Source organism: Pseudomonas sp. TWR1-1-4, assembly GCF_049897165.1.
GTDB classification, from domain to species: Bacteria; Pseudomonadota; Gammaproteobacteria; order Pseudomonadales; family Pseudomonadaceae; genus Aquipseudomonas; species Aquipseudomonas canadensis.
Genome location: NZ_JAFCVS010000011.1, coordinates 1 through 55,664 on the forward strand (window position 1 = coordinate 1; position 55,664 = coordinate 55,664).

The 55,664-nt window shown below is 60.4% G+C and carries 57 protein-coding genes; 23 read left to right on the forward strand and 34 right to left on the reverse strand.

Annotated elements, in window-relative coordinates:
• Both ACP7C6_RS28785 and rpiB read right to left on the reverse strand, forming a co-directional pair.
• Positions 1-1,011 (reverse strand): sugar-binding transcriptional regulator (locus ACP7C6_RS28785; protein ID WP_426109560.1); only part of this gene is annotated, 1,011 nt, incomplete at its 3' end.
• A gap of 63 nt (positions 1,012-1,074) precedes the next feature.
• Complete coding sequence (gene rpiB, locus ACP7C6_RS28790; RefSeq protein ID WP_010210973.1) at positions 1,075-1,536, reverse strand: ribose 5-phosphate isomerase B; 462 nt, start codon at positions 1,534-1,536, stop codon at positions 1,075-1,077.
• A 283-nt stretch (positions 1,537-1,819) separates the two neighbouring features.
• On the opposite strand from rpiB, the gene ACP7C6_RS28795 reads away from it, so the two are divergent.
• The 7 genes from ACP7C6_RS28795 (at position 1,820) to dhaL (ending at position 9,068) form a co-directional block, all read left to right on the forward strand.
• A complete protein-coding gene (locus ACP7C6_RS28795) occupies positions 1,820-3,307 on the forward strand; it encodes a sugar ABC transporter ATP-binding protein (RefSeq protein WP_426109561.1) in 1,488 nt (495 codons plus the stop codon).
• The gene (locus ACP7C6_RS28800; RefSeq protein WP_028616428.1) at positions 3,304-4,281 is read left to right on the forward strand and encodes an ABC transporter permease; all 978 of its coding nucleotides are present in this window, start codon (positions 3,304-3,306) and stop codon (positions 4,279-4,281) included. The genes ACP7C6_RS28795 and ACP7C6_RS28800 overlap by 4 nt, the downstream gene beginning before the upstream one ends.
• 34 nt (positions 4,282-4,315) lie before the next feature.
• The gene (locus ACP7C6_RS28805) at positions 4,316-5,323 is read left to right on the forward strand and encodes a substrate-binding domain-containing protein (RefSeq protein ID WP_028616429.1); all 1,008 of its coding nucleotides are present in this window, start codon (positions 4,316-4,318) and stop codon (positions 5,321-5,323) included.
• A gap of 153 nt (positions 5,324-5,476) precedes the next feature.
• Positions 5,477-6,232 carry an SDR family oxidoreductase gene (locus tag ACP7C6_RS28810; RefSeq protein WP_236321011.1) on the forward strand — a complete coding sequence of 252 codons (756 nt, stop codon included), beginning with the start codon at positions 5,477-5,479 and terminating at the stop codon, positions 6,230-6,232.
• A 27-nt stretch (positions 6,233-6,259) separates the two neighbouring features.
• Complete coding sequence (locus ACP7C6_RS28815) at positions 6,260-7,375, forward strand: MDR/zinc-dependent alcohol dehydrogenase-like family protein (RefSeq protein ID WP_068938029.1); 1,116 nt, start codon at positions 6,260-6,262, stop codon at positions 7,373-7,375.
• Positions 7,376-7,415: 40 nt separating this feature from the next.
• Positions 7,416-8,417 (forward strand): dihydroxyacetone kinase subunit DhaK, encoded by a 1,002-nt coding sequence (locus tag ACP7C6_RS28820; RefSeq protein ID WP_028616432.1) that lies wholly within the window; start codon positions 7,416-7,418, stop codon positions 8,415-8,417.
• Between the two features lie 3 nt (positions 8,418-8,420).
• On the forward strand, positions 8,421-9,068 hold the full coding sequence (gene dhaL, locus ACP7C6_RS28825; protein WP_068938027.1) for a dihydroxyacetone kinase subunit DhaL: 648 nt from the start codon (positions 8,421-8,423) through the stop codon (positions 9,066-9,068).
• Here dhaL and ACP7C6_RS28830 read toward each other — a convergent pair.
• Positions 9,025-9,921: a LysR family transcriptional regulator gene (locus ACP7C6_RS28830; RefSeq protein WP_028616434.1), complete on the reverse strand. Its 897-nt coding sequence runs from the start codon at positions 9,919-9,921 to the stop codon at positions 9,025-9,027. The two genes, dhaL and ACP7C6_RS28830, sit on opposite strands and share 44 nt — an antisense overlap.
• 150 nt (positions 9,922-10,071) lie before the next feature.
• On the opposite strand from ACP7C6_RS28830, the gene ACP7C6_RS28835 reads away from it, so the two are divergent.
• Positions 10,072-11,607, forward strand: a complete 1,536-nt coding sequence (locus tag ACP7C6_RS28835) for an MFS transporter (RefSeq protein ID WP_426109562.1) — start codon at positions 10,072-10,074, stop codon at positions 11,605-11,607.
• Between the two features lie 6 nt (positions 11,608-11,613).
• On the opposite strand, the gene sohB is transcribed toward ACP7C6_RS28835, so the two are convergent.
• The gene (sohB, locus tag ACP7C6_RS28840; protein WP_010210988.1) at positions 11,614-12,639 is read right to left on the reverse strand and encodes a protease SohB; all 1,026 of its coding nucleotides are present in this window, start codon (positions 12,637-12,639) and stop codon (positions 11,614-11,616) included.
• A gap of 193 nt (positions 12,640-12,832) precedes the next feature.
• On the opposite strand from sohB, the gene ACP7C6_RS28845 reads away from it, so the two are divergent.
• Together ACP7C6_RS28845 and ACP7C6_RS28850 are read left to right on the forward strand one after the other, a co-directional pair.
• On the forward strand, positions 12,833-13,543 hold the full coding sequence (locus tag ACP7C6_RS28845; RefSeq protein ID WP_426109563.1) for a histidine phosphatase family protein: 711 nt from the start codon (positions 12,833-12,835) through the stop codon (positions 13,541-13,543).
• 56 nt (positions 13,544-13,599) lie between these two features.
• Positions 13,600-13,914 carry an SCP2 sterol-binding domain-containing protein gene (locus tag ACP7C6_RS28850; protein ID WP_016969749.1) on the forward strand — a complete coding sequence of 105 codons (315 nt, stop codon included), beginning with the start codon at positions 13,600-13,602 and terminating at the stop codon, positions 13,912-13,914.
• A gap of 57 nt (positions 13,915-13,971) precedes the next feature.
• Here the strand turns inward: ACP7C6_RS28850 and ACP7C6_RS28855 are convergent, their stop codons facing one another.
• From ACP7C6_RS28855 to ACP7C6_RS28870, 4 genes are read right to left on the reverse strand one after another with little or no spacing between them, the layout of a single operon-like run.
• The gene (locus tag ACP7C6_RS28855) at positions 13,972-14,460 is read right to left on the reverse strand and encodes a periplasmic heavy metal sensor (RefSeq protein WP_308908735.1); all 489 of its coding nucleotides are present in this window, start codon (positions 14,458-14,460) and stop codon (positions 13,972-13,974) included.
• Positions 14,457-14,888 (reverse strand): hypothetical protein, encoded by a 432-nt coding sequence (locus tag ACP7C6_RS28860; protein ID WP_305384913.1) that lies wholly within the window; start codon positions 14,886-14,888, stop codon positions 14,457-14,459. The genes ACP7C6_RS28855 and ACP7C6_RS28860 overlap by 4 nt, the downstream gene beginning before the upstream one ends.
• Entirely contained in the window at positions 14,885-15,463 is a 579-nt protein-coding gene (locus tag ACP7C6_RS28865) for an RNA polymerase sigma factor (protein WP_426109564.1), read from the reverse strand. Before ACP7C6_RS28865 ends, ACP7C6_RS28860 begins: the two co-directional genes overlap by 4 nt.
• Positions 15,464-15,478: 15 nt before the next feature.
• A complete protein-coding gene (locus tag ACP7C6_RS28870) occupies positions 15,479-15,790 on the reverse strand; it encodes a YXWGXW repeat-containing protein (protein WP_028616441.1) in 312 nt (103 codons plus the stop codon).
• A 213-nt stretch (positions 15,791-16,003) separates the two neighbouring features.
• On the opposite strand from ACP7C6_RS28870, the gene ACP7C6_RS28875 reads away from it, so the two are divergent.
• Complete coding sequence (locus ACP7C6_RS28875) at positions 16,004-16,144, forward strand: hypothetical protein (RefSeq protein WP_162834922.1); 141 nt, start codon at positions 16,004-16,006, stop codon at positions 16,142-16,144.
• On the opposite strand, the gene ACP7C6_RS28880 is transcribed toward ACP7C6_RS28875, so the two are convergent.
• Positions 16,141-16,389, reverse strand: coding sequence for a DUF1652 domain-containing protein (locus tag ACP7C6_RS28880; protein ID WP_028616442.1), 249 nt, complete (start codon positions 16,387-16,389; stop codon positions 16,141-16,143). The genes ACP7C6_RS28875 and ACP7C6_RS28880 overlap by 4 nt on opposite strands.
• A 247-nt stretch (positions 16,390-16,636) precedes the next feature.
• Between ACP7C6_RS28880 and ACP7C6_RS28885 the strand changes: the two genes are divergently transcribed.
• Entirely contained in the window at positions 16,637-17,581 is a 945-nt protein-coding gene (locus ACP7C6_RS28885; RefSeq protein WP_028616443.1) for a sensor domain-containing diguanylate cyclase, read from the forward strand.
• Positions 17,582-17,847: 266 nt separating this feature from the next.
• Here the strand turns inward: ACP7C6_RS28885 and ACP7C6_RS28890 are convergent, their stop codons facing one another.
• The 5 genes from ACP7C6_RS28890 to ACP7C6_RS28910 all read right to left on the reverse strand — a co-directional run bounded on the left by ACP7C6_RS28890 (position 17,848) and on the right by ACP7C6_RS28910 (position 21,378).
• Positions 17,848-18,108 (reverse strand): hypothetical protein, encoded by a 261-nt coding sequence (locus tag ACP7C6_RS28890; protein ID WP_426109565.1) that lies wholly within the window; start codon positions 18,106-18,108, stop codon positions 17,848-17,850.
• 4 nt (positions 18,109-18,112) lie between these two features.
• Positions 18,113-18,559, reverse strand: a complete 447-nt coding sequence (locus ACP7C6_RS28895) for a GNAT family N-acetyltransferase (RefSeq protein ID WP_426109566.1) — start codon at positions 18,557-18,559, stop codon at positions 18,113-18,115.
• 74 nt (positions 18,560-18,633) lie between these two features.
• Positions 18,634-19,542: a helix-turn-helix transcriptional regulator gene (locus ACP7C6_RS28900; RefSeq protein WP_123476759.1), complete on the reverse strand. Its 909-nt coding sequence runs from the start codon at positions 19,540-19,542 to the stop codon at positions 18,634-18,636.
• Positions 19,543-19,578: 36 nt separating this feature from the next.
• Positions 19,579-20,274 (reverse strand): fumarylacetoacetate hydrolase family protein, encoded by a 696-nt coding sequence (locus tag ACP7C6_RS28905; RefSeq protein WP_028616446.1) that lies wholly within the window; start codon positions 20,272-20,274, stop codon positions 19,579-19,581.
• Between the two features lie 66 nt (positions 20,275-20,340).
• Complete coding sequence (locus ACP7C6_RS28910; protein ID WP_068938019.1) at positions 20,341-21,378, reverse strand: AbrB family transcriptional regulator; 1,038 nt, start codon at positions 21,376-21,378, stop codon at positions 20,341-20,343.
• 109 nt (positions 21,379-21,487) lie between these two features.
• Here ACP7C6_RS28910 and ACP7C6_RS28915 point away from each other — a divergent pair, with 109 nt between their 5' ends.
• Positions 21,488-22,387, forward strand: a complete 900-nt coding sequence (locus ACP7C6_RS28915) for a LysR family transcriptional regulator (protein ID WP_068938018.1) — start codon at positions 21,488-21,490, stop codon at positions 22,385-22,387.
• Positions 22,388-22,391: 4 nt separating this feature from the next.
• Here ACP7C6_RS28915 and ACP7C6_RS28920 read toward each other — a convergent pair whose 3' ends face one another.
• Positions 22,392-22,721, reverse strand: coding sequence for a hypothetical protein (locus ACP7C6_RS28920; protein ID WP_025999890.1), 330 nt, complete (start codon positions 22,719-22,721; stop codon positions 22,392-22,394).
• A 92-nt stretch (positions 22,722-22,813) separates the two neighbouring features.
• Entirely contained in the window at positions 22,814-23,254 is a 441-nt protein-coding gene (locus tag ACP7C6_RS28925; protein WP_061436440.1) for a carboxymuconolactone decarboxylase family protein, read from the reverse strand.
• A gap of 183 nt (positions 23,255-23,437) precedes the next feature.
• On the opposite strand from ACP7C6_RS28925, the gene ACP7C6_RS28930 reads away from it, so the two are divergent.
• The gene (locus tag ACP7C6_RS28930; RefSeq protein WP_426109567.1) at positions 23,438-24,823 is read left to right on the forward strand and encodes a PLP-dependent aminotransferase family protein; all 1,386 of its coding nucleotides are present in this window, start codon (positions 23,438-23,440) and stop codon (positions 24,821-24,823) included.
• Between the two features lie 81 nt (positions 24,824-24,904).
• A complete protein-coding gene (locus ACP7C6_RS28935) occupies positions 24,905-25,486 on the forward strand; it encodes a TIGR00730 family Rossman fold protein (RefSeq protein WP_426109568.1) in 582 nt (193 codons plus the stop codon).
• 58 nt (positions 25,487-25,544) lie between these two features.
• On the opposite strand, the gene ACP7C6_RS28940 is transcribed toward ACP7C6_RS28935, so the two are convergent.
• Entirely contained in the window at positions 25,545-28,046 is a 2,502-nt protein-coding gene (locus ACP7C6_RS28940; protein WP_426109569.1) for a TonB-dependent siderophore receptor, read from the reverse strand.
• Positions 28,047-28,299: 253 nt separating this feature from the next.
• Here ACP7C6_RS28940 and ACP7C6_RS28945 point away from each other — a divergent pair, with 253 nt between their 5' ends.
• The 3 genes from ACP7C6_RS28945 to ACP7C6_RS28955 all read left to right on the forward strand — a co-directional run bounded on the left by ACP7C6_RS28945 (position 28,300) and on the right by ACP7C6_RS28955 (position 33,784).
• Complete coding sequence (locus ACP7C6_RS28945) at positions 28,300-32,862, forward strand: RHS repeat-associated core domain-containing protein (RefSeq protein WP_426109570.1); 4,563 nt, start codon at positions 28,300-28,302, stop codon at positions 32,860-32,862.
• A complete protein-coding gene (locus ACP7C6_RS28950; RefSeq protein ID WP_426109571.1) occupies positions 32,859-33,269 on the forward strand; it encodes a hypothetical protein in 411 nt (136 codons plus the stop codon). Before ACP7C6_RS28945 ends, ACP7C6_RS28950 begins: the two co-directional genes overlap by 4 nt.
• A gap of 104 nt (positions 33,270-33,373) precedes the next feature.
• Positions 33,374-33,784, forward strand: a complete 411-nt coding sequence (locus ACP7C6_RS28955; protein WP_426109572.1) for a DUF6896 domain-containing protein — start codon at positions 33,374-33,376, stop codon at positions 33,782-33,784.
• A gap of 34 nt (positions 33,785-33,818) precedes the next feature.
• Here ACP7C6_RS28955 and ACP7C6_RS28960 read toward each other — a convergent pair whose 3' ends face one another.
• Entirely contained in the window at positions 33,819-34,256 is a 438-nt protein-coding gene (locus ACP7C6_RS28960) for a DUF3995 domain-containing protein (protein WP_068934183.1), read from the reverse strand.
• Between the two features lie 93 nt (positions 34,257-34,349).
• Here ACP7C6_RS28960 and ACP7C6_RS28965 point away from each other — a divergent pair, with 93 nt between their 5' ends.
• Together ACP7C6_RS28965 and ACP7C6_RS28970 are read left to right on the forward strand one after the other, a co-directional pair.
• A complete protein-coding gene (locus ACP7C6_RS28965; RefSeq protein ID WP_016975551.1) occupies positions 34,350-34,739 on the forward strand; it encodes a DUF2946 domain-containing protein in 390 nt (129 codons plus the stop codon).
• Positions 34,740-34,834: 95 nt separating this feature from the next.
• On the forward strand, positions 34,835-36,961 hold the full coding sequence (locus ACP7C6_RS28970) for a TonB-dependent receptor (protein WP_426109573.1): 2,127 nt from the start codon (positions 34,835-34,837) through the stop codon (positions 36,959-36,961).
• A 90-nt stretch (positions 36,962-37,051) separates the two neighbouring features.
• On the opposite strand, the gene ACP7C6_RS28975 is transcribed toward ACP7C6_RS28970, so the two are convergent.
• Together ACP7C6_RS28975 and ACP7C6_RS28980 are read right to left on the reverse strand one after the other, a co-directional pair.
• A complete protein-coding gene (locus ACP7C6_RS28975) occupies positions 37,052-38,068 on the reverse strand; it encodes an ABC transporter substrate-binding protein (protein WP_028615873.1) in 1,017 nt (338 codons plus the stop codon).
• A 133-nt stretch (positions 38,069-38,201) separates the two neighbouring features.
• Positions 38,202-38,651 carry a hypothetical protein gene (locus tag ACP7C6_RS28980; RefSeq protein WP_174890956.1) on the reverse strand — a complete coding sequence of 150 codons (450 nt, stop codon included), beginning with the start codon at positions 38,649-38,651 and terminating at the stop codon, positions 38,202-38,204.
• 417 nt (positions 38,652-39,068) lie between these two features.
• Here ACP7C6_RS28980 and ACP7C6_RS28985 point away from each other — a divergent pair, with 417 nt between their 5' ends.
• The 3 genes from ACP7C6_RS28985 to ACP7C6_RS28995 all read left to right on the forward strand — a co-directional run bounded on the left by ACP7C6_RS28985 (position 39,069) and on the right by ACP7C6_RS28995 (position 39,989).
• Positions 39,069-39,344 (forward strand): hypothetical protein, encoded by a 276-nt coding sequence (locus ACP7C6_RS28985; RefSeq protein WP_426109574.1) that lies wholly within the window; start codon positions 39,069-39,071, stop codon positions 39,342-39,344.
• A gap of 110 nt (positions 39,345-39,454) precedes the next feature.
• Complete coding sequence (locus tag ACP7C6_RS28990) at positions 39,455-39,685, forward strand: hypothetical protein (RefSeq protein WP_028615870.1); 231 nt, start codon at positions 39,455-39,457, stop codon at positions 39,683-39,685.
• Positions 39,686-39,752: 67 nt separating this feature from the next.
• Entirely contained in the window at positions 39,753-39,989 is a 237-nt protein-coding gene (locus ACP7C6_RS28995) for a DUF2789 domain-containing protein (RefSeq protein ID WP_028615869.1), read from the forward strand.
• A 7-nt stretch (positions 39,990-39,996) separates the two neighbouring features.
• On the opposite strand, the gene ACP7C6_RS29000 is transcribed toward ACP7C6_RS28995, so the two are convergent.
• The 14 genes from ACP7C6_RS29000 to ACP7C6_RS29065 form a co-directional block, all read right to left on the reverse strand.
• The gene (locus tag ACP7C6_RS29000; protein WP_028615868.1) at positions 39,997-40,200 is read right to left on the reverse strand and encodes a hypothetical protein; all 204 of its coding nucleotides are present in this window, start codon (positions 40,198-40,200) and stop codon (positions 39,997-39,999) included.
• Positions 40,201-40,315: 115 nt separating this feature from the next.
• Positions 40,316-41,998 carry a methyl-accepting chemotaxis protein gene (locus ACP7C6_RS29005; RefSeq protein ID WP_426109575.1) on the reverse strand — a complete coding sequence of 561 codons (1,683 nt, stop codon included), beginning with the start codon at positions 41,996-41,998 and terminating at the stop codon, positions 40,316-40,318.
• Positions 41,999-42,091: 93 nt separating this feature from the next.
• Positions 42,092-42,496: a TraR/DksA family transcriptional regulator gene (locus ACP7C6_RS29010; RefSeq protein ID WP_010564800.1), complete on the reverse strand. Its 405-nt coding sequence runs from the start codon at positions 42,494-42,496 to the stop codon at positions 42,092-42,094.
• Positions 42,497-42,877: 381 nt separating this feature from the next.
• On the reverse strand, positions 42,878-43,900 hold the full coding sequence (locus ACP7C6_RS29015; RefSeq protein ID WP_016975559.1) for an ABC transporter permease: 1,023 nt from the start codon (positions 43,898-43,900) through the stop codon (positions 42,878-42,880).
• A 26-nt stretch (positions 43,901-43,926) separates the two neighbouring features.
• A complete protein-coding gene (locus tag ACP7C6_RS29020) occupies positions 43,927-45,480 on the reverse strand; it encodes a sugar ABC transporter ATP-binding protein (protein WP_028615866.1) in 1,554 nt (517 codons plus the stop codon).
• 64 nt (positions 45,481-45,544) lie between these two features.
• Complete coding sequence (locus ACP7C6_RS29025; RefSeq protein WP_122727614.1) at positions 45,545-46,474, reverse strand: sugar ABC transporter substrate-binding protein; 930 nt, start codon at positions 46,472-46,474, stop codon at positions 45,545-45,547.
• A gap of 48 nt (positions 46,475-46,522) precedes the next feature.
• A complete protein-coding gene (locus ACP7C6_RS29030) occupies positions 46,523-46,699 on the reverse strand; it encodes a hypothetical protein (protein WP_163002101.1) in 177 nt (58 codons plus the stop codon).
• A gap of 127 nt (positions 46,700-46,826) precedes the next feature.
• On the reverse strand, positions 46,827-47,855 hold the full coding sequence (locus tag ACP7C6_RS29035; protein WP_028615864.1) for a Gfo/Idh/MocA family protein: 1,029 nt from the start codon (positions 47,853-47,855) through the stop codon (positions 46,827-46,829).
• Positions 47,856-48,008: 153 nt separating this feature from the next.
• Positions 48,009-49,019, reverse strand: coding sequence for a Gfo/Idh/MocA family protein (locus ACP7C6_RS29040; protein WP_236318712.1), 1,011 nt, complete (start codon positions 49,017-49,019; stop codon positions 48,009-48,011).
• 19 nt (positions 49,020-49,038) lie between these two features.
• Complete coding sequence (gene iolD, locus ACP7C6_RS29045) at positions 49,039-50,970, reverse strand: 3D-(3,5/4)-trihydroxycyclohexane-1,2-dione acylhydrolase (decyclizing) (protein WP_426109576.1); 1,932 nt, start codon at positions 50,968-50,970, stop codon at positions 49,039-49,041.
• Positions 50,971-50,980: 10 nt separating this feature from the next.
• A complete protein-coding gene (locus ACP7C6_RS29050; protein WP_028615861.1) occupies positions 50,981-51,796 on the reverse strand; it encodes a TIM barrel protein in 816 nt (271 codons plus the stop codon).
• Between the two features lie 29 nt (positions 51,797-51,825).
• Positions 51,826-52,614 (reverse strand): 5-deoxy-glucuronate isomerase, encoded by a 789-nt coding sequence (gene iolB, locus ACP7C6_RS29055; protein ID WP_426109577.1) that lies wholly within the window; start codon positions 52,612-52,614, stop codon positions 51,826-51,828.
• A 3-nt stretch (positions 52,615-52,617) separates the two neighbouring features.
• Positions 52,618-53,505, reverse strand: a complete 888-nt coding sequence (gene iolE, locus ACP7C6_RS29060; RefSeq protein WP_426109578.1) for a myo-inosose-2 dehydratase — start codon at positions 53,503-53,505, stop codon at positions 52,618-52,620.
• 132 nt (positions 53,506-53,637) lie between these two features.
• Complete coding sequence (locus tag ACP7C6_RS29065) at positions 53,638-55,575, reverse strand: bifunctional 5-dehydro-2-deoxygluconokinase/5-dehydro-2-deoxyphosphogluconate aldolase (protein WP_426109579.1); 1,938 nt, start codon at positions 55,573-55,575, stop codon at positions 53,638-53,640.
• Between the last annotated feature and the right edge of the window lie 89 nt (positions 55,576-55,664).

Consider the following 55,664-nt stretch of genomic DNA (forward strand, 5'->3'; position numbering starts at 1 on the left):
GGCAGTGGTCGCAGCCATGGCGGCGATTTCCGGTTCGAGGATGCGCCGCACCCCGGCCAGGGTGTTGAAGAACTCGCTGTGCGGCGTGGATTGCATCAACCAGGACAGCACGTCCGGGTACGCCCCCAGCGTCGCCGCCGCCTTGGTATTTTCGCTGGCAATCGCCACCACATCCGGTATGCGAAACAACTCCTGCACCGTCAACCCGATCACCCGCCCCTGGATCGCGTTAACCGCAGGTTGCCCGTGAATGTCGATAAAGTCATAGCCCATCATGTCACCCACGGTGCCGGACAACCGGGCCTGGGCGATTTCCTGCGGTGAGAACCAGCCCATGCGCACCATGTTGCTGTTCTCACTCATGTCGCCAATACCGATCAACGCAATGTCCGCGCGCCGCGCCCGGTCCAGCGTGGAGCGCACGGTGTCGTTATTGATCAGCACCCCGCGCAACTCCGGGTTCGCCACCAGGGCCGGGGCATACAAGCTTTCACTCTCCCCCCCGAAGCGCAGCGCCAGGCGCCGGCAGATATGGTCGGGGTTCATGTATTCGCCGGCCTTGAGCGAACCACCGATGGCGCAGACAAATGTGCAATTGCGTGTCACCGGCAAGAATACGTTGTCCGCCACTGCGCCGACGTTACGCCCCATGCCTACCGCGACAATCATGCCATCGCTGAGCGTCTTGTTCAGGTAGTTGGCCACCAGACTGGCAACGGCCGAGCGCTGGGTGTCGGGGTCGCTGTGGTCCACGGCAATCAAGGCGCGGTCCAGCTTGAAGCGCTGCACCAATGCCTGCTCCAGCTCGTTGTTCATGGCCGGGTGCTGCAGCACGCGCACCTCGACGATCCCCTCATCGCGCGCACGCTTGAGCAAGCGGCTGACTTTCGCCCGCGACAGGTCAAAGCGCTTGGCAATGGCTTCCTGAGTGACGTTCTCAAGGTAATAGAGCATTGCCACTTCGGTCATCTGATCGATATCGCTGGCAATGCGCTGGGTACTGTCACTCATGGGGACGGGCTTCCGTTTCGGCGTCAAAGGCGCATTCTCCCGACTCTTGCCCCGTTTAGTCCACTACTGATGCCCGTCGCGCTCGATCGCATTGATGCGCTCGACCTTGGCGCCGGAACGCGCCGACTCGAACTCCGACTCCAGGAATGATTTGACGATGCTTTTGGCCAGCTCCGCACCGATCACTCGCGCGCCGATGGACAGGATTTGCGCATCGTTGCTCTTACGCGCCCGCTCCGCCGAATAGGTGTCATGGGCCTGCGCCGCACGAATGCCCAGCACCTTGTTGGCGGAAATGGCCATGCCGATCCCGGTGCCACACACCAGCACACCCAGGCGCTGCTGCCCGGCATTGATCGCGTTGGCCACGGCCAGGGCGATGTCGGGGTAAAGCACCGGCGCGGTGGAATGGGTGCCGAAGTCGGTCACCGGGTAACCCAGCGCCTCGATATGGCGCTTCAACAGCTCTTTGAGCTCAAAACCCGCTTCATCGCATCCGATAGCCACCGGGAAAGGTGTGTTCATGGCGTCTGGCTCCGCTGCCGTGATCGTACTTATGACTGATCATATGATCACTCAATGAAATTTCGCTCAGGCATTTCGCCGCCAACCACCCCTCACTGTCAAGCATGATTTAACTGACCTGCCAGTCAAAGGCGCCTAAAAAGGCATTATTGACGGACAAGACGAGAATCAGTGCTTTTACATGAAAGAGATTGACTGATCAGAATTTCATTTGATACACATATGATCACAGCGAAACATGACTGTGCGACCTAATAAGAATTCACAGCACGAGGACACGCCGATGGCCACGCCATTACTGCTCCAGGCTGAACACGTCGCCAAGGCTTACGCCGGGGTCCCTGCCCTGCGTGACGGGCGCCTCTCTCTGCGGGCCGGCAGCGTCCACGCCCTGTGCGGCGGCAATGGCGCAGGCAAATCGACATTTCTGAGCATCCTGATGGGCATCACCCAGCGTGACGCCGGCAGCATTCTGCTCAACGGCGCACCGGTGCAGTTCAACCGCCCGAGTGAAGCGCTGGCAGCGGGGATCGCGATGATCACCCAGGAGCTGGAACCCATCCCCTATATGACCGTCGCCGAGAACATCTGGCTGGGGCGAGAACCACGCCGCGCCGGTTGCATCGTCGACAACAAGGCTCTGAACCGGCGCACCCGCGAATTGCTGGAAAGCCTGGAGTTCGACGTCGATGCCACCAGCCCCATGCACCGCTTGAGCGTCGCGCAGATCCAACTGGTAGAAATCGCCAAGGCCTTCAGCCATGACTGCCAGGTGATGATCATGGACGAACCCACCTCGGCCATTGGCGAACACGAGGCGCAAACCCTGTTCAAGGCCATCCGCCGCCTGACGGCCCGGGGCGCCGGCATTGTGTATGTGTCGCACCGCCTCAGCGAACTGGCGCAGATCGCCGACGACTACAGCATCTTCCGCGACGGCGCCTTCGTCGAAAGCGGACGCATGGCGGACATTGATCGCGACCATTTGGTACGCGGAATCGTCGGTCAGGAGTTGACTCGCATCGACCACAAGGTCGGTCGCGAATGCGCTGCCAACACGTGCCTGCAAGTCGACAACCTGAGCCGCACCGGGGAGTTCCACGACATCAGCCTGCAATTGCGCCAAGGCGAAATCCTCGGCATTTATGGCTTGATGGGCTCGGGGCGCAGCGAGTTCCTCAACTGCATCTATGGCCTGACGGTCGCGGACTCCGGCAGTGTCACCCTGCAAGGCAAGCCCATGCCGATCGGGCTGCCCAAGGCGACCATCAATGCCGGCATGTCGCTGGTCACCGAAGATCGCAAGGACAGTGGCCTGGTGCTCACCGGCAGCATTCTTTCCAACATTGCCCTGTCGGCCTACAAGCGCCTTTCGAGTTGGTCGCTGATCAATGCGCGCAAGGAAACCCAGCTGGCCCAGGACATGGTCAAGCGCCTGCAGATCAAGACCACGGCCCTGGAATTGCCGGTGGCATCCATGAGTGGCGGCAACCAGCAGAAAGTGGTGCTCGCCAAATGCCTGTCCACCGAGCCGGTCTGCCTGCTGTGTGACGAACCGACCCGTGGCATTGATGAAGGCGCCAAGCAGGAGATCTACCACCTGCTCGACCAATTCGTACGCGGCGGTGGCGCTGCCATCGTGGTGTCGTCGGAAGCGCCGGAACTGCTGCACCTGAGCGATCGCATCGCCGTATTCAAGGGCGGCCGGCTGGTGACCATCAGCACCGACACCGCCCTTTCCCAGGAAGCCTTGTTGAGTCTTGCCTCATGAATGCCAAAACCCTCGCAGCACCTGTCACTGCCGCGCCGCGCAATCGCCTGCGTCTGTCCCTCGACCGCTTCGGCCTGCCGCTGGTGTTTATCCTGCTGTGCGTGGTGATGGCGTTCTCCAGTGAATACTTCATGACCTGGCGCAACTGGATGGACATCCTGCGCCAGACCTCGATCAACGGCATCCTTGCGGTGGGCATGACCTATGTGATCCTGACCAAGGGCATCGACTTGTCCGTGGGCTCGATCCTGGCCTTTGCCGGGTTGTGCAGTGCCATGGTCGCGACCCAGGGGTACGGCGTGCTGGCGGCGGTCAGTGCCGGGATGTTTGCCGGCGCGATGCTCGGCGTGGTGAACGGTTTCATGGTCGCGAACCTGTCGATCCCGCCCTTCGTGGCCACCCTGGGCATGCTCAGCATTGCGCGCGGCATGACCTTCATCCTTAACGATGGCAGCCCGATCACCGACCTGCCCGACGCCTACCTGGCGCTGGGCATCGGCAAGATCGGCCCGATCGGCGTGCCAATCGTCATCTTCGCCGTGGTTGCGCTGATCTTCTGGATGGTGCTGCGCTACACGACCTACGGCCGCTATGTGTACGCGGTCGGCGGCAATGAAAAGAGCGCACGCACCTCTGGCATCGGCGTGCGCAAGGTGATGTTTTCGGTATACGTGGTCTCGGGCCTGCTCGCCGGACTGGCCGGCGTGGTGCTCTCGGCCCGCACCACCTCTGCCCTGCCCCAGGCCGGGGTGTCCTATGAACTGGACGCGATTGCCGCCGTGGTGATCGGCGGCACCAGCTTGTCGGGCGGCACCGGCAGCATTGTCGGCACGCTGTTCGGCGCACTGTTGATCGGGGTGATCAACAACGGGCTGAACCTGCTCGGCGTGTCCTCTTATTACCAGCAGGTCGCCAAGGGCCTGATCATTGTGTTCGCAGTACTGATCGACGTGTGGCGCAAGAAAAAACGCTAGAGAACGACCCACAACAATAACCGGAGTTCTACTCATGAAACTTGGTACCACCTTGGCCGCCACAGCGGCCCTCTCCCTGCTCGCCTGCAGTATCGCCCTGGCCGCCGATGGCAAGACCTACAAGGTCGGCGCAGCCGTCTACGGCCTCAAGGGCCAGTTCATGCAGAACTGGGTCCGCGAGCTCAAGGAACACCCGGCGGTCAAGGACGGCACCGTGCAGTTGACCGTGTTCGACGGCAACTACGACGCCCTCACCCAGAACAACCAGATCGAAAACATGGTGACCCAACGCTACGACGCCATCCTGTTCGTACCGATCGACACCAAGGCCGGCGTCGGCACCGTCAAGGCGGCCATGAGCAACGACGTGGTGGTCATCGCCTCCAATACGAAAGTAGCCGATGCCTCTGTGCCGTATGTGGGTAACGATGATGTCGAAGGCGGCCGCCTGCAGGCCCAGGCTATGGTCGACAAACTTAATGGCAAAGGCAACGTGGTGATTATCCAGGGGCCGATTGGCCAGTCGGCGCAGATCGACCGGGAAAAAGGCGAACTGGAAGTGCTGGGCAAACACCCGGACATCAAGATCATCGAGAAAAAGACCGCCAACTGGGACCGCGCCCAGGCCCTGGCGCTCACTGAAGACTGGTTGAACGCCCACCCCAAAGGCATCAACGGCGTGATCGCGCAGAACGACGACATGGCCCTCGGCGCCGTGCAGGCCCTGAAGTCCCACGGGCTGACCTCCAAGGACGTGCCGGTCACCTCGATCGATGGTATGCCGGACGCGATCCAGGCGGCGAAAAAAGACGAAGTCACCACCTTCCTGCAAGACGCCCAGGCCCAGTCCCAGGGCGCGCTGGACGTGGCGCTGCGTGCACTGGCCGGCAAGGACTACAAGCCGCAGTCGGTGATCTGGGAGCGCTATGCCAAGGATGTGAAATGGGGGGACGGCACGGCGAAGAACTACATCCTGCCGTGGGTGCCGGTCACCAATGCCAACGCCGATGCGCTGTACAAACAAGTCAGCGGCGGCAAATAACGGTTTCGGCCTATAAATGCATTCCAAATGTGGGAGCGGGCTTGCTCGCGAAAGCGGTGGATCAGCCAACTGATATACCCCCTGACAAACCGCTTTCGCGAGCAAGCCCGCTCCCACATTGGATCTCCACCGTTTTCAAAAATGGAGTCATTCATGTCTGGATTCTGGAACCAAGCCTTCGACCTCACCGGCCGTTGCGCGGTGATTACCGGTGGCGCTGCCGGGATCGGCCTGGCCTGTGCCAGCCTGCTGGTAGAACGCGGCGCCCGCGTGGCGCTGCTGGACCGTGAGCCGGCAGTGGTCGAGGTAGCCGCCAGCCTGGGCGCCGGGCATCTGGGCATTGCCGTCGACCTCGGCCAGATCGGCCAGATACAACCCACCATCGACACGGTTTTCGAACACTTCCAACGCCTGGATTACCTGATCAACAGCGCCGGCGTGGTACTGCTGGACAAGGCCATCGACGTGAGCGAAAGCGCCTGGGACACCACCCTGGACATCAACCTCAAGGCCAGCTTCTTCGTGGCCCAGGCCTGCGCCCGGCACATGCTCGCCCAAGGCAGCGGACGCATCGTCAACCTCGCCTCCCAGGCCGCCGTGATCGGCCTGGACCGGCACGTCGCTTATTGCGCCAGCAAGGCCGCGATTGTCGGCATGAGCAAAGTACTGGCCATGGAATGGGCCCCCCACATCAACGTCAACGCCATCTCCCCGACCATTGTGGAGACAGCCCTGGGCAAGAAAGCCTGGGCGGGTGACGTGGGTGAAAAGGCCAAGTTGCAGATCCCGGCGGGCCGCTTTGCCCAGCCGGAAGAAATCGCCGGGCTGGCGTTGTACCTGCTCAGTGATGCGGCGCAGATGATCACCGGCGCCAACATGGTGATCGACGGCGGCTACAGCATTCAGTAATTCATCTTCTTGTCGTGAGGTTTTGTCATGTCCACCGTTACCGAACGCACACCCGAACAACTGTCCCCAGTCATCCCGAAAACCATGCAGGCCGTGGTGTGCCATGGCCCGGAAGATTACCGCCTGGAAACCGTCGACGTGCCTACGCCCGGCCCCGATGAAATCCTCACCAAAGTCGAGTTGTGCGGCATCTGCATGGGCGACATCAAGACCTATCGCGGCGCCCCGTCGTTCTGGGGTGACGCCGAACAACCCCGCTACGTGAAGCCGCCGATGATCCCCGGCCATGAATTCGTCTGCCGCGTGGTTGCCCTGGGCCCAGGTGCAGAAAAACGCGGAGTGAAGGTCGGTGATCGGGTGATTTCCGAACAGATCGTGCCGTGCTGGGGCTGCCGCTTCTGCAACCACGGCCAATACTGGATGTGCCAGAAGCACGACCTGTATGGCTTCCAGAACAATGTGCAGGGCGCCATGGCCCAGTACATGATCTTCACCAAGGAAGGCATCATCCACACAGTGCCGGAGTCCATTGCCCCCGACGAAGCGATTTTGATCGAGCCGCTAGCCTGCTCGCTGCACGCGGCGGAACGCGCCAATGTCGACCACGACGACATCGTGGTGGTCGCCGGCGCCGGCACCCTGGGCTTGGGCATCATCGGTGCCGTGCGCCTGCGCAATCCGAAAAAGCTCATCGTGCTGGACATGAAACCCGAACGCGCCGCCCTGGCCCTGCGCATGGGCGCCGACGAAGTCTGGAACCCGGCCGAGGTGGACGTGCTGGCGAAGATCCGCGAGATCACCGACGGCTATGGCTGCGACATCTATATCGAAGCCACCGGGCACCACAAGGCAGTGAACCAGGGCCTGGCAATGCTGCGAAAACTGGGGCGTTTCGTCGAATTCAGTGTGTTCAATGACGAGGCCACAGTAGATTGGTCGATCATTGGTGACCGCAAGGAACTCGACATTCTCGGCTCACACCTGGGGCCGTATATGTACCCACGTGCCATCGACTTTATCGGCAACCGCAAGATCGACATGCGCGACGTGGTGACCCACAAATTTGCGCTGGCGGACTTCAAGGAAGCCTTTGCCGTCATGGAGCGTGGAGACAAGTCACTCAAAGTGGTATTGGAACCTTGAACCGCCCATTCCTTATAAAAAGAACACAGGAACCCGCGTTATGAATCGAGTCATCAACGATCCGGACCAGGTGGTCGAGGACATGCTGCGCGGCATTCTGGTCGCGCACCCCGAACTGCGCCAGTTCGAGACCAACCCACGCGTGATCGTCAAGGCCAAGCCTTCTGCGCCTGGCCGCGTGGGCATTGTCACTGGCGGCGGATCGGGCCATGAGCCGGCCTTCCTTGGCTATGTCGGTCCGGGCCTGGTGGATGCCGTGGCGGTCGGTGAGATCTTTTCCTCACCCACCGCCAAGAGTTTTTTCGACGCCTTCCGCGCCGCCGACCATGGCGCAGGCGTGGCCTGCCTTTACGGTAACTACGCTGGCGACAACATGAACGTGAAGCTGGCGATGAAAATGGCCGCCAGCAAAGACATGCGCATCCGCACGGTGGTCGCCAACGACGACGTAGCGTCCGCCCCCAAGGCCGAGATTGCCAAGCGCCGTGGCGTGGCCGGGGAGATCTTCATGTGGAAGATCGGTGGCGCTGCTGCCGCGCAGCACTACGACTTGGACGAGGTGATCCGGGTCGCACAGAAAACCGTGGATAACTGCCGCTCGATTGGTATCGGCCTGACCCCCTGCACCATTGCAGCAGTGGGCAAGCCGAACTTCCAGATCCCTGACGGCCAGATGGAGCTGGGCATCGGCCATCATGGCGAACCGGGCATCGAGGTGATCCCGATCGAAGCGGCTGCCGCCATGGCTGAACGCATGCTCGCGCCGATCCTCGCCGACCGTGATTTCGGCCAGGACGACAGCGTGGTGGTACTGGTCTCGGGCCTGGGCGCCACGCCGGTCATGGAGTTGTATGTTTTCTATGCCGAGGTCGAAAAACAACTCACGGCCAAAGGCTTGAAGATTCACCGCTGCTACGTCGGCAACTACTTCACCTCCCTGGAAATGATGGGCGTGACCCTGACCCTGCTCGGCCTCGACGCAGAGCTTGCCACCCTGATCGATCAACCCTGCCGCTCCATCGGCATGACCCAGGCGGAGTAAACTATGAGCCAGCATTTTTCCACCCGTGACGGCGACGCCATCGTCAGCGACCTGGTCAGCGTGATCGTCGCCAACCGCGAATACCTCAGTGAAATCGACGGCGCCATCGGCGATGGCGACCACGGCATTAACATGGCCAAGGGCTTCGCCCATTGCGGGCGCACCATTGAAGGACGCCAACTGACCCTGGCCGAGGCGCTCGACGAGTTGACCCTCAGCTTGATGGAAGGCATCGGCGGCTCCATGGGGCCTTTGTATGGCAGCCTGTTTATCGGCATGGCCGATGAAGTGCGCAGCAGTGATGACATCGACGCCGCAACCTTTGCTCATTTGCTGCGCGGCGGCTTGACCTCGTTGCAGGACATCACGGACGCGGGTGTGGGCGATAAATGCCTGATGGACACCTTGATCCCGGCGGTTGAAGCTTTTGAGCGCGAGCATGCCTCAGGGGCCTCCTTCAGCGACGCTCTGAATGCGATGAAGGCCGCCGCGTCACAGGGCCGCGACTCGACCAAGGACCTGGTGGCCAAGATCGGCCGCGCCAGTCGCTTGGGCGAACGTTCCCTCGGCGTGCTGGATGCCGGCGCGGTGTCGTGCTGCCTGATCCTCACGCGTCTGGCCGATTCGGTGCAGACGCGACTGTCTGCTTGACCTGCTGGATATACCGCGCGACCGCCGGCGCTTTTTCGAAGCGCCGGTGAATCAGCGATAGCCACGACGATGCGTCAACGCCCTGAATGCTGCGGTACACCACGCCTGGCAAACTGACATGCCCCACCATGGACGCCGGCACCACCGCCACGCCCTGCCCGAGTGACACCAGCGCCACCACCGCCACCAAACCACCGGGTTGCGGCCCCAGGCGCGGTGCATAGCCACCTTGCGCGGCCACCTGCAAGGTGCCGCTGATTTGCTCCGGCAAGATGAATGTCTCGTTCTCCAAATGCTTGCAACCGATGGCCTTGAGCCCCAGCAGCCAGGAGTCCTGGGGCAGCGCCAAGACAAACCCTTCGCTGTCCAGGCGCACCGCCTCGACCCCCTCCGGCAGCGTCATGGGCGAGCGGATGTAACCGATATCGACACGCCCGTCCGCTACCGCGCCAGGCAACGTCGCCATCGCACATTCGCGCACATTCACGCTCACATCCGGAAACGCCTGGCCGAACGCCTGCATTTGCCGCTGCAACAGGCCCGAATACACCGCCGACGCCACATAGCCCAATTCGATATGGCCGATCTCGCCACGTCCGGCGCGCTGAGCATTGCGCTGGGCGAACTCGAACTGGCGCACGGTAGCCTCGGCTTCGATCAATAAGGCAGCACCAGCTTCGGTCAGGCTGACTTCGCGTTGCTGGCGGACAAACAGACGCGTCCCCAGCGCCGCTTCCATGTCTTGGATCTGACGGCTTAACGTCGGGGGCGCAATGCCCAAGTGCTCCGCGGCCCGCGTGAAGTTGCGCTGGCGGGCAACGGCCAGGAAATAGCGAAAATGACGAATATCCATAACAGCATTAGCTCAAAGGTAATGAAGTGCTTCACGGCGACTAACAAAGACATTGCCGGGAGGGAATAAGCTCACAGCACCTGAACACTAGAGAGCCCTTGCGATGCCCGTCAACCGCCTTCTTCGTATTGCCTGCAAGGTAATTCAACCATGAGCCGGATCAGTCCACGCCTCACACTGCTGACCGCATCCGGCGTTTGCTCGCTGATCGTGCTCGACACCAACATCGTCGCCGTGACGCTGCCCAGCATCGCCCGCGACCTGGGGGCGAACTTTGCCGACATCGAGTGGGTCGTCAGCGCCTATATGCTGGCCTTTGCCGCACTGTTGTTGCCCGCCGGCAGCATCGCCGATCGCTTTGGCCGCAAGAAGACCCTGATTTGGGGGCTGAGCATTTTTATCCTGGCCTCCCTGGGCTGCGGCGCAGCGCCCAACGCTGTGTTCCTGGACATCGCACGCGCGATCAAAGGCGTCGGCGCCGCCCTGCTATTGACCTCGGCGCTCGCCTCCATCGGCCACACCTTCCATGACGACGTGGAACGGGCAAAAGCCTGGGCCTTCTGGGGCGCGTGCATGGGTGTGGCCATGACCGCCGCGCCGACCTTGGGCGGCTTGATCACCGAGTACCTGGGCTGGCGCTGGATTTTCTATCTCAACTTGCCGGTGGGCCTGGGGCTGATGGCGCTGGTGCTGCGCGCCATTGAGGAATCCCGCGATACCCAGTCGGCGCGACTCGACCCTTGGGGCAGCCTGGCCTTCAGCGCCGCTTTGCTGTGCCTGATCTGGGGTTTGATCGAAGCCAATCGCATCGGCTGGGACAGCCCGTTGACCTACGCCCGGCTCATAGGCGGCGCGGCCTTGCTGGGCGTATTTGTCGTCGTCGAACGTGTACAACAGCGCCCCATGGTCGACCTGCAACTGTTCCGTCACCCGCGGTTTATCGGAGCCTTGCTGGGCATGTTCGCCTACGCCGGCTGTGCCCAGGTGATGATGACCTTGTTGCCGTTCTACCTGCAGAACGGCCTGGGGTTCTCCGCGATCGCCTCGGGCCTGGGCATGCTGCCGTTTGCGCTGACCATGTTGATCTGCCCACGCATTGGCGCCCGCCTGGCGGGGCGTTTCGCGCCAGCAACGATGATGGCGGCCGGCTTGACCCTGGTGGGCTGCGGCAACCTCTTGAGCGCCTGGGCGGTAAACGTGGGGGGTTACCTGCCCTTTGCCTTGGCGATTGCGGTGACAGGGGCCGGGGCAGGTCTGCTCAATGGCGATACGCAAAAAAACATCATGGCCTGCGTGCCGCGAGACCGTGCCGGGATGGCGTCCGGTATGAGCACCACCATGCGCTTCAGCGCGATCATGTTGGCGGTCGGTGTGTATGGGGCATTATTGAGCAGCCATAGCGAACAGTTGTTGAGCGCAAGCATCGACACACAATGGCGGGCTCAGGTTAACGGCATTGCTTCACGCGTAGTCGCGGGTGATATGCCAGCGGCGATGAGGTTGTTGCCGGAGTCGGCACGGCTGTTGGTGCAGCCGCTGGCACGGCAGGCGTTTGTGGGTGGGTTCAGTGGCGTGCTGTGGGTGGCGGGGTTGTTGGGATTGCTGGGGGCGCTGGTGGTGGGGATATTAATGAAAAACCCCATACCAGCAGTGCAACAGGCCTCGATGAAACCTGCGCACCGCTGATCATTTTTACCAGAATCGCTGCTGGGTCAACCGGCTCCACCAGGTCAGCAGCACGCGGTCCACCGAACCACTGGCCGCCAGGCCTACGCGCTCCTGCAAGCTCTTGCGCTCGGCATAGTGCAAGTGGAACACCTCGGCGGTCTTGGCCTTGGTGGCCAGGTATTCATCGCTGGTTTGCAGCTCATCGACCAGTTGCTTGTCGAGGGCTGCAACACCCAGCCACACTTCTCCGGTCGCGACGTCATCAATCGCCAACTGCGGGCGGTAACGCGAGACGAAGTTCTTGAACAGTTGATGGGTGATGTCCAGGTCTTCCTGGAACTTCTCGCGGCCCTTCTCGGTGTTTTCACCAAACACCGTGAGGGTGCGTTTGTACTCACCGGCAGTCAGCACTTCAAAGTCGATGTCGTGCTTTTTCAGCAGACGGTTGACGTTTGGCAACTGCGCTACCACGCCAATGGAGCCGAGGATGGCAAACGGTGCGCTGATGATCTTCTCGCCGATGCACGCCATCATGTAGCCGCCGCTGGCCGCCACCTTGTCGATGCACACGGTCAACGGCACGCCGGCCTGGCGGATACGCGCCAGTTGCGACGAAGCCAGGCCGTAGCTGTGGACCATGCCACCGCCGCTTTCCAGGCGCAGCACCACTTCATCCTTCGGCGTGGCCAGGCTCAACAAAGCGGTGATTTCATGGCGCAGGCTCTCGGTGGCCGACGCCTTGATATCGCCATCAAAATCCAGCACGAACACCCGTGGCTTGGCCTCGGCTTTCTGCTTGCCCTTCTTCTTTTCGGCCTTGCCTTCGGACTTGCGCAGGGCCTTGAGCTGGTCCTTGTCGAGCAGCGTCGATTCCAGGCGTTCACGCAAACCCTTGTAGAAATCATTGAGTTTGCTGACCTGCAATTGACCGGCGGATTTGCGACGACCTTTGCTACGCAGGGCCGCGAAGCTGATCAGTACCACCAGAATAGCGACCACCAGAGTGACGGTCTTCGCCAGAAAGCTCGCGTATTCGGCCAAAAAATCCATGGTTCTCCTTACAAATGCAGTGCGCCAGGCGCGGATTGCCCAAGCATACCGACGGGGCTTGCCGGGAGCCAGTGCTCAAACCGCCACCAGGCGCCCTCCAACGCGCTTTTAAAACAAGCGTATGTTTTTTCATTGACAGCTCGCAGGCATCCTCATAACCTCGCCAGACTTTCAACGTACCGGGAAAACGGACGTGGGCAGCATCTATCTGATTCGACATGGCCAGGCCTCCTTCGGTGCAGACGACTATGACGTCCTGTCGCCCGTCGGCGTGGAACAGGCACAGGTGCTCGGCCGCCACTTGGCCGACATGGGCCTGGTGTTCGACCGCTGTGTGGCCGGCGACCTGCGCCGCCAGCAGCACACCGCCACCGCCGCGTTCGAGCAGTACAGTGCCCTGGGCCTGCCGGTGCCGCCGCTGGAAATCGACAGCGCCTTCAACGAATTCGATGCCGACGCGATCATCCGCGCCCTGCTCCCCGATCTGCTCACCACCGAACCCGACGCCCTGGAGATCCTGCGCAATGCCGCGCAGAACCGCAGCGAATTCCAGCGCATCTTCGCCCTGATCATCGAGCGCTGGCTGGCCGGCACCTATGATCCACTGGGGCTGGAGAGTTGGCTGGGCTTTGTGGAACGTGTCCAGGGCGGCTTGCAACGTATTCTTGAAGCGGCGGACAACACGCAGAAAGTTGCAGTATTCACCTCCGGCGGCACCATCACCGCCTTGCTCCACCTGATTACCCGGATGCCTGCCGCGCAGGCCTTCGAACTGAACTGGCAAATTGTTAACACCTCGCTCAACCAGCTGAAATTCCGCGGTCGCGAGGTGGCACTGGCTTCCTTCAACAGTCATACCCACTTGCAACTGTTGAAGGCGCCGCAGCTCATCACGTTCCGATGAACTGCGGCCAACCGTGACCCCAAGGTCACTGGACTCTACCCTAAAGGATCGAAACCATGACTGACGTAGCCAAAGCTGTAGAAGCAATGAAAGCCAAATTCAACCCAGCCGCCGCCGACGGCCTGGACCTGGTGTTCGGTTTCCGTATCGACGACACCCAGAACTTCTCGCTGGTGGTGAAAAACAACACCTGCGAACTGCTGGAAGGCGAAAACCCAGACGCCCAAGTTACCCTGGTGACCGACGGCGAAACCATGGAAGGCATCGTCAGCGGCGATACTGACGGCATGCAGGCCTTCATGAGCGGCAAACTGCGCACCGAAGGCGACATGATGCTGGCGATGAAGCTGAGCGAACTGTTCCCGGCTTGATTCACGGGCAACCCTGAATCCCGATCCCGCCCTTCCCGGCGGGATTTTTTTTGCCTGCTATTTTGAGTCCGCTACCGGCTCCTTGAGTTTTTCTTTAGGTTTGCCCTGCCCGCGCAGGTACAACGCCTCGACCAGTTTTTGCCGCTCGACCTGGGGCAAGGTGCTGGCAAACTGCGCCAGCGTGGTGTCCACCAAGGCACGAAGTGCCATATCCGCCTCGCGAGCCTTGGCCAATTCGGTGACCAGCACATCCCGGTCCAGCGTCGGTGCCTCCAACTGCTTGATCACCCCCAACCGCGCCTCCCGCCCGGCCATTACCAGCGGCTGGCTATCGGCACGGTTATGGCGCAACAACTGGCGCAGTTCCCGTCGCCGCTCCGGCGGCAACTTGACCATCGCCTGCCGCAGCCCATGCTGGTTGACCGCCGCCTCGGCAGGCTTGGCACTGGCCATCCAGTGGTAAACCGCCCCGCCCACCCCGCCCATCAAAAACACATTGAGCAACACCGAGACCAGCAACCACGGTTTAAGGGATTGGGTACTCATTGCTCGGATTCCTCGGCATTGACGGTAAAGATGACTTGCGCATCGCCCTGGTCAAACACACTGGGCAACACCTCGGCGGACACCATCGGCAGCGGTACGCTCATGGACGCCACCAGCATGCCGGTGACAACACCGGCAATACCCACGCCCACCAGTCCCGCCGGTGACAGCCAAGCGGCATAGCGCGACCAGAACGACGTCCGGCGCAGCGCCGACTGGCGGATCTGCCGGGCCAGCGCCGGGTCGGTGAATGCCAGTTGATGGCTGTCCAGTTGGGCGTCGAGCCAACCGGCCTGATCCAACACTTCTCGGGCACTGACATTACCGCCGTCGAGCAGCGCCTGAGCCGCCCCGCGCTCAGCCAGGGGCCAACGCTGTAGGTTGGCGCCATAGGCGTCGGCCAGATAAGCAAATCGTTCGGGTGTCATGATGTTCCCCTTCCTGGGCGGGCAAGCCCGGGTGTATCGGCAAGTTGGCTGCGCAACTGGCGTCGGGCCCGCGATAGCAGGCTCTCCAGTGCCTCGACGCTGATATTCATCAGGGCCGCTGCGTCGATGTTCGACAGCTCCTGGTAGTACTGCAACACAATCGCCTCGCGCTGACGCGCGGGCAAAGCGGCCAACGCGGCGGCCATGCGCGCATTGCGGTCGGCGCTTTCCAATTGTTCATCCAGAGGTGGTGCGCTGTCCGCCAGCTCCAGCGCATCCTCCTCGTTCAAAGGACGTTCCTTGCGCCGACGCAAGCGGTCATGGCACAGGTTGAGCGCCACCCGATGCAGCCACGTGTCGAAACGCGCCTCGCCACTGCGCCAACTGGCCGCCTGGCGCCAGATGCGCAGGAAGCTTTCCTGGGCCACGTCCTTGGCTTCGTCGGCATCCCCCAGGATCCGGCTGGCGAGCGCCAGCAGACGCGGCAGTTTGCGCGTCACCATTTCGTTAACGGCCGCTGGTTCGTTGTTGCCGATACGTGCGAGCAGTTCAACGTCCGGATCAGAGTCTTTCAATCGGGCAATTCTCGGTCAGCGGATCCAATGCCCTTCGCGCCAGTACCAGTTGGGACCGTGGGCCTCCCAATGGCCGGGCTCCCAGCGCGCATTGCGCATCACCGGCTGCCAGTGGCCTGGCACCCAGCCATAGCCACGCCCTTCCCAGCGCCAGTGGCCACGGTCCCAGGCGTAGCCCGGTCGCTCCACGGGAACCATTTCCACACGCTCCGGTGGCGGCGCCTGGCGGATGATGATTTCGGTCTGGGCAAACACCGGGGTGCTGACAAACGCGGCAAGGGCCAGCGGAGCAAGCAAGGCAAAGCGCAATGTGGCCAGGGGTCTCATGGCAACTCCTTCATGCAACGGGCGAAAGTGCCGGTCGCTGATGGGTTGAACGGGGTGTGTCGAAAAATCCGTCGCAGGACGCGCAGATTATTGTCGCAGGCAGTATTGCCCAGGGCATGAAGGCGCTTGATGAAAGGTTTGCAAGCTTCGCGACGGATTTACGCAGGTGGCAACGTTGAAGGATTAACGCTGATCAACCCAAGAGGAAACACCATGTCCCGCCGACTTTATATGCTGGTTGCCGCACTGCTGATTGCCAGCCTCAGCGGCTGCGTGATCGTGCCGGAACACCGCCATTGCTGCTGGCGCTATTACGGCGCGCTCGATACGCCGACCCACAGCGTCAACGGCTAGCCGACCGCCGCAAAACCCCGGCGCCCGGCCTTGATTTCGGTGCGCAACTCGCCAATCAGGTTTGAGATGGAACGGATGCTGTCCAAACCTTCGGGGGACACGCCGGTCAGCAGCAGGTCGACCCGGCCGGACACTGGCTCGAAGATATTGATGCGCAACGAGCCGTCGCTGTTGAGCGTGCAATCGCACGCCAGCGGCAGGAAACCCGAGGCCATGATGCGGTTGAGATCAGCGATTGAAATCATGACAAGTTCCCATCCCTGGGCCTCACCCGGTAGTTGTGATGGAGACAGAGTAGAAGAGGTTCTACCGGGCATGGAAGCATTAATGCAAAAGTGTTAGCCATGCCTCATTTCGCCTCGAAAACGCCGAATCACTGACGCCAGAAAACCCGCTGTTCGACCTCTCGTCTGCTGCGCTGGCGAGCGCTTGACTCGAAGCGTCGATCACAAGACGCTCTTGGCTTTTCGCCATCATCTGAGCCAAACCACCATGAGCATCGACCCTCCGAGCCAGCCCGACAGCGATGTGTACAAGACCTTGCTGGAGTCGACCAAGGCCATCCCTTGGCGTATCGATTGGCAGAGCATGACCTTCAGCTACATCGGCCCGCAGATCGAGGCTTTGCTGGGCTGGACCCCGCAGAGTTGGGTGAGCGTGGACGACTGGGTCGAGCGCATGCACCCGGATGATCGGGAATATGTGGTGAATTTCTGCGTGTCGCAATCGCGCGCCGGGGTGGACCACGAAGCGGACTACCGCGCGCTGACCGTGAATGGCGACTACGTGTGGATTCGCGATGTGGTGCATGTGGTGCGCAAGGACGGCGAGGTCGAGGCGCTAATCGGGTTCATGTTCGATATCAGCGAGCGCAAGAAGACCGAAGAGCACCTGGTGCGCCTGCAAAAACAACTTGAGGAATACTCCTACCAGGACGGCCTCACCGGCATCGCCAACCGGCGCATGTTCGACACCGTGCTGGAGCGCGAATGGGCCAGCGCCCAGCGCAGCCAATTGCCCCTGTCGCTGATCATTCTGGATATCGATTTTTTCAAGCAATACAACGACCATTACGGCCATATCAAGGGCGATGAATGCCTGCGCCAAGTTGCAAATACCTTGTCTCAGGCGGCCAACCGACCACGGGATTTCATTGCACGTATCGGCGGCGAAGAGTTCGTGTGGCTGCTCCCGGAAACCGACGCAGAGTCTGCCAGGCAAGTGGCGCAGCGCTGCCTGCACCTGATCCGCCAGCAGCAGATCGAGCATGGTTTTTCGGCGGTGTCGAACCTGCTGACCCTGAGTCTGGGCGTCGGTACGCGCATCGTGAAACCCGACAGCCCGATGCTGGGGTTTGTCGAAGAGGTCGACAAGTTGTTGTATCAAGCCAAACGCAATGGGCGGATGCGCGCGGAGTTCGCTGACGGTGAAGTGTGACGCGAAGGTCAAATCGCAGGCAAAAAAAATCCCAAGTAGCTGATGGAAACTTGGGATTTAAAAATGCATAAACCGTGGGAGGTGAACGCCCGGCTATAGTAACGATTGTAAAAACCTGTAACAAGATTATTTTAATCCTTTCGTCGGATTAAAATCGCTGTAAGTCATTCAATAACCACACATTTTTTAAGGTAGCGCGGTCTATGCGTGCCACTTTTTGGTGCAACTACCGACACTAATTCCACTTATAAAAAAGGGCTATTGGATTATAGCGGCGTCGCACTATTGGATATACGTCCATTCAAATGCTTACACGCTTCGTGTATTTCAAGGCTATTGGGCAGTACCGAGCGCCTTACACTTTCTACCTGCCTGCACAATGCCAGACGTTCGTTGGCGGCTTCCCGCTCGCGGTCAATCTCGGCGTTGAGCCGCACAAAATAGAACCCCAGCAACACCGCAGCACAGAGCACACCGAGCACAAAGTAGCGAAAGCTGTTGGACGACGGCGGCTCGGGTGGGTTCATGATGTTATTGCGCCCTGCTCTTCTCGTAACGCACATCATCGCCGTCCACCAGGCCGACCACGCTCCAACCCAGCCGCTGATAAAACCCGTTGGCACGGATTCCGTCACGGCCGTCGGTAATCAAGAACAACCGATCATGGTGTTCAAACAGCGCGGCCTCAGCCACCGCCATCAGTTGACGGCCCAGGCCCAGGTTCTCGAAAGCCGGCCGCACGAACATCGCGAATACCTCGCCTTCGGCCAGGTCGACCATGGCAAAAGCGGCAGGCTGACCCTCCGCCTCGGCGATCCAAACGCAGGGCGCTGCGCGGATGCTGTCAGCCAGTACCTGGGGCGTTATGCCCAAGTCGGCCATTTGCTCGACACTCAAATGGTTTTGCACCACCGAGGTGCGAATGGCGAAGAGCGTGTCGACATCGTCCTGCGTCGCCAGGCGGATGAGCGGTTGCATACTGGCCTCCCTAGTAGAGGGCGCAATTGTATGCAAATAGAAACACAGTGAATGTCGTGGATTTGTAAAACGCCCTACAGCGCCTCGCTTTGCTGCTGTCGACGGAACTGCCCTGGCGCCACCCCATGGGCCTTGCGGAAACACCGGGAAAAATACGCCTCGTCGGTGAAACCGCAGCGGTGCGCGATCACGCCAATCATTTGCGCACTGTTGAGCAACAAGGTGCGCGCCATCTGCATGCGCCGGTCGAGCACCAGTTGCGAGAAGGGTTTGCCGGTTTCCTTGCGCAACAGGTGAGTGAGGTAGTTGGGCGACAGGAACGCCGCCGCCGCTGCATCCGTGAGGTTGAGGGTCGGTTCATGCAAGTGCTCGCGGATATAGCCCTGCACCCGTGCCAACGCATCCTTACGCCCGCGCCGCGTGGCATTGTTGGCGGCGAAAGCCTGCAAGGGCTCGGCGTACTGCTCACAGACCAGGCCGATCAGTTGAAACAGGTAGCCCTTGAGGCGTTCGCGGGCGCCGAAGGTGCGGTGGGCATCGAGTTCGCGCATGTGGGCAAGCCAGGTTTGCACCTGCTCGAACGCCGCGTCTTCGAGAATGAAGTCCAACTGCTCCTGGAAGCGAAACGGCGACAGCTCCGGCGCCTGGCCGATGGGAATGTCTTCCAGGTCCAGGGGGTCGCAGGTGAGCTGCGGTAGGAAAAACGCCTGGCTGAAGTTGATCAGCATGAATTCGCCATCTTCAGGATGGGGAATCACATGCAAGCGATGGGGCAGGATGAACGCCAGGGCCTTGCGCGGAAACGGCCGCACCGCGCCGCCGATATGCTGCACGGTGTCGCCGCCGAGGTTGATCTGGATCTGGAAATACTCATGGCGATGGGGGCTGGTCAGCGCCGCTCGCCCGCGTTTGTCGCGAATGTAGAAGTCGGGGCGGTCGCTGCGCTGTTCCATGCCGTAAGTGGTGACGCGGGTGCCTGGCATAACGGTCTCTCGGGTGGCCTGGGCACCACTGTAGCCTCAACCCTGGCTGAGGGTGAAACGCAACTCGCCGATGCCGTCGATGCCAGCGCTGATCTCGTCGCCCGGTTGTAACGCACCGACGCCTGCGGGCGTACCGGTGAAGATCAGGTCGCCGGCTTTGAGCGCGACGGACTTCGACGCATGGCTGATCACTTCACTGACGGACCAGATCTGGTCGGCCAGGTCGCCCACCTGGCGCTGTTCACCGTTCACGTTGAGCCAGATCTTGCCGCTGGACGGATGCCCGACCACGCTCACCGGTTGCAGCGCAGTCGTCGGTGCGGACGCATCGAAAGCCTTGGCCCAATCCCACGGGCGTGACAGCTTTTTCGCCTGGGCTTGCAGGTCGCGGCGGGTCAGGTCGATGCCGACGCCATACCCCCAGATGTGGGAAAACGCTTGTTCCGGGCTGATGTCCACACCGCCCTTGCCGATGGCTACCACCAACTCCACTTCGTGGTGCAGGTCGGCGGTCAGCGGCGGATAGGCGATCACGCCTTCGGCCGGCACCACGGCATCCGCCGGTTTCATGAAGAAGAATGGCGGCTCGCGGTCCGGGTCATGCCCCATCTCACGAGCATGTTCGCTGTAGTTGCGACCCACACAGAACACCCGGCGTAGCGGGAAGCGTGCTTCGCTGCCCTGCACGGCCAGGGAGGGGGTTGGCGTAGGTGTGAATACATAGTCAGTCATGGCATGGGCCTCTTCGGTTAGCTGGCGCCAGTATGGCGAGTGGCGCCGGGGCGAAGTTGGACAGGTCTACGCAGATTTTGCACTGGACGGTGCTTCAGAAGGCCGATCCAACAGGCGATACAACGGCAGGCACGCCGCCTGGATCAGCAACATGCGGATCACCTGCATCGCCGTCACCAGGGTGACGGCCAGACCCAGGGCCTCGGCGGTGAGGCTCATTTCCGGCGCGCTGCCGGGCATCATGCCCAGGGCCAGCGACAGCCACGGCATGCCCAACCCGGCACCCAGCGCCCAAGCGGCCAATGCGCTGGCAATCACCGAACCGATCAATAGCAGCAGCACTTTGCCCAGCAGGCCCGGCGTGCGGCGGAAGAAACTGCGGTCAAACGCGACGCCCAATGCGCAGCCAATCAGCAACTGGCCGCTGCCGCTGAGCCAACCCGGCATGCTCATCGACAGGTGATTGCAGCCCACCCCCACCGCGCAAATCAGGAACGGCCCGAAGGTCCAGGGGTTAGGCAACTTGCACTGCTTGAAACCCAAGGCCGCCAGCCAGCCCACGGCGAGGATGAAGATCAGCCAGGGCCAGATCACCGGCAATGGCGCATGCGCAGCGACGGGGGGCATGCCGAAAGTGGCGACAGCCGGCACCGTCAAAAGAATCAGCAATAATCGGATGCTATGGGCGGCGGCAATAAAGCTGGTGTCCGCCTGGCGTTGGCGGCCCAGGTGCACCATCTCGCTGGAGTTGGCCGGCATCAAGGCGAAGAACGCCGTGCCGAACGGCACGCCCCAGCGATGCAAGATCAGCACCGAACACAGCGCCAGTACCAGCGTCAGCAACACCGCCGTGACGATCAGCCCGAGATGAGCCGCCACCTGCTGCATCACCGGCAGCGTGAAATGACAGCCGATGGCAACCGCCACGATGAGTTGCCCGGCTTGGCGGCCATGGGGAATTTCCGGCACCAGGCTGCCAGCGCAACGGGTCAGCATCACGGCGACCAGCGAACCGATCACCCAGGGCAACGGCCACCCCGCCCAACTGGCAAGACTGCCGCCCAGCGCGCCGATAATCAGTGTGAAGAGCCAATGGTTGGGCATGGTGGGGTACTCGGCATGGAGAAGAATGCCGACAGGCTATAGACTTGCCTTCATCACAGAAAATATCCATTTGTGAAGCCAGTCATCACTCTTTGTTATGCGAGCCGTCATGAACCTGAAAGCGCTGGAGTACTGCGTCGAGATCGCCCGTCAAGGCAGCTTCACCAAAGCCGCCCAGGCGTTGCACGTGGCACAGCCGGCTCTGAGCATGGCGGTGAGCCGGTTGGAGGATGAGTTGGGCGTGGCTCTGTTCAACCGCGCGACGCGGCAGATCAGCGTGACTGCCGAAGGCCAGCTGTTCCTGGCACGCGCCGAGGCATGCCTTGAAGGCTTGGCCGGTGCCCGCCGTGAGCTGCAGGACCTGACCCAACTGCACAGCGGCGAAATCCGCGTGGGCGTACCGCCCATGTACGGCATCCGCCATATTCCCGACCTGCTGATGCAATTTCGCGCCCAGTACCCCGGCATTGCCATGCATGTGGTGGAAGGCAGCGCCGATGACATCAGCGAACGCCTGGCCACGCGGGACATCGATGTGGCGTTGTTGGAGTCGCGGCGGGTTGATCCGGCGTGGGAGTCGGTGCTGCTCGGCAGCGATGAGATGGTGTTGTGCATGGCCGAAGATCACCCGCTGGCGGGCCTCTCGTCCATCTCGGCGCAGCGGCTGCAACACGAACCGATGCTGGTGTTCGACAACACTTTCCTGCAGCGCCATCTGCTGGACGCCTTTTGCAGCAACGCCCGCGTGCGTTTCAACATCGCCCTGGAAAGCAACTTCGTGCCGTTGGTGATTACCGCCACGCGCAACGGCATGGGCGTGTCCACCTTGCTGCGATCTGTGCAGGAGCAAGAACCAGGGTTGGCCGGCGTTTCATTCGAGCCGGCGCAATTCATGCACTTCAACCTGTGCTGGCGCGCCAGCGAATACCTGTCCCAGGCCAATCGGCGGTTTATTGAGACGGCGAAGGTGTATTTCCAGGAAGACGCCAGCTCGCCGCTGTCACGTTAAGCCCTTATTTGCGTGCGACTTTGTAGCGCACGCAATCCTGATAGAAGCCCTGGCGGATCGCCTCGGGCTTGAGCCGTGAACGGCTGTCGTAGGTCTGTTCGGTAATGCCCATAGCCATCATGCGCATCCATGATTTGCTGAACTTCATGCTTTGGATCTTCTGCCGCGCCGCGTACAACGACACGCCCGACAGCTTGAGTTCCTGGGCCCTGGCGGCGGTGCCGGCGCCCCAACTGCACATGTACTTGTCACCCTCGCGCAGCTCCCGCGCCTGCACGGCAGCCGCGCCGCCGGCCAGGGAGCAGGCGATCAGCATGATTCCAACAGAGCGCATTTGCATCCTCACCTAACCACCTGAAAATAAAAGCGATTCTGGCGAGGATTTTGTTACAAAGGGGCCATTAAATTGCCTTATTGCGCAAGGTTTCAGTTAGCCGCAGCCGGCGTGGTGCGGAAGGTGATGCCCAGGCGGTTGAATGCGTTCATCAAGGCAATGCCGTAAGTCAGGTCGGCCAGCTCCTTGGCGCTGAACTCGGCGGCGGCCGCTGCGTACTCTGCGTCCGAGACGTCGCTGCGGGTGACCGCTTCAGCGAAAGCCAGGGCGATACGTTCGCGGGCGGTGAACACATCCCGTGCGTCGTGCCACACCGGCACCAGCACCAGCTTGTCCACGGCCAAGCCTTGCTTGAGCAGGTCACGCGAGTGCATGTCGATGCAGAAGGCGCAGCCGTTGATCTGCGAGACGCGCAGGTAAACCAGGTCGATCAGCGCCTTGGGCAAGCCGCTGTTCTGCAGGTAGACATAGACGCCACCGAAAGCCTTGTAGCCTTCCGGGGATGCTTGGGTGTAATCGAGGCGAGTGGTCATGATAAATCCTGTTGACGTTGAGTGAAGGCACCATGTTGCAGCGCCATGGCTCACCTCTAAAGAGCCAAGAATGGGCCCGGTGACCGGACCATGATGGTCTAGTCAAATGTTGCAGTTATGGTCCTTGGGTACAGGTCATGCAGCCGCTACAGTTAAGGCAGCCGCGACCAGGAAATCTCCCCCATGCACACGTTGCCCCCTTTGGACCCTACCTCGGCCGAGCCGATATACCGCCAGCTTTACTGGCGCTTTCGCAGCGCCATCGCGGAGGGCCTGCTCAAGCCTGGCCAACGTGTCCCGGCAGCACGGGCGCTGGCCAAGGAACTGGGGCTGGCGCGCGGCACGATCGACAGCACCTACGCATTGCTGGCCGCAGAGGGTTACCTTGAACCTCGCGGCCAGGCAGGCACGGTGGTGGCCCACGGCATCGAGAGCGCCCAACCTACGCCCGTGGTCATCACGCCCTACAACGCAGTGCGACAACAGTCACAGGTGCGCCCCTTCCAGATGGGCCTGCCGGCGCTGGACGCCTTCCCACGCAAGATCTGGTCGAAAATCGCCGCCCGCTGCGTGCGTGCCACACAACTGGCGGACATGTCCAACCCGCCGGTCTACGGCCTGCCTTCGCTGCGCACCGCTATCGCCAGTTACTTGCAGGTGGCGCGGGGGATCCACTGCACGCCGGAACAGATCTTCGTCACGTCGGGCTACCGCAACACCCTGAGCCTGGTCACCCATGCGTTGCTCTCACCCGGCGACGCGGTGCTGGTCGAAGACCCTGGTTATCTGCCCACACGACCACTGCTGGACCACTTGCAGATCAAGTCCATCCCCGTGCCTGTGGATCAGGACGGCCTCTGCGTACAGCACCTCAGCGCCGCCCGCGCCGTGGTCGTCACCCCGGCCCATCAAAGCCCGCTGTGTGTGTCGCTGTCGCTGCCGCGCCGCCTGGAACTGCTGAGCTGGGCCCGCCGTGAACACGCCTGGATCATCGAGGACGACTACGACGGCGAGTACCGTTACATCAGCCGCCCATTACCTGCCCTCAAGAGCCTGGACCGCGAGGGCCGGGTGCTTTACGCGGGTACCTTCAGCAAAGTGCTGTTCCCCGGCATTCGCCTGGCCTACCTAGTGGTACCCGCTTCCCAGGTCGGGCGTTTCGAACAGGTCAGCCAGAGCTTCCTCGGCAACTGCCCGGAACTGACCCAGGCCATCGTCGCCAGTTTTATCGCCGAAGGGCATTTCGCCCGGCATATCCAGCGCATGCGCAAGCTGTACGGCGAGCGCCGCGAAGCCACCGCCAACGGGTTGCGCAAGGTATTAGGCGCGCATATTTCCATTGATGCACAACCTGGCGGGATGCACCTGATCCTGCGGTTCAAGACCCCGCAATCGGACCGCTTGCTGGTGCAGAAACTGGCAAGCGTCGGTCTCTTCGCGGAAGCCTTGAGCGAATGGAATGTCGTGCAGCACTCCGGTCCCGGCCTGCTGTTGGGGTTTGCCAACATCGACTCCCAGACCAGCGCCGAAGCACTGGGCCGGCGCATCCTGGAATGCTTGGTGGCCTAGTCATCAGGTGATTTCTTGGCGCTGTTCTTGTCGGCCAACAGCCGTGAAACTGCGACGCCCACCCCCCAGCCAGGATTTCTGATGCGCAGTCTCACGGTGTTTTGCGGCTCCAACTTCGGCACCCACCCTCGCTACAGTGAAGACGCCAAAGCGCTGGGCCGCGAAATCGCCCGGCGCGGTATTCGCCTGGTCTACGGCGGCAGTGCCAAAGGCCTGATGGGCGTGATTGCCGACAGCGCACTGGCCGAGGGTGGCGAAGTGATCGGCGTCATCACCCGATTGCTGCATGAACTCGGGCACATGCATCCAGGGCTCAGCACCTATGAAATCACCGAAGACATGCGCAGCCGCAAAGCGCGCATGAGCGAACTGGCCGATGGCTTCATCGCCCTGCCCGGTGGCCTCGGCACCTTTGAAGAACTGCTGGAAGCGATGACCTTGTCGCAATTGGGCGAGCACCACAAAGGCGTGGCCTGCCTGAACACCGCACAGTTTTTCGCGCCGTTGCAGGGCCTGTTCGCGCACGGCGTGCAGGAAGGCTTCATCAAGGCCGAACACAGCCAGATGCTGATCGTCGAAGACAACCCCGGCGCCCTGCTCGATGCCCTTGGGCGGTGGCAGGCGCCGGTGGTCAACAAATGGATTGAGCCCGCTAAGCGCTAGCCCGTTTCGGCCTTGGCGATGCTGCTCCCGAATCCTCTCGCCAAGGCCTTTTTTTACCTCACCACTGGTACGTAGCGCTTGCCTGTACGGTACGCTGCGAGCCATACCAGCACCACGAATAGGAGTAGCAGGACGCGACATACTCTTTATTCGCCAGGTTGGTGGCATTGAGCGCCAGTCGCAGGTTGTCCTTCAGGCTGGTGATGTTCGGGATGTCGTAGTGCACCGCCGCATCGAACAGGGTGTAGCCCGGCACCTTCAGGGTGTTGGCCGTATCACCCCAGGACGAGCCGACATACCGAGCCCCCGCACCGGCACCGAAGCCCTTGAGGTTGCCATCGTGGAAGGTGTAGTCGGCCCACGCCGAGGCGGTGTGACGCGGCACGCCGTAGGTGGTGGTGCCTTCGGCCGCGATGGCCGGGCCTACGCCGATGTCACTGACGGGCGCATACCGCACGGTGTTGTTGGACTTGCTGATGCGGTTGTCCAAGTAGGCGTAGGCCGCGGTGATGTCCAGGTTGTCATTGAGGCTGGCCTTGCCTTCCAGCTCAAAGCCACGGGATTGCACTTCACCGTCCTGGCTCTGGCAGCGTCCGGAGCCGCACAGATGAGTCGGGTCCGGGTCGGTGGTCAGTACGTTGGTCTGGCGCAGGTCGAAGATCGCTGCCGTGATAAAGCTGTTGCTGCCTGGCGGCTGGTACTTGATGCCGATTTCGTACTGCTTGCCTTCGGTCGGCTTGAACACCGAACCGCCGTAGCCGGTGCCCGACTGCGGGTTGAACGACTCGGCGTAGCTGGCATAGGGTGCCAGGCCATTATCAAACAGATAGACCAGGCCGATACGGCCGGTAAACGCCTTGCTGTCCAGGGACGACTCGGATTTGGCGCCAGTGCGAATCGTCTTGGTGCTGCTGTCGGTGCTGGCCCAGTCATAGCGCCCGCCCAGCAACAGGACCCATTTGTCCCATTTCATCTGTTCTTGCAGGTACACGCCGGTCTGCTCGCTGCGCGAGGTGCCGTCGGTGGTGTAGGCCGGCACCGGGACCGACGCGCCATAGACCGGATTGAAGATATCCAGGGTCGGGCCAGCGGTGTAAACGCCCGAGCCGGACTTGGTGTCGGTGCTGGTGTTCTGGTAATCGAGCCCCATCAACAAGGTGTGCTGCAACGGGCCGGTGTCGAATTTGGCCTGCACCTGGTTGTCGAGGGTGTAGGCGTCCAGGTCGACATCGCTGGCAATGGTCGAGCGGCGGATGGTGCGGTAATCCGCCATCAGGTAGTTGCTGTAGAGGCTGCGGTACTGGCCTTCGCTGCGCAGGTAACGCGCATTCTGGCGCACGGTCCACACGTCATCGAAGTGATGCTCGAATGCCCAGCCGATGCTGTAGTACTCGCGGTCACTTTTCTCGAAATTCTTTTCGCCGTCGTAGAAGTCCACATCGATGCTGCGCCCGGTCGGGCTGTGCAGCACCGAGCCCCAGGCCGGCACCGAACCGTAGGACGCGCCTTTGGGGTCCTTCTGGAAATGCCCGAGCAGGGTCAGCGAGGTCGCGTCGTCCGGGCGCCAGGTGAAGGCGCTGGATAGCGACTGGCGGCGCGTCTCGGTGTGTTCTACCTGCCCGTCGGCATCGTCGAAAAGCCCGGCAACGCGGTAGGAATACACGCCTTGATCATCCAATGGGCCACTCAGGTCGAAGGTCGTGCGTTTCTTGTTGAAGGTGCCGTATTCCACGCCTACTTCGTGAAACGGGGTGTCCAGCGGGCGCTTGCTAACCATGTTGATCACGCCGCTCGGCGTACCCTGGCCGTAAAGGACCGAGGCCGGGCCGCGTAGCACTTCGACGCGTTCCAGGTCAAAAGCGTCCTTTTGCGGCAAGGCGTCACGGCTCGAGGGCATGCGCAGGCCGTCGAGGTAAGTGGCCGGTGAGAAACCCCGGATGGTCAACTGGTCCAGGCGCGATGCGGTGGCGCCACGGGTTTCCGGAATGACGGCGGCGCTGTAGCGCAGGATCTGGTTGAGGCTCTCGGCGTTTTGCGCGCGCATCTGGTCTTTGGTGACGATGGAGATCGATTGCGGCGTTTCGATCAGCGCGGTGTCGGTCTTGGTGCCCGACAAGCTGCGCGTGGCCACATAGCCGGACACCGGCCCGGTCGGGCTTTCGGTCTGGTATGCGCCGCTGATGGTGGTGGCCTGCAACTCCATGACCCCGCCGTTATCCGGGATAGCTTCCAGGCGGTAGCGGTCGGCGGAAATCTTCAAGGCCTGCAAGCCGCTACCGTCGAGCAACTGGTTCAGCGCCACATCGGTGTCGTATTGCCCGCTCAAACCCTTACTGCGCTTGCCGCGCGTCAGGCTTGCATCAAACGCCAGCACCAGGCCCGCCTGCTCGGCCAGGCTATTGAGCGCCTGGCTCAAATCACCGGCGGGAATCGAGAAACTGCGCACGGCGCTGCTGCTCTCTTCGGCAAAGGAGGACTGGACGGTCAGCAACGGCACGGCGGCAAAAGCCATCGCCACTGACAAGGCCAGTGGGTGCAAGGGACGAGCAAGGCGCGACATGGGAAATCCTGCGTAAGGGAGGTTCTATTAACCATGACGGCCATGTCGGAAAATCGGGCAAGGATGAGAGCGATTTTTATTTAAGCTGCCGCGCTGCAATCAGTTTTGTCGCTTTTTTCTGTAGCCCTTTGGGTTGGTTTTTTGCGTTTTTCCCCCGTGTTCAGTCAGCCTTTTCTGAATTTCTCAACCGCTCATCCCGCTGCGTTTTGCTACGGCATGCTCCGACGCCTTGCCCTTTGCCGAGACGTCACGGATGACCCACCCTTCCCGCATTGCCCTTATCGAATTTGAGCTGGATGGCTTCCATCAGAGCCTGGTGATTTATCGCCAGCACATGGACGCGTGGTACTCGCGTGCACTGGATTCGGTGAGCCATGGGCTGGATATGCCGTCGCTGCTGGGGATGGATCGGGTGTTGCGGGTGGGGGAATCGCAGCGGGCGGTAAGCATTGCGGATGCTGACTTTTCCACCGTGGCCCAGTGCCCGGTGGGCGGCGAGCTGAAGATCGAGAGCCTGTTCGAGTCGGTGTATGACGTGCCGATTGGCAACATCCCGGTGGAGGTGATCGGGCTGGATGACGGCAGTTCTACCGTGATCATGCTGGATGAACAAGGCAAAGGCTCGCACCACTGCGCGGCGGGCGGGCACTATCAAGTGCGGGTGCAAGGGGGCGTTTCTACTGAGCAAGTGGACGCGTTGTTTGCCTCTTACGCTGGGCTGACCGGGAACCTGGAGCAGTGGCTTCGTTCTGAGTGGTCGGGTTTTAAACCGCGCTGGGAGCAGTCCACCGCCAGCGCGATTGGCAGCGGCGTACTGGCGGGCAGTTGGGCGGCGATTCGTGATGTGTGGGACAGCATCAAGCTGGTGCAGGCGATTCTTGATGACCCGTTGAAGTACGTCGAACAGCTGGGCGCAGAAGCGGCCAAATTGGCGCAGCTCGCCACCGATGCGCCCAAAGTCATGGAACAGGCGATGCTGCTGGCCAGTGATGAAGCGGCGCTGTTCCTGATGCTGCGCACGGCGATGATCTGGTTGGACGCATTGCCGCCCGGTGAAATGGCCGAGATGGCGGCAGGGTTTGTGGTGTCGTTGCTGATTGATCTCGTGATCGGCGTGGTGTTGACCATCGCGTTACCGGCGGCGGGTGTGGCGTATTTGAGTCTGCGACTGGTCAAGTATGGCGGGCAGATTCTTGATGCGGCGACGGGTTTTGTCAGGGGGCTTTTGGGGATTCTGACGAAGTTCATGCAGGCCGTGGATCGCTACAAGGCGGTCGCGGTTCGCGGGGTGGTTGGTGGGTTGAAGCAAGGCAGGCTGCAGATGCGCTGGAAGGCGCGGCAGAACGCGATGCTGAAGCAGGCGGAGCATGTGGATGATGTGCCTGCTGTTGGGAAGAATCCGGCTGGGGATGCGGCGGCATCGTCGGACAAGACCGCCACTAACGGTTGCCCGGTGTCGATGGTCACGGGTGAGGAACTGCTGACCCTGACCGATGGCAAGCTGGACGGGATCTTGCCGTTTGAGTGGACCCGGCTGTATCGCACCAGTGCGGTGGAAGTGGATTGTGGGTTGGGGTTTGGCTGGAGTCACTCGCTGGCGCATCGGCTGAGTGTTTCCGGTGATTCGGTGGTGTGGATCGATCATGAAAATCGGTCGACTACCCTGCCCCTGCCCACAGTTTCTCGGCCTGCGATCACCAATAGCCTGGCCGAAGCGGCGATCTACCTGGGGTCGCTGCCCGATGAGTTAGTCCTGTCTCAAGGGTCGCGCTTCTACCATTTTCGCGACGGTGTGCTGACGGCGATTAGCGATGCGTATGACAACCGGTTGCGCATTTCCCGGAATTACCTGGGGCAGATTGAGCGGTTGGATAACGGCGTGGGGCGTTCGCTGTTTTTGCGCTATGCGTTGGGTCGCATTGTGGCGGTGGACTACCAGATTGAGCGGGCTGTCGATGACGGTCCGTTTGTCTGGGTGACGGAGCAGCACGTTGTTGCCTACGCCTATGACACTTTTGGACGACTGGTTTCTGCGACCAACGCCGTAGGCGAAAGCGAGGTTTATCGGTACGACGAGCAGCACGTCATTCTTGAGCGTGGTTTGGCGGGTGGGGCGAGTTTCTTCTGGGAGTGGGAAAGGTCTGGTAAGGCGGCGCGATGTGTCCGGCATTGGGCCAGTTTCTCGCAGATGGACACGCGCTATGCCTGGGATGACAACGGGCAGGTCACGGTGTTTAACGCCGATGGCAGCCAGGAAGTCTACGTGCATGACCAGCGGGCGCGGCTGGTGCAGCGGGTGGATCCTGACGGTGCTGAGCACTTCAAATCCTACGATGAGAAAGGCCGGCTGACGGTTGAGCAGGACCCTCTCGGGGCGATCACGGCCTACCAGTACGACGAAGCTGGGCGTTTGGTGGCGTTGTTTCCGGGGGATGATGAGCCAACGACCTACGAGCATGACAATGGGTTCGTACGGGTTGTGCGGCGTGGTGAAGCGGTTTGGAAGTATGAGCGTAATGACCAGGGCGACGTTACGCGTAGGACCGATCCTGACGGCAACGCTACTGACTACAGCTACAACAAACGCGGACAACTGACGCAGGTTTGGCTGCCGGATCACAGCTGTCACCGACTGGTCTGGAATGAGCACGGGCAATTGCTTGAAGAGCAGTTGCCGAATGGCGGAATCAAGCGCTACCGCTATGACGATCTCGGGCGAAAAATCAGCCTGGAAGACGAACACGGCGCGCTCACGCAATTTGAGTGGAACCACGTAGGACGATTAGTCCAAATCGTCTTGCCGAGCGGTGATACGCGTAAATATACCTACAACGCGTACGGAAAAATCACCTCCGAACGCGATGAACTCGGCCACGTCACTCGCTACGAATACGCCGATGGCCTGCACCTGATCAGCCGGCGCATCAACGCTGATGGCACCCAGGTCAAATACCGTTACGACAACACTCGTTTGCTGCTGACCGAAATCGAAAACGAGGTAGGCGAAACCTACCGACTCCAGTATCACGCCAATGGCCTGATCCAGCAGGAAACCGGCTTTGACGGCCAGCGCACTGCTTACCTCTACGACCTCAACGGCAACCTGCAGGAAAAGACCGAGCATGGCGATGACGGTAGTCAGCTGGTTACCCACTACGAGCGCGATTATGCCGGACGGCTCGTAAGAAAAGCCCTGCCCGACGGCAACCTGGTCGATTACGCCTACGACCGTCAGGGCAATCTCCTAAGCGTCGAGGACGGCCACTGGGCTTTGGCCTACGAGTACGACAGCCAAAACCGCCTCACCGCCGAACACCAAGGCTGGGGCACGCTGCGCTATGGCTACGACGCCTGCGGCCACCTGCAAAACCTGCGCCTGCCCGACAACAACCGCCTGGTGTTCAACCACACCAAAGGTGGCCACCTCGCCACCGTCGAGTTAAACGGCACGTTACTGACATCCCACCTGTTCAAGGCCGGTCAGGAACACCAACGCCAACAAGGCCAACTGATCAGCCACTACCACTCCGACGATCAACAACGCCTGCACGCCCACGCCGTTACCCAAAAGCAACACACGCTTTACCAACGCCACTACGACTACGACAAATCCGGCAACCTCACCCGCCTGCAAGACACCCGCAAAGGCGAACACCACTACCACTACGACCCGCTAAACCGCCTCACCCGCGCCGACCACTCGCAAGGCGAGCAAGAACGCTTCGCCCACGACCCCGCCGGCAACCTGCTCATGCAAAACCGCCCCGGCCCCGACATCGTGGCCGGCAACCGCCTGATGATCCAAGGCGACCACCATTACGACTACGACGCCTTCGGCAACCTTATCCGCGAACGGCGTGGCAAAGGCCATCAACTCGTTACTGAATACCGCTACGACTGCCAGCACCGCCTGATCGGCATCAAAAAACCCAACGGCCAGACCGCCAGCTATCGCTACGATCCGTTTGGTCGCCGTATCAGCAAAGCTGTTGATGGCATTACCACCGAGTTCTTCTGGCAAGGCGACAAACTCATCGCCGAACACCAGACGGATCGCCACCGCAGTTACCTCTACGAGCCCGACAGCTTCCGTCCGCTAGCTTTGCTGGAAGGTTTTGGTCCAAAGGAAACCAGGCACTACCACTACCAACTTGACCACCTGGGCACCCCACACGAACTCACCACTCAGGATGGCGAAATCGTCTGGTCCGCACACTATCGCGCCTACGGCGAAATCAGCCGTCTCGACATAGGAAAAGTCGACAATCCGCTTCGTTTCCAAGGCCAATACTTCGACCAAGAAAGCGGACTGCACTACAACCGCCATCGCTACTACAATCCGGATATTGGTCGCTACCTGACCCCGGATCCGGTGAAGTTGGCGGGTGGGATCAATGCCTACCAATACACCACCAACCCCACGGGCTGGGTAGACCCCATAGGATTTGCCTGCGAGCGCGGCAATTGTCCGGGCCAAAGAAGCAAATCACAAAAACGGCATGAGGAAGCGCCCCCTGAAATAGGAGGTGCGGTTCACTCAATCACTTATGAACAAGCTTTAAACAAAGCGCTAGTATGGTTGTTGGAAAATGATTTCCGGGCAGAAATGCCAAAGTTAGCAAAATTCGGAAAAAGAAAAGGGGAACCTATAGGAATGCAAACGTCCGACAGAAAAACTGGCTATCGTGTTGAACATGATCAAAACAGTGGCGCACATATCAACGTGTGGACCCATAAAGAAAATGGCCCACATTTTACATTTGAAGGAAACGAAAAAATGGTGATTCAGCTAACTAAAAGGTTCGCAAAAAAATGAGCTACCTTGACGACGAGATAATTGAATACTTTAAAAAAAACAATACGAAAATCACTACCCTAACAAAAATCAAACATGACCTAATGGTAGAAAAAATGAGTCAGAGCGTTCCATTCTCTGTGACCAACATAGCATGGAGCTTATTAAAAAATAGTATCTATCTGGGTGTAGCAACATCAAAAACATCAATGGATGCACTTGTAGAAAAAATCAAACTCACCACAGAATCTGACGTCATTATCATAGGTGACGCCACTGATGACGCCTATTCAATAGGCATCAAACATCTCTCACCAGCACTTGGGATATTTTCGACGATTCCGCAACACACCTACATAACTCAAGAAAGTTTGGATTGGATAGCGGGCATATCCTTTGAAGGTTACATCTACTTTTCTAAACTTTAACTTCCCAAATAAGCCTTCTAACAAACAGACATATCCCAGCGATATCCAGCTATATGCTCACTGCCCCAAACGAAGACAATTCCTCAGACTGGAAGGCTAGCACAATGCAAATCCATACACTAGAAACCCTGATATCGGAATATCTGAGGCATGTAGATGAAGCAACGGAATTACTCAAGCGATCGTTCGGCACCAAAAACATTCATGGATTATGGCGCTCCAATAAAATTCCGCAGCGAGGCGCTGTCACTGATGACGTGACCTACGAATTGCACGGCATTGGTTGTTGCGTTCGCCTATCAGGCCTATACATCGACTTTGATTATGGCCCTGATGACAGGGTCGACGGATTTGACCTTTGGCGATTATATATTTACGCCTGTGAGCTACCGCAAAAATACAAGAAATATACCGACAAAGAGTACCTGGCGCATGAATTCGGCGAGTACCTGAAACTAGGAAAAGCCAAAAAAATCCCTGGTTCCATGTCCAACTTGTACTTCATTCAATCATGACGATGACTACCCGGCCTGATGAGCCATCAGGCCCTCACCCCCACGCCACCACCAACAACCCCACCCCCAAAACCAGACACAACGGTGAATAAAAATACGTATCCAACCTCGCAAACCGCGAACCACCAACCTTCTTGAAAAACCCCACCAACTCCGAATCCCCAATCGCCCTGGCAAACATCACCACCGAAATCGCGCTGATCCCCCATTGCAAGGCCCCGTGGGACACCGCCGAGAAATACAGCCCGGCACGCAAACACACCATCAGCGCAATGCCCACCAACCCCAGGGCAACCAGAAACGTAGCCAGCGCCGAGGGTTTGAACGCAGGTTTCGGCCCACGCGCGAATTCGCCGGGCAGTTGGGGGATAGCGGCCTGGAAGCCGAGTTTTCCGCCGGCAGCCCAGTACAAATGCACCATGCTGATGAAGGTGAAAATGCCGACAATCCATCGTGCGACAACAAAGCTCATGGCTGGCTCTCCCGTAAAAGGTGCGAAAGAGGATAGTCGCCTGGTGATTTTTTGCAGGCATTTCGTCGGCGGCTGATGGTAAAGTGCCGCCCCATGAAAATCGCCCGTGCCGACCGCTCGCTCATTGCCTGGATGCTCTATTGCTGCGTCCTGTTCAATGTGTTCGCCTGCAGTATCGGTCACGGGCAGATGGTCGGGATGCAGCTCAATGGCATCGGCGGTCAGTTTTGTACAGTGGACCCGCGCACCCAGGCGCCCAAGCCGTCCAACTCCACTGAAGAGAACCTGCCAACGCTGTCCAAGGCGTTTGGTTGCCCGCTGTGTTCCACAGGCGGCATGGGCCCAGCGCTGAGTTCAAGCCTGAATGTGGCGGTGTTGCCACAGCCCCATGCGCCACCGCCGGCCATTGTCCTGGCTGCTGACATTCCTGCCCGCTTCACCTGGCCTGCGGCTAATCCGCGCGCACCGCCTGCTTTCGCCTGATTCCTTCGCTTTCCGATCTGCACTGACCACCGTTTCCGCAAGGAAGTACGGGCGGTTGTGCGTTGTTTTCAAGCCAAGTTTTTCAGGATTCAACCATGAAACATCTACCCCTGTTGGCGGGCCTATTCGGCTGCCTGCCCGTCTGCGCCTGGGCCCTTGAATTGGCTCCGACCACCATTGATGGCGAACAAACCGCCGAGCCTGGCCTGGCCCTGGATCAATCCAGCGGCATGGCCTCGCGCTTGGGCTTGAGTGTGCGCGAAACCCCAGCGTCGGTGGCTATCGCCAACCGCAATGACATCGAGCGCCGCGGCGCCAAGACCTTCCGCGACGCCGCCAATACCTTGCCTGGCGTCAATGCCAGCGCCCCGCCAGGATTTGGCGGGTTTGTCTCCTACCGTGGGTTTACCAGCAGCCAGATCACCCAGATGTTCAACGGGATCAATGTGGCGACCGGCCTGGCACGGCCGGTGGATGCATGGATCTATGACCGGGTGGAGCTGGTAGGCGGCCCCTCCTCCTTGATCAACGGTGCCGGCTCCGTGGGCGGTTCGCTCAACTACGTGACCAAGCTGGCCACCCGCGAGGAACAGGCCGCCGAAGGCCAGCTCACCTATGGCAGCTATGACACCGCCGGCATGGCGTTTGGTGTCAATCACGCCCTGACCGAACCCGGCGCCGATGTGCAGCACTACGCGCGCCTGGATGTAAGCCGCAACACCAATCACAGCTACATCGACCGCGACCAGCGTGAGGCCTGGAGCCTGGCGTTTTCCCTGCTCAGCGACCTCACGCCCAATCTGTCTCACACCCTGGCGCTTGAATATCAGGATGAGCATGAAGACAGTCCCTACTGGGGCACGCCGGTGCTCAACCCCAAGGTGGGCGAGCTGAAGATCGACAAGCACAACCGCTTCAACAACTACAACGTTGCTGACGGTCGCTACGAACAGCGCACGATCTGGGCGCGCTCGATCATCGACTACCGCCTCAACGACAGCACCAGCCTGAAAAACACCCTCTACCACCTGGACAGCCAACGCGATTACCGCAACCTGGAAACCTATCAGTACAACGCCGACAACAGCGCGGTGAACCGCTCGACGGCCTATCAGGTACGTCATCAAGGCGAACAGAACGGCAACCAGTTCGAACTGCGCCACGATGACAGTATGTTCGGATTGTCGACCACGTGGTCTGGCGGTTTCGAATACAAGGTCAACAGCACCACCAATACCCCCTGGAATGTGCCAGGCAACAGTACAGTGAATCCAGACAACTTCGATCCCGGGCACTTCTACGACATCCCGCGAACCCGCGAGAAGTTCGGCAAGGACAAGACCAACGAGGTCACCACCAAAGCTGTGTTCGTGGAGAACCGCCTGGGGCTCACCGACAAACTTTCGCTGCTTACCGGCCTGCGTTACGACGCTATCGAGCTGGACGTCACCAACCACCGTGCGATCACCGCGACCAATCCCCGCCACTTCAAGCGCAGCTGGGAGCCGGTAACCGGCCGCGTCGGCCTGACTTACCAGTTCATCCCGTCGGCCAATGTGTATGTGCAATACAGCACCGCCGCCGAGCAGCCGAACACCACCACGCAAGTGTTTGATGTTTCGACGGGCAAACAGTGGGAAGTGGGCAGCAAGTTCGATTACCTGGACGGCCGTGGCTCGGCCACCGTGGCCGCGTACAAGATCGAGCGTAAGGATTTTGCCGTGACCGATCCGCAGGACCCGACCAACAGCATTCCGGTCGGCGCACAGTCATCCAAAGGCATCGAGTTGGCCAGTTCGTTACGCATCACGCCAAGGTTGCTGGCGGAGGGTAACTTCGCCTGGGTCGACGCCGAGTACGACGACTTCAACGAGAAAATCGCCAGTGGCGCGGTGGTCTCGCGCAAAGGCAATACGCCAACCAACGTGCCCAAGCGCGTGGGGAACCTGTGGCTGACCTATGATTTTGCCGAGGATTGGCAAGGGGGCGTGGATGCGCGTTATGTGGCCGAGGTGTACGCAGATAACGCCAACACCCAGACGGTGCCGGCCTACACGCTGTTCGGCACGTTCCTGCGCTACAAAGTGGACTCGCATACCTCGGTGACGGGCCGGGTACGCAACTTGACGAATGAGGTGTATGCCGAGTTTGCGCATGTGTCGCCTGCTTACTACCTGGGTGCGCCAAGGACATTCGAGCTGGCAGTACAAACCAGGTTCTAAACACCTGAACGCAGGAGCCCGGCTTGCCGGCGATGGCGTCCGATAAACGCCGTCGCCGGCAAGCCGGGCTCCTACAGTACATGCGCACTGTTATTTCAGACTGGCTTCAACCTTCTGCGCCACATCCTCGGTCAACCAAGCCTTCCACACCTGCGGATGTTCCTTCAGAAACACCTGGGCCACTTCCCGTGGCGCCGAGTGGTTTTCACTCATGGTCGCCAAGGCTTTGTTCAGCGGCTCAATCGGAAACTCGACCTTCTCAAAGAACTGCGCAATCTGCGGATGCTCCTTCTGGAACGGCGTCGACACCCCGATGCTCAACTTGGATGCCAGCGAGCGTGTTGGTTTTGGATCAGGATTATCCGCATCCGTAAGCGTCTTCCACGCCTCGGCATCAAACGGTGGCTCTTCCAGCTGGATCAACTTGTAGCGCCCCATCAACGGCGTCGGCGACCAGTAGTAGAACAGCACCGGTTTGCCCCGGCGGATCGACGAAGCGATCTCGGCATCCAGTGCCGCGCCCGAGCCACTGCGGAAGTTCACATAACTGTCGTCCAGACCGTAGGCCTTGAGCTTCTGTTTGTTGACCACTTCCGAGGTCCAGCCGATAGGGCTGTTGAGAAAGCGCCCCTTGCCCGGGGATTCCGGGTCCTTGAAGACGTCCTTGTAGCGCGCCAGGTCCTTCACGCTCTTGAGTTCCGGCGCGAGAGGCTTGATGCCTTTGGCTGGGTCGCCCTTGACCACGTATTCCGGCACCCACCAACCTTCGGTTGCGCCTTTGACCGTATCGCCCAGGCCGACCACTTTACCTTCGGCTTCAGCCTTGACCCACACCGGGCTGCGGCCGGCCCACTCTTCGCCGATCACTTGGATGTCGTTCTTCGCGAGGGCGGTTTCCAGGGTGATGGTGGTGCCCGGTAAGGTATCGGTCGGTAAGTCGTAGCCCTTTTCGACAATCACCCGAAGTACCTCGGTGATCAGGCTGCCGCTTTCCCAGTTCAAATCGGCAAAGTGTATCGGCGTCTCGGCGGCCGAAACCGGCAGTGCGGCCACGGACAGACTCAAGGCCGTCACGGATGCAGCCAACAGCGTTCTCAATCCTTTCATGCCCTTGCACCTCGCGATATCGCAGCAGACAGCGGACGGCTTTGCTGCGTAAGCGCGAAGCCTCTGAATAGTTAAGTCAACTCAACTGTAGTAGAGGTTCCGGGAGATAACGGGTGTTCGCGGAATTTGATGGTTATTCGCTGGCCTTGAAAGTCACCAGTTCACCCTTGCGCCATTTGGCGGCCTTGCCGGTCACGGCTTTCAGGGTCTTGGTCAGGCCTTCCTGCAGTTGCTCGTTGGCGGCAAACACCAGCATCACGCTGTGGCCTTCCTTGAACACAATGCCCTGGCCTTCGGCCGAGGAGACAAAGGCGTAGTCACCCAGGCCATAGACGGTCAACTTGATATCGCGGAACTTCAGTTCGAATTTGCCACCTTCACGGCTGGGCAATACCGCTGCGCGGAAGTGATCGCCAACTTTGAGTTCCAGGCGGGGCTTGTCGTCCACGACCAACGCCGCCTCGGTGTCGATCTCGGCGATGTAGATACCTTCCGGCGTCTGCTCAGTAATGTAAACGAAACGGGACTGAAACTGTTTGACCAACTTTGCGCGCAAATCACCCAGCACGAACAACGCGTGCATATCCAGATTACTGACTGCCAAGGAAACGCCCCCACATCAAAAAGAGCGCTGTCCGCCAGAGCGGGCAGCACAAAAAAACGGCCATTACGGCACGATCACATCACTCATTCTTTGAAAAAAACTGAAGAAGAACCCACTGCCGCGCCATAAGACCAGTACAGACGTACGCGATGGACCTTGTGCAAGGTCATCAGGCACCACAGGAGATCACAGGTTCAACGGCCAGAGAATACGGACCGACCCACTTCAGAGAATAACCCAGTTAAAAATGCAGTTTTCCGACACGCAAGCGCAAATAAGCACGCTGTCATGGAACCAGGCGCAGATCGCCGACGACAATACTAAAACAGCAGCACCAATCAAAACCACCCAAAACGTTGCAATCAAGTCAACCGGAGCGATCGAAAGGAGCAGGCCATGCAACGCTCAACCTACAATGCGATGTCTTCGCACACCCGTTCATCATGCCAGGGCGAGGCTCAATACTACCGCTTGGGCGGCTTCGAGGGGTACTCGGACCCGGTTCTTTACCAGTTTGTACCTGCCGGTAAAAACTTCTTCCACATCCGTGAAGTGCTCAGCGGCCAAATAAAAGGCTTTCGCAGCGGCCATGTCAAGGCTTGTGAACTGGCCAAGAAACTAGAAGCCCAGTTGCAAGCTCACCATGGAGCGGTCGTTTCGTCCGCCCGATAACTTAACTGCGCCGCCGACCCGCAACAACTGCCATACTGGCCCGTCCACTGAAGTTTGTGCCCTGCGGGCCAGGTTTCTCCAGTGCAGTTATCTCCAAGGGAAGGCTCTACGTGACGGAATTTGATATCGGCGAATTTTTCATCCATGGCGACGCAAGGGAAGTAGACGGTGAGTTTCAAGCAGTGATCATTATGCGGGCCAAGCCTCCGCTGACCACTGTCACCACCCACCAGGTGGAAAAAGACCGCTGGTTCAAAACCGTCGACGCGGCTGCCATCGCCGCCAAGGACGCCGCCAAGGCGTTAAAGACTGCCGTGGACGACGGGGCTCTGAATTCCTGAGATCCGATAGAACTCTGCTGCGCCACAACCCTCCCATGCATAACGACCACCCTGCATGGAGAACCAAATGGACGCGCCAATCCCCACCCTTGAAACCCTGTTTGAACAATTGGGCCTGGATTCAACCCCAGACGCCATCGATGCGTTTATCGTTGCCCATCCATTGCCTGAAGACGTGAAGCTCATCGATGCACCGTTCTGGTCGGCGCAACAAGCGAGTTTTCTCAAGGAAGAGCTTCGCGACGATGCCGAATGGGCGATTGCCGTGGATGAACTTAACCAACGCCTGCATCAAGCGAACTGAGTCGGCGTCAATGCAGGCTGTCTGACTGCTCCAGGCGCAACAGCGCCTGCCAGGCAGCCCTGCACTCCTCCGCTTCATCGCGACTGGCGAACGCCGTGCCGCGCTGCTCACCGTTGAGCAACACCACCCAGCAAGCCTTCTGACCCAGCGCACGCAAGGTTTCGGGAACGCCACTGCCAATCATCACGGCGACATCGACTTTGTTTTGCATGGAGCTTCTCCGCAGCATTAGTTAGCTGGCTAACAATGTTGGCCATGCTACGGTTTTCCTCCAGTTGGAAAAAGCTATCCCCGGAATAGCTCCATTGCATAAACAGCAATAATCCCTATCGCCCGCCTTTTGCTACCTCGGGTTTATAGCCCAGGCGCAAGCCGCCCCAATGTCGGCCCTTGACCATGATCGGCACCGACAGGTCGTGCATCAGTTCGCCGGTGTCACGGGTATAGGTCTGCAGCAGAACGGCCTGTTGGTGGCTGCCACAGCGGATCCCAGTGCGGTCTTCAAACTTGCGCTTGGTGCGGTTCTGCACGGCATCCACCTGCGCATCACCGGTCAGCGCGTGGGAGAACGCCTTGTTGTGCGTCGGCACATAGCCCTGGGGCGTGCAGGCGATGGCAAACACCAACCCTTCATGCCGTGGCAACAGTGCCTCCTGGATCGCCGGCAGCACCTGGTCGGTGTAGCTATCGAACCGGGTGTGGTACTTGCTCGGGCTGGTGTTGGCGATCGGCGTGTAGCTGCGGTCGAACAGGTCATCCAGGCTGATCCGGTTCTGCTGCACATCGGCTTCGAATTGCCCAGCAATCCGGCTCGCCCCCTCGCGCGCCAGGTCGTAGATACGCTGGTGGTAGTCGTCCAGCCCAACTTCCGCCAGGCGCTCGCTGATGGTTTCGGCTTGCCCTTCCATCTGCACGGCAGCGTCGGCCAACTGGCGGGTTTGCTGATCGCTGACAGCCAGGTCGCTGCGCATCTGTTCCACGGCATGGAACAAGCTGTCGAGCTGGGTGCGGTTGGTGTCGGTGCCCTGGGCGATTTCATTCACCTGGCCTTCCACATCGGCCGCCAGGCTGGCGATACTTTGCAACTGCTCGCCGGCGTGCTCCACCTGCTCGACACCGGCATGCAAGTCCGCCGATAACTGGCGAATCTGCTCCACCACCTGGGCGGTGCGCTGCTGGATGTCCGCCACCATCACCCCGACTTCATCGGTGGCCGTGGCCGTACGCCCCGCCAACCCACGCACCTCATCCGCCACCACCGCAAACCCACGCCCATGCTCGCCGGCCCGCGCCGCTTCAATCGCGGCGTTAAGCGCCAAGAGGTTGGTCTGGCTGGCGATGGACTGAATCACCAAAGTCACCCGCTGGATTTCCTCGCTGCGCAGGCTCAAGGCTTCAATCAGCTCACGGCTGGCGTTGGCGCGTTGGCTGAGTTGGTGCATGCGGGTAATCGACTGGGCCAGCACTTCGCGGCCTTCAGTGCTGCGTTGATGCGCCTGGCTGGCGGCGCCAAGCGCTTCGCGGCTCAGTTGGGAGGTGATCTTTTCAGTGCCGATCATCACCTCGGCGCTGCTGACAATCTGCTTGGCCGCGCCCAACTGCGACTGCACACGGGCCGCCAGTTGCTTGACCGAAAAGGCCACGCCGGCCGCGGACAACGCGTTATGACTGGTGGTGTAGGACAGGTCGCGAGTCAATTCGCCGATGGCGTCGACGGCATCGGAAGATGCGATAACAGGTGTGCGACTTTTCAATCGAGGTAGCCAGATCACCAGCAGGGCCAGTGGCAGGCAAAGGTAGAGCGGCAGGCTGGCGAGCGCCAAGCCCAGCAGGACCAACACCAGGGCGGTACTCTGCAAAAGGGGCGTCAGCCAGCCGGGCAGCCCGCGCGCCACCGCTTGCGGTGGCACTGCTGCGCCCATCAGAGATCCGTCTCCAGCCATCTTCGTTACCCCACTGCTTGTCATTATTGTCGCTGCATTAAACGCCACTATCGGGCCATTATCCATGGGCCTTTAGTGGGGTGGCTTGCAGCAGATCAATAGACGGGGTGTAACGGGTCTTTCCCGGGGAACCGCTGGACGGTCCCCCACTTCACCGCATCAGGCTTGGCGCTGATGCTTGTCGATCTGCTCGTGGCGCTCTTGCGCTTCGATGCAGTACTTGGTGGTCGGGCTGATCAGCAGGCGCTTGAGGCCGATAGGCTCGCCGCTGTCATCGCACCAGCCAAAGGAATCTTCCTTGATGCGCTCCAGTGCGCGCTCAAGCTGCGGCAGCATGCGCTGGTCGCGGTCAATGGCGTTGACCAGCCAGGTGCGCTCTTCTTCAACAGAAGCGGCGTCGGCCGGGTCGGCCGGGGTGTCCAGGCTTTCAATGGCGATACGGTTCTGTTCAATGCGCTCGTGGTGTTCCACTTTCATGTCTTGCAGCAACTGCTCGAAAAAAGCGTGCTGTTCGGCATTCATGTAGTCATCCGCCGGCATGGCCAGCAACTTTTCCTTTGTCATTGATTTCTCTATAAAAAATACGTGCATTAAGGCGAATAAGGGAGCGTTCCGGAAGGCCTCTGCAGGTCTCGGAAGGGCGCCATTCATTTCAAGCGCCACCCGGCACTCAATTTACGAGGGGCGGCAGTCTAAGGCCGACTTGAGGGCGCAGCAACTGAAAAGACAGGCAATTTTTCCGAGATAACCCCCAAAAGCACCAGGACGGGCTCGGCGAATGGTCATCGGAGTGCGTTTATAGCAAGAAATTCAGTGTTGTGGAGCTATATAGAAGACAAACGGTTAAATGTAGGAGCCGGCTTGCTGGCGATGCAGTCAACCGGGCCCTTCAGCGAGACCGTGTCGATGCTATCGCCGGCAAGCCGGCTCCTACAAGAAAGCGCTTCAGCGCTTGAGCTTGCGCTTGTTGCGGTACTGGTCGATCACCACCGCCACCACAATGATCAGGCCCTTGATGATGTCCTGGATGTACGCATCCACACCGACAAAGGTAAACCCGCTGGCCATCACCCCAAGGATCAGCGCGCCGATCACGGTGCCGGTGATGCGCCCTACCCCGCCCGCCAGGCTGGTACCGCCGATCACTGCCGCAGCAATCGCATCCAGCTCGTAAGACATGCCCATGCCGGCCTGGCCGGTGGCGGCACGTGCCGAGGCCACCACACCCGCCAAGCCAGCCAAGAGACCGGCGATGCTGTACACGATGATCAAGTGGCGCTTGACGTTGATCCCCGAGGTACGCGCCGCCTGCATGTTGCCGCCAATCGCGTAGGTGTACTTGCCGTACTTGGTGTAGCGCAGGGCGATATGGAAGATCACCGCCACCACCAGGAAGATGATCACGGGCATCGCGCCATGACCGATGGCCGTGTACGAGTCCGAGAGCATGCTTACCGGCTGGCCTTCGGTGTAGTAACGCGCCAGGCCACGGGCCGAGACCATCATGCCCAGGGTCGCAATGAACGGCGGAATGCCGGTGACGGCGATGATGCTGCCGTTGATCGCCCCCGCCAGCAGCCCGACGCCCAGCCCCATCGCCACCGGGATCCACACTGGCAAGTCGGTCAGGCTCGGGAACACCGCACGGGAAAAATCGGAAGTCTGGGCCAAACTCGCGGCGATCATCGCCGACAGCGCCAGCACCGAACCGGAGGACAGATCGATCCCCGTGGTGATAATGACCTGGGTCACGCCAATCGCCAGCAGGCCGATGATCGACACTTGCAGGATCATCAGTACCAGGCGCTGGGAGTTCATCAGGAAACTCTGGTCCCGCACGATCCAGCCAAACAGCTCGAAGACCAGGCCGATGCCGATCAGCACCAAAAAGATGCTCAGCTCGGTGGGCATGCGTCGGCGACTTTTGGTGGGTACCGTCGCGGGTTTGTTATCCGTTATTGCGTTCATAGCCCATCACCTTCTTATTCTGTACGTCAGTGGACTGCCGTCATCCCGGAGGCCAACTGCATGACTTTTTCCTGGGTCGCTTCGCTGCGGTCCAGGGTGCCCATCAATTCGCCTTCGTGCATCACCATGACCCGATCACTCATGCCCAGCACTTCGGGCAATTCGGAGGAGATCATGATCACGGCCATGCCTTCGCTGGCGAGGAATGAGATCAATCGGTAGATCTCGGCCTTGGCGCCCACGTCGATGCCACGGGTGGGTTCATCGAGGATCAGCAGCCGCGGGTTAGTCATCAGCCAGCGCGCCAACAAGGCCTTCTGCTGATTACCACCGGACAAGGTGTCGATACACTGCTCAAGCGACGGGGTTTTCACTCGCAGCTTCTTGCACATGTCTTCACACAGCGCACGCAGGGCTTTCTGCTGGATAAAGCCGTTGCCGGAGTAATGCGGCAGCACGGCCATTTCCATGTTTTCCAGGACCGACAGGCACGGGAACAGGCCACTGAGCTTGCGATCCTCAGTCAACAGCGCGAAGCCCTTTTCGATGGCCATGTGCGGGTCGGTGATGCGCACCGCCTTGCCATCCAGGGTGATCTCGCCGCTGCTGCTGGGCGTGATGCCAAAAATGGTTTCTGCCACGTTGGTACGGCCCGAGCCCATCAGCCCGGCGATACCGAGGATTTCACCGGCGTGCAGATCGAACGATACGTCCTTGAACACGCCATCCAGTGTCAGGTCGCGCACCGTCAGCAACAGGTCGCCGATGGGCGTCTCGCGCACCGGGAACAACTGGCTCAGCTCACGGCCGACCATCATCGAGATCAGGCTGTCGCTGTTCATGCTGTCGGCACGTTGCAGGCCGATGTAGTGGCCGTCGCGGAATACCGCCACTTCATCGGCGATGGCAAACACTTCGTTCATTTTGTGGGTGATGTAGACAATGCCTTTGCCCTGGGACTTGAGGTCGGCAATGATCGAAAAGAGGTGGGCCACTTCCTTCTCGGTAATGGCCGAGGTCGGCTCATCCATGATCAGGATGTCGGAGTCATAGGACACGGCCTTGGCAATCTCGACCATCTGCCGCTCGGCGATGCTCAGGTTGCCCACATGTTCCTCAGGGTCCAGGTTGATGCGCAGGCGCGCCAGCAACTCGGCGGTGCAGCGGTGCATTTCGCGGTGATTGACCATGTGCAGGCTGTTGAGCTGCTCACGACCGATCCAGATGTTCTCGGCAATGCTCATGTGCGGCATCAGGTTGAGTTCCTGGTGGATCATCGCGATCCCGGCCTTCTGGGCCGCCAGGGGGGTTTCAAACACGATCGGCTTGCCACGCAGGCGGATTTCCCCGGCGTCGGGCTGGTAGATGCCGGCGATGATTTTCATCAGCGTCGACTTGCCCGCACCGTTCTCGCCCATCAGCGCCAGCACGGTGCCGGGGCGCACCCGTAGTTGCACGTCGGCCAGGGCCACGACGCCGGGAAAGCCTTTGCTGATGTTGACGATTTCCAGCAGGTAGGGTTCTTCCAGCGGCTGGGGCTGAAGACCGGGAGGCTGCGAGACAGTCGCTTGAGCGAGCATAGGGAAGTACTCCATCTGCAGGGCGGCCAAGACCGCCCTGCCGGCTTATTGTTGTTATGCAGGGCTATTTGAAGTCTTTGACGTTGTCCGGGGTGATCAGCTGGAACGGGATCACCACGTTCTGCTCGAAAGGCTCGTTCTTGGCCATCTTGCGCGCCGTTTCCACCGACTTGTCGGCCTGGCCCTTGGCATCCTGGAAGGCCGACACCGTCATGTCACCCTTGGTGATCGCGTTCAGGCCATCCGGCGTACCATCGACACCGGCGATCAACACGCCCTTCTTGCCCGCCGATTTGAGGGCCATGGACGCGCCGATGGCCATTTCATCGTTGTTGGCCAACACCGCGTTGAACTCGCGGCCCTGAGTCAGCCAGTCGTTGACCAGGGTCATGCCCTTGTCACGTAGCCAGATACCGGTCTGTTCCTGCTCGATCTTGATGCCTGGGTACTTAGTCAGGACTTCCTTCACACCCTTGGTACGGTTGGTGGTGGAGTTGTTTGCCAGGTCACCCAGCAGGATCACGATGTTGCCTTTGCCGCCAAGCTTTTCGGCGATGTACTGCATCTGCAGCTTGCCCGCCTCGACGTCGTCGGACGTCACCGCCGCGACGCCTGGGGCCAATGTCGCGCTGTCAGGACGACGGTTGACGAACACCAGCGGGATTTTCGCTGCGGTGGCGGCCTTGATGATGTTGGCCGTCGACGCGGTGTCCACCGGGTTGACGATGATCGCGTCGACTTTCTGGCTGATAAAGTTCTCGACCTGGCTCAGTTGCTTGACCACGTCGGCACGCGCGTCTTCGAACTGCAATTGCACGCCATCCCCCTTGGGATAGGACTTGGCTTGCTTGTCCATGTCTTCGCGCAGGTAGGTCAGGAAGGTGTCATCGAAGGCGGACATGCTCACGCCTATCTTGAGGTCAGCAGCCGAGGCAACACCGCTGGCGAGCAGCATGGACAGGGCCAGCGCGGTAAAACGGATCGGGGTCTTCATGAACGGTCTGTCTCCACTTTCTTGTTGGTTTTTTGGACGTTGCGTTTATCAGAGCTCGGCAGGCAGCCGGACGACCGGTGCGCCTGGAATGCAGCACACCAGCGCGCCTTTGTTTTCGACGCACAGCACATTAAGGAAGGAGAAGTAGAACGGCCGGGCGCGGGGCAGACCGCGTGGCGCAAGAGTGGGGCGTAAAACTCGCAGTACAGCGTTGAAGATTTTCATCTGACGGTACCTGGTTGTTTTTGATCTTGTTTTTGTTGAGTCGCGCGGGTCGGGCCCGAACGTACTTTATGCAACCTGGAAAAGACTTTATTGGAAAATAATTTCCATATCAACCTGTTTTAGAATTTTATTCTATTTTTGTTGAAACCACCTGCTGACGCTCGGCGCTGAGGCGTGCGGCGTCCAATATACGGGTGGTTTCCAAGGCGTCACAGGCGTCCACTGGCAACGGTCCCTGCCCTTGCACGGCCAGTTGCAACTGCCGATAGAACTGCGTCCAGCAGCCCTTCTCCGAGGGTACTCGCTCACGCTCAGAACCTTGTTCGAACCAGCCCCAGCGTCGATGCTCTTCGGCCCCCCAGTGCTCGCCTTCGGTTTTCGGCGACTTGCCGGCCATTAGCGCCTCTTCCTGACCGTCCAGGCCTTCGACGGTGTAACAGCCTGCGCTGCCACTGACGCGAAAACGCGGTGCCTGGCTGTTTTGCAAGGCGTTGCCCCACAGATGGGAGATCACGCCGTTGGCATGAGTCAGGGAGACAAAGAAGCCGTGATCCACCGTGGGGTGTTCGGCGGTGTAATGCAGCTGGGCGAACACTCGATCTACCGGGCCGAACAGTTGCAAGGCCTGGTCGACCAAATGGCTGCCCAAGTCGCGCAGCCAGCCACCACCGCTGGCGTTACCTACGGCTTGCGGGCTGTAGCGTTCCACGCGGGATTCAAAGCGGCTGATTTTGCCCAGGGCGCCGGCGTCGATGAGTTTGCGCAGGGTGAGGTAGTCCGAATCCCAACGCCGGTTCTGGTACACACTGAGCAGCGTGCCCTGGCGCTCGGCCGCGGTGATCAGCGCTTGGGCCTGTTCGGCGTTGGCGGCGAAGGGTTTGTCGCTGACCACGGTAACGCCGTGCTCGATGGCTTCCAGCACCAGGGCCGGGCGGCCTTTGAGGGTGGTGGAGATGACCAGGGCGTCGACACCCGCCTCGACGATCTGGCCGATGGAATCGAAAGCCTTGAGACCGGGATGGTCAGTCGCCAACTGCTGGCGGCGTTCAGGTGAGCGAGTAACGACGCCAACAAACGTAGCGCCGGGCAGCGTTGCAATCAGCGGCGCATGGAAGAAGCGCCCTCCATGGCCGTAGCCAACCAGTCCAATTCTCATACAAACACTCCTAATTTAAACTGGAAACCCAATTCAACTGTGGGAGCTGGCTTGCCTGCGATAGCAGTGTGTCAGGCAATGAATCTGACACTGATGAACCGCCATCGCAGGCAAGCCAGCTCCCACAGTTTTTGACCGGGTTTCTCCAGTGAATCAGCCGTAGAAGCGCGGGCGATCCGGCAGGCTCACCTTCACAATCTGCTCACTGTTCTGCGCCTCGATGCACGCATCCGCCGCCACTGCCGCCGCAAAGCCATCCCACGCCGAAGGCCCGCCGACCTGGCCGGCGCGCACGCTGTCGATGAACGCCTGCAACTCCACGTCATAGGCGCCGATAAACCGGTCCTTCCAATCCATCAGGATCGCGTTGGACAGCTTCGCTTCACTGCGCAGTTGCACCTGGGACGGCTCCGGCAGCTTGGCGATGCCGGTCTCCCCCACCACTTCGCACTGGATGTCGTAGCCGTACTGGCAGTTCACAAACACTTCCACATCGATGCGCGTGCCCTTGGCGGTTTCCAGCAGCACGATCTGCGGGTCACGCAGGTGCGCCAAGGCCTTGCTGGACTTGCGCGGGAACACCACTTGCACCGACACGTAGTCGTCGTTGAGCAGCCAACGCAACACATCCAGCTCGTGGATCAGGGTGTCGGTGATCGCCATGTCGGTCTTGTAGTTCTCACCTACCGTGGGGTTGCGGTGTGCGCAATGCAGCATCAGCGGTTCGCCGATCTGGCCGCTATCGATCACGGCTTTGAGGGCGCGATAGCCTTCGTCGTAGGGGCGCATGAAACCGACCTGCACCAGGCGTTTGCCGAAGGCCACTTCGGCATCGACGATCTTGCGGCAACCTTCGGCGGTGACCGCCAGCGGTTTTTCGCAGAACACCGGCTTGCCGGCGGCGATGGCGGCGAGCACGAACTCTTCGTGGCTCGGGCCCCAGGAGGTGACGAGTACCGCTTCGACTTCCGGGGAGTTGATCAGCGCATGGCCGTCGGCGTACACCTCGGCGCTGATGTTCAAGTCAGCCACCACCTTGGCGGCCTGCTCCAGGTTGATGTCGGTCACCGCCACCACCTGGCTGTTGAGCAAGGTCTGGCTGCAACGACGGATATGGTCCCGGCCGATAGCGCCTGTACCGATGACACCGAGCTTCAAAGACATACAAACACTCCTCTTGTGATTAGTACTGCCGGGCCTTCGCCAGGTGTTCATTGAGTTTTTTCGCGGCGGCATTCGTGCGTTCGCTGGTGGAGACCTGCGCCACGCCCACTCGCCACCACGACAGGTAGCCGTGGATCATGGTCTTGGGCAGCACCTTGATATCGATCAGCGTGGACACCGTCTGCGTACGCGCATCGGCCAGCGCGGCTTGCAGCTGTTCCACGCTGCTGACCTTGTAGGTCTTGCAGCCATAGGCCGCTGCGCTCATGGCAAAGTCCACCGTCACCAGGCCACCGTCGAGCTTGCCGCTCTCGGGGTTGCGGTAGCGGAATTCGGTGCCGAAGCTGTCCATGCCATTGCCGATCTGCAGGTTGTTGATGCAGCCGAAGGCCATGTTATCGAGCAGCACCACGTTGATCTTGCGGCGCTCCTGGATCGAGGTGGCCAGCTCCGAGTGCAGCATCATGTAGGAGCCGTCACCGACCAGGGCGTAGACCTCTTTGCTCGGTTCGGCGAGTTTCACGCCCAGGGCGGCGTTGATCTCGTAGCCCATGCACGAATAGCCGTACTCGACGTGGTAGGTGTTCACGCCCTTGCTGCGCCAGGCTCGCTGCAGGTCGCCGGGCAGGCTGCCGGCGGCGGCGACGATGATGGCGTCGTCGGCCAGGGTTTCATTCAATACACCCAGCACGCGGCTCTGGGTCAGGCACGAGCCCGTCAGCTCGATAAATTCACGCAGCACCGCGCGGTCCAGGTGGTCGTCGACCTCAGGCACAAAACCGTCGCCGGCATATTCGACCTGATGCACACGGTCCACTTCGGCCTCCAACTGCGCCTTGGCCTCGCTGATCTGCTCACCCCAACCGGAACGGTAATCGCCAAGGGCATCTGCCAGTGCCTCCAAGGCGATCTGCGCGTCGGCCAACACCTGCACGCCATCCAGTTTCAAGGCGTCGCAGGGGCTGATATTGAGGTTAAGAAACTTAACGTCTGCGTGCTTGAACAGCGATTTGGACGAGGTGGTGAAGTCGGTGTAGCGCGTGCCGATCCCAATGATCAGGTCCGCTTCGGGCGCCAGCAGATTCGCCGCCAGGCAGCCGGTTTCACCGATCCCGCCGACGTTCAGCGGATGCTTGGAAACCACGGCGCTCTTGCCCGCCTGGGTTTCCGCGAAGGGAATATCAAACCGTTCGGCAAAGGCTTGCAGCGCGGCATTGGCGCCGGAGTACTTCACCCCACCACCGCAGATGATCAGCGGCTTGCGCTTGCCGCGGAACGCCGCCAATGCATCACTGATCATCGCGGCGGTCGCCGGGCGACGGTCGATGCGATGCACGCGTTTCTGCAGGAAATAATCCGGATAATCCCAGGCCTCGGCCTGCACGTCCTGGGGCAATGCCAGGGTCACCGCGCCGGTCTCGGCCGGGTCGGTAAGCACGCGCATGGCGTGGATGGCGGCGGTCATCAACTGCTCGGGGCGGTTGATGCGGTCCCAGTACTTGCTGACCGAGCGGAAGGCATCGTTGGTGCTGATGCTCAAGTCGTGGAACTGCTCGATCTGTTGCAGCACCGGGTCAGGCTGGCGGCTGGCGTACACATCGCCGGGCAACAGCAACAACGGGATACGGTTGGCCGTGGCGGTCGCGGCGGCTGTCAGCATATTGGCGGCGCCAGGGCCGACGGAGGCCGTACACGCGTAGATCTTGCGGCGCAGATGCTGCTTGGCGAAACCGATGGCAGCGTGGGCCATGCCCTGCTCGTTGCGGCCCTGGTGCACCACCAGGTCGCCGGCGTCTTGTTCCAGGGCCTGACCCAGGCCCAGCACATTGCCGTGGCCGAAAATCGTGAACACTCCGGCGACGAACTTGCTCTGCACGCCATCGACTTCGATGTATTGGTTGTCCAGGAACTTCACCAGGGCCTGGGCCATGGTCAGTCTTGTTGTGGTCATCTCGCGCCCCTTATCGTTTCTGCAGGTGGGCGATGCTTGCCCCCAACGCCTGCTGGATATCCGCCAATGCATGCACGCTCTCGGCAAACGGTTCGAATGACAGGTAGCCGCTGTAGCCGGTGCTGAGCAAGGTGTCGATCTGTGCGGCGTTACCCAGGATGTCGCCCTCGCCCACCAGCACGCGGTGGCCGTCGCGAATCGAACTGAGCGGCGCCTCGCTATCTTCCACGCCGGAGATATGCACCAGCCCGGTCAACTCCGGGAAGAACTCATGTTCGCTGGCCAGGTGATGATGGAAGGTGTCGTGCACCAGACGGAACACATCCAGGCCGCCGATGGACTTGATCGCCTCCACCGCCACGCGCTTGCGCCGCAGGGCACACTCTTCAAAACCCAGGGGCTCGATAAAGCCGAGAATCCCGTAGTCGCGCAGGATCGGCGCCAACTCGCTCAAGGCCGTGCGCAAACCGGCGGCACGCTGGGCTTCATTGCGCGTGTCGCCCGGCTCATTGAGCGGGCACATCACCAGGCCCTGGGCGCCGCATTCACGGGCGTAGGTCGCCAGTGTGATTGCCTGGGCCCGACGCTCGTCGTTCCACACATCAAAAGGGTACAGCGCGTTGATCGACAGCACGGTAATGCCCTGCACCGCGCACAGTTCACGCACGCGGCTGGCCGGGGTGCCGAATTCGATCTGCTTGTCGGCCAGGTCGTTGCGAATCTCGATCGCATCGCATTTGAGCGTTGCGGCCAACTGGATGAAATCCGGCAGGGACAGGTTGGGAGCGACCATGCGGTTAAGGGCGAAACGTAGAGGCGACTTCATTTATTGTTGTTCTCCGTCCAAACCGCTGATTAAAGGTCCAGCAGCCAGCTGTGCTGCGGGTCGTTGTGGAAATGCCAGGCACGCTTGGGGCCGGCCATTACGTTCAGGTAATAGGATTCGTAGCCATAGGGCACGCTGACTGGGTGATAACCCTTGGGCACCACCACCAGGTCGCTGTTTTCCACGGCCATGGCCTGGTCGATGCTGCGGTCGTCGGTGTAGACGCGCTGGAACACGAAGCCCTGGGGCGGGTTGATCTGGTGGTAGTAGGTTTCTTCCAGGAAGCTCTGGTGCGGCAGGTCGTCGGTGTCGTGCTTGTGTGGGGGGTAGCTCGACGAATGCCCGGACGGCGTGCGCACTTCCACCACCAGCAGCGAATGGGCCGGCTCGCTGTCAGGCAGGATGTCGCACACGTAGCGGGTGTTGGCGCCCTTGCCACGTACGCTGCGCTTGCAGTTTTCGGGGCGGATCAGGCGTGGCTCGTAGCCCTCGGTGCCAGGCGCCGCGCACACGGCAATCTGCACGTCGCTCAACGCCGTGACCTGGGCATCGGTGCCCGGCGGCAGGTAGGCGGCGAACGGCGATTTGTCTTCAAACACCGATTGGCGATCACCCAGGTTCTGCCAGTTGAAGCCTTCGCCTTGGATGTTCACCCGGCCACTGAGCAGAACCAGGCACAGTTCTTTATCACCGGCGCTGACCGGCAGGGTTTCCCCCAGGCTCAGGCGGTAGGCGGAAAAACCCACGTACTCCAGGCTCCCGGCTTCCAGGGCGACCATGGTCTGGCCGCGTTTGCTGCTTTTGACCAACAAGCTCATCACTCAAGTCCTCTCGTTGAGAAGCGCGCGCAAAGTGTCATAGCCTTTCTTCGCGTAGATATAGCTGGGGGCTACTGCCGGGTCCTGCTCGGCTTCCACCACCAGCCAGCCCTCGTAGTGGGCAGCCAACAGCACGTCGAGCAATTCGGCGAAGTCGATATCGCCATCGCCGGGCACGGTGAAAGTGCCGTTGACGATACAGTCGGGGAAGCTCCACATCTGGTTACGCGCCAGTTGCACCACCGGTTTGCGCACGTCCTTGAAGTGCACATGGCAAATGCGCTCAATGTGTTTGCGCAGCACCTCGATAGGTTCGCCGCCGCCCATGTAGCAGTGACCCGAGTCAAACAGCAGGCCGACTTCAGGGCCGGTGCGGCGCATCAGTTGGTCGATGTCTTCCGGGGATTCGACATAGGCGCCCATGTGGTGGTGGTACGCCAGGCGCACGCCCTGGGACAGGGTGAAGCGCGCCAGTTCAGTGAGCTTGTCGGCGTAGTCCTGCCAGGCCTGTTCGCTGTGAAAGCGCGGGCGTTCGATCAGGCGGATCCGCGAGCCCTGGATCGAATCGGCCACCTCGCCGTAGACCAGTACCGTGGCGCCATTCTGCTTGAGCAACTCGACATGCCCGGCGATGGCCTCGATCTCCTCAGCCACCGAGCGCCGGGCCAGGCGGCTGGAGTACCAGCCGGAAACCAGCGCCAAATCATAAGGGCGCAAAACATCGCCGACGCCCTTGGCGTCCTTGGGGAACTTGCCGTTGAGTTCAAAACCTTCGTAGCCGATTTCCTTGCCTTCGCTCAGGGCGGTGCTCAAGGGGGTTTCACCGCCCAGGGCCGGCAGGTCGTCGTTGCTCCAGGAGATCGGGTTGATGCCAATTCGGATTGCGGGCATGGCTGCACCTTTTTGTTGTTGTCTGGTTTCATCTTTTGGCTGACATCAATCTTTGTAGGAGTCCGGCTTGCCGGCGATAGCGGTCTTTAAGGCCCCATCGCCGGCAAGCCGGACTCCTACAGGGGGGTGGTGTCAGTCCCTGGCTTGGCGCCAGGCGTTAATGAGCTGTTCGAAGGTGGCCTGCACCTGCTGGATCAAGGTCTCGTCATCGATCTCCCCCGCCATCCACGCGCGGCTCGGTTCCTGGAAGATCGTGCGGCCCACGGCAAACCCGCGGCAGGTGGTGCTCTGGCTGGCCTGCTGGAAGCCGTCGGCGAGAAATTCCGCCGACGCATTCAGGCCCAACAACACCACGCCACGGCAGTACGGATCGCGCTCCTCGATCAGTTCGTCGAGCTTTTTCCAGTCTTCGGCCGATTGCGCCTCGATCTTCCACCACGCCGGGTAGATACCCAGGTTGTACAGGCGCTTGAGGCTGCGGTAGAGCACATCCGGGTAGGTGGACGGATGATCCTTGGGCGGGATGACTTCCAGCAGCAGTTCATGACCGCTGACAATCGACGCCTCATATACCGCCTTGAGTTGTGCCTCCTGCTCCAGGCGCAGCATCGGCTCGTCATCCGGGTGGAATTGCACCAGGCACTTGATGATCTGTTCTTGGGGCCAGGCGATCAGGTTGCTGCCCACTGAACGGCCATGTTCGAAGGCCAGTGGCCGTGAGTTCTGCACTTCCACCGGGCGCGCGATCCACCAGCCACGACCACTGGCGGCGTTGAGCGCGTCCTGGCCGAAGCGTTGGTCGGCAAGCAGGCCGACGTCGGCTTCCACCCCTTGCTCGGCGAGTTTTTTCTCGACGCGTTCGATGGCCTGGGTAAACAGTTGCTTGGCATCGCTGATGCGCGCCGGGTCCTGGCCGCCCTTTTGCGCCAGGTCCACCAGTTGCCAGCGGTGATCGAAGGCAAACACGAACAATTGCTTCCAGGCCTTGCGCGGCACCGTCACGCGGTGCAGACGTTGCAGGGTCACGTCCTGGTCCGGGCGGGTAATCGGCACCGGGCTGTTGAACAGGTATTCCAGCTCCGCCGGCGTCGGCATGGCCGGAGCGCAAGCGTGGCGTGAGACGACCAGGCCGCCACAGGCGTTGGCCAACTGGCTGCAACGCTCGTCACTCGCGTCGTTGAGCCAGCCGCTGAGGAAACCCGACATGAACGCATCGCCGGCGCCCAATACGTTGAGCACTTCAACCCGCACACCGGGGTAGATGGCACCGTCTTCCAGCCGCGCTGGAATAGCGCCGTGGATCACCGTGCAACCCTGCGGACCAAGCTTGACCACCAGGGTCGCCGGGGTCAGTTCGCGCACCTTACGCAACGCGGTGAGCAAGTCTTCACTGCCGCCCGCGATGAGGAATTCTTCTTCGGTGCCGACGATCAAATCGAAGCGCGGCAGGATGGTCTGCACGTGCTGGCTGACATTCTGGTCGGCGACAAACCGGGTTTCGCCATCGGCCTTGCCCGCCAGGCCCCACAGCACCGGGCGGTAGTCGATATCCAGCACGCGCTTGACGTTGTGCTTGGCCGCGTAGTCCAGGGCCTGGATGCTGGCCTTGTACACGCCGTCGGTGGAGAAATGCGTGCCGGTGATCAGCAGCGCCTTGCTGGAGGCAATAAAGGCTTCGCTGATGTCTTCGGCGCGCAGGGCCATGTCGGCGCAGTTTTCGCGGTAGAACACCAGGGGGAAGGTTTCGCGGTCCTTGAGGCCGAGCAACACCAGGGCGGTTAGGCGTTCCGCGTCGACCTTGATGCCGCTGACGTCACAGCCTTCGCGGGCCAGGGACTCCACCAGGAAGCGCCCCATATGGTCGTCGCCGACCCGGCTCAACATCGCCGACTTGAGCCCCAGCCTGGCGGTGCCGAAGGCGATGTTGGCGGAGGACCCGCCGAGGTACTTGGCGAAGCTGGACACGTCCTCAAGCCGCGCACCCACTTGCTGTGCATAAAGGTCGACGCCCAGGCGCCCGAGGCAAATCAGATCCAATTGACGCCCACTGGCAAAACGAGTCTGGCCCATGCTGGCTCCTGTTATTTTTATCAGCCTGCGTTGTGCCGACGTGGCGACGGCAAACGCTCTTGGTGGGAGCAGACTAGAACGTCCGGCGA

Coding starts and splice junctions, on each gene's coding strand:
- ACP7C6_RS28975 (WP_028615873.1), bottom strand. CDS start 38,068: ATGAAAGGATTGAGAACGCTGTTGGCTGCATCCGTGACGGCCTTGAGT.
- ACP7C6_RS29000 (WP_028615868.1), bottom strand. CDS start 40,200: ATGCAAAACAAAGTCGATGTCGCCGTGATGATTGGCAGTGGCGTTCCC.
- ACP7C6_RS28885 (WP_028616443.1), top strand. CDS start 16,637: ATGAGCATCGACCCTCCGAGCCAGCCCGACAGCGATGTGTACAAGACC.
- ACP7C6_RS28995 (WP_028615869.1), top strand. CDS start 39,753: ATGGACGCGCCAATCCCCACCCTTGAAACCCTGTTTGAACAATTGGGC.
- sohB (WP_010210988.1), bottom strand. CDS start 12,639: ATGGATTTTTTGGCCGAATACGCGAGCTTTCTGGCGAAGACCGTCACT.
- ACP7C6_RS28870 (WP_028616441.1), bottom strand. CDS start 15,790: ATGAGACCCCTGGCCACATTGCGCTTTGCCTTGCTTGCTCCGCTGGCC.
- iolB (WP_426109577.1), bottom strand. CDS start 52,614: ATGAGCTTGTTGGTCAAAAGCAGCAAACGCGGCCAGACCATGGTCGCC.
- iolE (WP_426109578.1), bottom strand. CDS start 53,505: ATGCCCGCAATCCGAATTGGCATCAACCCGATCTCCTGGAGCAACGAC.
- ACP7C6_RS28900 (WP_123476759.1), bottom strand. CDS start 19,542: ATGCCAGGCACCCGCGTCACCACTTACGGCATGGAACAGCGCAGCGAC.
- ACP7C6_RS29050 (WP_028615861.1), bottom strand. CDS start 51,796: ATGAAGTCGCCTCTACGTTTCGCCCTTAACCGCATGGTCGCTCCCAAC.
- ACP7C6_RS28970 (WP_426109573.1), top strand. CDS start 34,835: ATGAAACATCTACCCCTGTTGGCGGGCCTATTCGGCTGCCTGCCCGTC.
- ACP7C6_RS28945 (WP_426109570.1), top strand. CDS start 28,300: ATGACCCACCCTTCCCGCATTGCCCTTATCGAATTTGAGCTGGATGGC.
- ACP7C6_RS28920 (WP_025999890.1), bottom strand. CDS start 22,721: ATGCGCTCTGTTGGAATCATGCTGATCGCCTGCTCCCTGGCCGGCGGC.
- ACP7C6_RS28895 (WP_426109566.1), bottom strand. CDS start 18,559: ATGCAACCGCTCATCCGCCTGGCGACGCAGGACGATGTCGACACGCTC.
- ACP7C6_RS29040 (WP_236318712.1), bottom strand. CDS start 49,019: ATGTCTTTGAAGCTCGGTGTCATCGGTACAGGCGCTATCGGCCGGGAC.
- ACP7C6_RS28820 (WP_028616432.1), top strand. CDS start 7,416: ATGAATCGAGTCATCAACGATCCGGACCAGGTGGTCGAGGACATGCTG.
- ACP7C6_RS28800 (WP_028616428.1), top strand. CDS start 3,304: ATGAATGCCAAAACCCTCGCAGCACCTGTCACTGCCGCGCCGCGCAAT.
- ACP7C6_RS28955 (WP_426109572.1), top strand. CDS start 33,374: ATGCAAATCCATACACTAGAAACCCTGATATCGGAATATCTGAGGCAT.
- ACP7C6_RS28890 (WP_426109565.1), bottom strand. CDS start 18,108: ATGAACCCACCCGAGCCGCCGTCGTCCAACAGCTTTCGCTACTTTGTG.
- iolD (WP_426109576.1), bottom strand. CDS start 50,970: ATGACCACAACAAGACTGACCATGGCCCAGGCCCTGGTGAAGTTCCTG.
- ACP7C6_RS29005 (WP_426109575.1), bottom strand. CDS start 41,998: ATGGATAATGGCCCGATAGTGGCGTTTAATGCAGCGACAATAATGACA.
- ACP7C6_RS28910 (WP_068938019.1), bottom strand. CDS start 21,378: ATGCCCAACCATTGGCTCTTCACACTGATTATCGGCGCGCTGGGCGGC.
- ACP7C6_RS28940 (WP_426109569.1), bottom strand. CDS start 28,046: ATGTCGCGCCTTGCTCGTCCCTTGCACCCACTGGCCTTGTCAGTGGCG.
- ACP7C6_RS28805 (WP_028616429.1), top strand. CDS start 4,316: ATGAAACTTGGTACCACCTTGGCCGCCACAGCGGCCCTCTCCCTGCTC.
- dhaL (WP_068938027.1), top strand. CDS start 8,421: ATGAGCCAGCATTTTTCCACCCGTGACGGCGACGCCATCGTCAGCGAC.
- ACP7C6_RS28935 (WP_426109568.1), top strand. CDS start 24,905: ATGCGCAGTCTCACGGTGTTTTGCGGCTCCAACTTCGGCACCCACCCT.
- ACP7C6_RS28985 (WP_426109574.1), top strand. CDS start 39,069: ATGCAACGCTCAACCTACAATGCGATGTCTTCGCACACCCGTTCATCA.
- ACP7C6_RS29065 (WP_426109579.1), bottom strand. CDS start 55,575: ATGGGCCAGACTCGTTTTGCCAGTGGGCGTCAATTGGATCTGATTTGC.
- ACP7C6_RS28950 (WP_426109571.1), top strand. CDS start 32,859: ATGAGCTACCTTGACGACGAGATAATTGAATACTTTAAAAAAAACAAT.
- ACP7C6_RS29015 (WP_016975559.1), bottom strand. CDS start 43,900: ATGAACGCAATAACGGATAACAAACCCGCGACGGTACCCACCAAAAGT.
- ACP7C6_RS28925 (WP_061436440.1), bottom strand. CDS start 23,254: ATGACCACTCGCCTCGATTACACCCAAGCATCCCCGGAAGGCTACAAG.
- ACP7C6_RS28905 (WP_028616446.1), bottom strand. CDS start 20,274: ATGACTGACTATGTATTCACACCTACGCCAACCCCCTCCCTGGCCGTG.
- ACP7C6_RS28830 (WP_028616434.1), bottom strand. CDS start 9,921: ATGGATATTCGTCATTTTCGCTATTTCCTGGCCGTTGCCCGCCAGCGC.
- rpiB (WP_010210973.1), bottom strand. CDS start 1,536: ATGAACACACCTTTCCCGGTGGCTATCGGATGCGATGAAGCGGGTTTT.
- ACP7C6_RS29025 (WP_122727614.1), bottom strand. CDS start 46,474: ATGAAGACCCCGATCCGTTTTACCGCGCTGGCCCTGTCCATGCTGCTC.
- ACP7C6_RS28930 (WP_426109567.1), top strand. CDS start 23,438: ATGCACACGTTGCCCCCTTTGGACCCTACCTCGGCCGAGCCGATATAC.
- ACP7C6_RS29010 (WP_010564800.1), bottom strand. CDS start 42,496: ATGACAAAGGAAAAGTTGCTGGCCATGCCGGCGGATGACTACATGAAT.
- ACP7C6_RS29020 (WP_028615866.1), bottom strand. CDS start 45,480: ATGCTCGCTCAAGCGACTGTCTCGCAGCCTCCCGGTCTTCAGCCCCAG.
- ACP7C6_RS28850 (WP_016969749.1), top strand. CDS start 13,600: ATGACTGACGTAGCCAAAGCTGTAGAAGCAATGAAAGCCAAATTCAAC.
- ACP7C6_RS28980 (WP_174890956.1), bottom strand. CDS start 38,651: ATGCACGCGTTGTTCGTGCTGGGTGATTTGCGCGCAAAGTTGGTCAAA.
- ACP7C6_RS29030 (WP_163002101.1), bottom strand. CDS start 46,699: ATGAAAATCTTCAACGCTGTACTGCGAGTTTTACGCCCCACTCTTGCG.
- ACP7C6_RS28835 (WP_426109562.1), top strand. CDS start 10,072: ATGAGCCGGATCAGTCCACGCCTCACACTGCTGACCGCATCCGGCGTT.
- ACP7C6_RS28880 (WP_028616442.1), bottom strand. CDS start 16,389: ATGATTTCAATCGCTGATCTCAACCGCATCATGGCCTCGGGTTTCCTG.
- ACP7C6_RS28915 (WP_068938018.1), top strand. CDS start 21,488: ATGAACCTGAAAGCGCTGGAGTACTGCGTCGAGATCGCCCGTCAAGGC.
- ACP7C6_RS28855 (WP_308908735.1), bottom strand. CDS start 14,460: ATGAGTACCCAATCCCTTAAACCGTGGTTGCTGGTCTCGGTGTTGCTC.
- ACP7C6_RS28875 (WP_162834922.1), top strand. CDS start 16,004: ATGTCCCGCCGACTTTATATGCTGGTTGCCGCACTGCTGATTGCCAGC.
- ACP7C6_RS28795 (WP_426109561.1), top strand. CDS start 1,820: ATGGCCACGCCATTACTGCTCCAGGCTGAACACGTCGCCAAGGCTTAC.
- ACP7C6_RS28810 (WP_236321011.1), top strand. CDS start 5,477: ATGTCTGGATTCTGGAACCAAGCCTTCGACCTCACCGGCCGTTGCGCG.
- ACP7C6_RS28860 (WP_305384913.1), bottom strand. CDS start 14,888: ATGACACCCGAACGATTTGCTTATCTGGCCGACGCCTATGGCGCCAAC.
- ACP7C6_RS28815 (WP_068938029.1), top strand. CDS start 6,260: ATGTCCACCGTTACCGAACGCACACCCGAACAACTGTCCCCAGTCATC.
- ACP7C6_RS28965 (WP_016975551.1), top strand. CDS start 34,350: ATGAAAATCGCCCGTGCCGACCGCTCGCTCATTGCCTGGATGCTCTAT.
- ACP7C6_RS29035 (WP_028615864.1), bottom strand. CDS start 47,855: ATGAGAATTGGACTGGTTGGCTACGGCCATGGAGGGCGCTTCTTCCAT.
- ACP7C6_RS28960 (WP_068934183.1), bottom strand. CDS start 34,256: ATGAGCTTTGTTGTCGCACGATGGATTGTCGGCATTTTCACCTTCATC.